This window comes from Pseudomonas sp. BN607, assembly GCF_029871175.1.
GTDB lineage: Bacteria > Pseudomonadota > Gammaproteobacteria > Pseudomonadales > Pseudomonadaceae > Aquipseudomonas.
Window position 1 is genome coordinate 1 of the sequence record NZ_SSOE01000069.1, and the last position, 56,633, is coordinate 56,633.

Sequence of the window (56,633 nt, forward strand, 5' to 3'; positions counted from 1 at the left end):
GGGCTTGTCCCGCGAAGAATCCAACACGGTGCATGGCACCGGCTCCGCCGGTGTTCGCGGGTACACCTGCTCCCACAGGGGATCGCGCTAGATTCTAGAAACTGAGCAAGCCAATTGTTTCCCCTGGTACTGCATCAGCCTCAAGCCTGCGGGGTTGGACCTGTGGGAGCGGGCTTGCCCCGCGAAGCATCCACCACGGTGGATGGCACGGGCTTCGCCCGTGTTCGCGGGACAAGCCCGCTCCCACAGTGATTGCGCTAGATTCTGGGAATTGAGCAAGCCAGTTGTTTCCCCAGGTACTGCATCAGCCTCAAGCCTGCGGGGGTACCTGTGGGAGCGGGCTTGCCCGCGAAGCATCCAACACGGTGGATGGCACCGGCTGCGCCGGTGTTCGCGGGACAAGCCCGCTCCCACAGGGATTGCGCGAGATTCTAGAAATTGAGCACGACAGTTGCTCCTGCAGCGTCACTGCCGAATCAATACGCTATAAGCACGGGTTGGCCCGCGAAGAGGCCAGGCCTGCTTTGCACTATTAGCCCTTCAAACATTTCAGCTCACTGAAATTGGAACGCACCTTATCCAGGCGCTCTTGCAGGAATCGCCGCTGCTGCGGGGTGCTCTGCTGCACCAGGTCCACCAGCAGGCTGCGGGCCTGCTGCTCGGTATTTTGGTAAGCCGCCCGGTACTCCGGTGTCCACAGGCTTTCCTTGCGCTGCAACAAGGTTGCCAGGCGCGGCTCGAAGGTGGCGTCGTTGCGCTGGTTCATCGCCAGCAGCAACTGCTGCTGCCAGTGAGCGCGGTTGGCGATCCATTCCCGGTTCTGGTCGCCCAGCGCCGTGGACCAGGCCTGGACCCGCTGCTTCTGGGCTGGCGTCAACTCGCCAAACCATGGAGTCAGGCGTTTCTCCATGCGCTCGCTACGCCGGGCGATCTGTTTTGGCAGCGGGGTGTCCACATACTTTTTCTGCCGTTCATCGATGTCCTCGCGGAACGCCTCGCGCATCTCCGCCACCTGGGCGTCGCTCATGCCGCGCAGCAGTTCGGTGGCCGATGGGGTGATTGCTTCGGCGACCCGGCCAATCGCCTGGCGGGCTTCACGGGTGCGCTGCTGCAGGGCCTGGTCGGTAACCTGATCATCCGCGACCATGTCGCGTACCCGGTCCAGCCAGTCGAGGTAACCGGGCAGCTGAGTCTTGCAATGCCAGGCCAGGTGCTCCTTCAGGCGGTCGTCGAGCAGGGCCTTCTGTTCGCGGTTCATGTCCAGGTAGTCGCCCAGCGACCACGGCACCAGGCGGTCGAGGTTGCGGTAGGCCAGGTCCATGCGGCTGCAGGCGGCGAGGGCCAGGGCAAGACCGATGGTGACAAGCAGGGCTTTGGACAGGCGAAGGGGCATGTGCTGTTCCTTGCTGAGGCTGCCCGATGGTAGACGCAAGTGGAGGCTGACGGTTCCACTGCATCGGCGGTCGGGCAGCGCGCTGGCTTCAGGTGTAGAATAGCCGCCTTGACTTGAGGATCATTGGAAATGGCTCTGCTTGGGCGTTACAACAGTTTGCAAATCGTGAAACACGTGGACTTCGGTCTGTACCTGGACGGCGGCCCCGATGGCGAGATCCTGCTGCCAGGGCGCTACATCCCGAAAAACGCCGAGACCGAAGTGGATGACTGGCTGAACGTGTTCATCTACCTGGACAGCGAAGACCAGCTGATCGCCACCACCGAAAAGCCCAAGGTGCAGGTCGGTGAGTTTGCCAGCCTCAAGGTCAAGGACATCAACGGTGCCGGCATCTTCCTCGACTGGGGCCTGTCCAAGGACCTGCTGATGCCGTATTCGGAAGAAGCGCGGCCACTGAAGATCGGCGACTATTGCGTGGTGCACGTGTACCTCGACAAGCGCACCCGCCGTATCACCGCCACGTCGCGTCTGGACCGCTACCTCGACGTCGCCCCGGCCGACTACAAGGTGGGCCAGCCGGTCGAGCTGCTGGTGGCAGGCGAAACCCCGATGGGCTTCAAGGCCATCATCAACAACCGCCACTGGGGTCTGATCCACAAGAACGAGGTGTTCAAGTTCCTGCGTTCGGGCATGCACGAGAAAGGCTTCATCAAGGAGCTGCGCCACGACGGCAAGATCGCCCTCAGCCTGCAACCGGTGGGTGCGGCGCTGGCCGACAGCCTGCAAGAGCAGATCATGGCGCGTCTGGAAGCTGAAGGCGGGGTGCTGGGCGTGTGTGACAAGAGCGACCCGGCGTTGATCAGCAAGCTGTTCAACGTCAGCAAGGGCAACTTCAAGAAGGCGATTGGCGGGTTGTTCAAGCAGGGCCTGATCGTCATCCATGACGATCGCATCGAGAAGGCCTGATCAGGCCTGCACGAAGGTGCTGAAGTCCAGCTGCTCACCACCCGGACGGGTGTCGCGCAACAGCGAGTCGCGGTCGGCGCTGAGGGCCAGGCTGATGGTGGAGCGGCGCTTGCCGGGCTTGCGCACTTCCATCCGCTCCAGGTGCGCCTTGAGGAAATTGGTGGGCACCTTCAGGTGCTGTAGCTCATCGCTTTCCGGGGTGTGCAGCAGCAGGTTGACCCAGTCGGCCTGGCCTTTGCCCAGCAGCGCCACCGGCACTTCGAACCACCACAGGTGGCGTTTGTGATCGAGGATGGCGAACAAAGTGTTGCTGCTATTAAGCACCGGGCGGGCCAGTGCTTCGTTGCGCCGGGCGATGGCGGCGGGTTTGTCGAGTTTCATGCAGGTTCCTGCGGGTTGACGCTATGAAGGCCTGCATTGTGAGGGGTGGCGGTTAGTGGGGCAAGGTTTGCCATCTGCTTTACCTGTTCCGGCCTCTTCGCAGGCTTGCCCGCAAAGAGGCCGGTAGCCTTATCGCCGAACCGGCGAGCTCAACTCGGAAGTGGCCCCATCAGCGGTAGTGACAGTCGCAGTGAAGCTGCGCAACCCGTCCACGTTCTCCAGCACCTGGGCAAACCGCGCCAGCCCTTGGTCGTCGCTGTTCACCAGCACCTCCCCAAGGTACTGCTCCGCCTCGGTGCCTTCTGCCTCGGCGTTACCAAAAAACTCCACCCGCAACAGGCTCGACGCCGGCCCTTGCACTTCTCCGCGCAGCACATTGCCCTCCAGTGCCACCAGCCGAGGCGCCTGCTGGTTATGGTTAGGCAGCGGCAGGCATGGCTTGGGCTCGCCATGGGCGTCGCAGATGATCGCCTGGTCCTGCTTTGGCAGGTCAGCCCCGACCCCGCGTGAACCCACGTACAACGCATGCGCCTGGGCCGGCACGCCAAACACGATCGCGCCTGTGCGCTGGCCAGGCACGCAAGAACCGCCCGCTTCGCAACGGCGGATGTCCTGGCTGTTGCCCCAGATGCGGTTGCCGCTCAGGCGCGTGGCGGTTACTGCCGGCTCGGGGCGCAGGGCCACGCCAATGCGGTTGCCGTGGATCAGGTTGGCGTCGAGGATATTGCCCTCGCCGGTAACGCTGACGCCGATCGAGTTGCCGCTGAAGGTGTTGGCGGCCAGGTAGTTGCGTTTGCCCCAGTTGATCTGCAGGCCGTCAGAGTAGTTCTCGAAGCGGTTGTGCACCACGCTGTTGTCGTTGCCCAGCAGAATCTCGATGCCTTGGGAGGGCTCGGGGTTGGCGGCAGTAGAGCGGAACAGGTTGTCGGCCACCAGGTTGAATGCCGCGCCACGGGTCAGCTCCAGGCCGTCGCCATTGTCGATCAGCTGGTTGCGCAGCACCTTGTTGTTGTTCGTGGTGGTAGCGGTGGGGTTACCGGCGCCATCGTCACCGGTCAGCATGATGCCAGCGCCGCCTTTGTTGGCGACGATGCGGTTGTCTTCGATCACGTTGCCACTGGCGCGGTTGACCAGGATGCCGATGCAGAAGTTGCGTACTTCCAGGCCGCTCAGGTGCACGCCCTGGGTGTCTCGCAGCACCAGCCCGGGGTTGGTGGTGGTGCGCACGTTGGTGCCGAACTGGCCGGGCAGGGCGCCGGGGCAGGTGCGCACGCCCTGGTCCTTGATGTACGCCGAACCGTCGATGGCGATGTATTGGCCGTCGTGGGCCCAGGGCAGGCCGGTGATGCTTACCGGGCCCTTGATTTCCGGCAGCGCGCGGCTGGGGCGGATGACATAGGGCGGCTTGCCGACCGCAGCGATGTCGATGCGGTAGTGGCCGGGATTCTGGTTGCTGGTTTCGATCGCCCAGCGCAGCGAACCGGGCTGGCCGTCGTCGGCGTAACGCTCGACACGCAGGGTTTCGGGGCTGGCCGGTGCAGCGGCCAGGGCGGGCAGGGGGAGCAGTGGCAGCAATGCCACCAGCGCAGGCATCAAACGCATGGGTGCGGGTATCCGGAAACATTGTTCTTGTGGTGTGCCAGCCTGCTTGGGGCGGACCTTTGCGGGGCATTCTAGGGCAGCTGCGCAGGCTGCGTAGCGCTACCAGAGCGATTTGGTGCGGTATTCGCCCGCAGCTTTACCGCTCGGCTTGTGGCTGGAAAATCCGTTGAAACTCTTGGAGAGGGTGTTGGGTCCACCCTCTGTCGACACGGTTCACGTGTCTCCATTTGCAGGAGTTTTGCCATGAGCGGTACTAAAGACAAAGCGAAAGGTCTGGCCAACGAAGCGATCGGCAACGTGAAACAGGGTGTTGGCAAGGTCACCGACAATGACAAGCTGCGCGCCGAGGGCAAGGCGCAGGAGCTCAAAGGCGAGGCGCAGCAGGTCAAGGGTGACATCAAGGATGCGGTGAAGAAACCTTGATTTGAGAAGGCCTGTGCCGGCCTCTTCGCGGGTAGACTCGCTTTAACAGGGCCCCAGCGTGCCTGTGGGTTCACCCACGAATAGGCCGGCATTATCGTCAGTAAATTCTTCAAACACGGCAGGGAGCAGCACAGCATCGGCACGGTCTATTAGACTTGTCTGTTGAATCGATCAAGCGGCGAAAGGAGACGCTATGATTTTTTCCGCCCTGCAGGGCTTGCCCTTGCACCGCGTGCTGGTGCGCACCGTCAAGGAATTCCTCGACGATGAGATGTCCACCTACGCCTCGGCGCTGGCTTACCAGGCGCTGTTTTCGCTGTTCCCGTTCCTGCTGTTCCTGATTGCCCTGATCGGTTTCCTGCACCTCCCCGACTTCTTCTCCTGGTTGCGCCTGCAATCGGAACTGGTGTTGCCGCCGCAAGCGCTCGAGCAGGTCAACCCGGTGATCGACCAATTGCAGCAGTCCAAGGGTGGGTTGTTGTCGGTGGGTATCGTGATTGCGTTGTGGACCGCGTCGGCCGGCGTGCGGCTGATGATGAGCGCCATGAACGCCGCCTACGACGTGCCTGAAGGCCGGCCGGTCTGGAAACGCATTCCCCTGTCCATTTTCTACACCGTGGGCCTGGCCGGCATGCTGCTGGCGGCTGCTGCGCTGATGGTGCTGGGCCCTCAGGTGATGGAGTGGATCGCGTCGCAGGTGGGCATGCAGGAGTTCATCGTCACCTTGTGGACCATCCTGCGCTGGCCGGTGATCGTCATCCTGTTGATGGTGGCGGTGGCGTTGATCTACTACGTGATGCCTGACGTAAAGCAGAAGTTTCGCTTTATCACCCCGGGCTCGGTGCTGGCGGTGGTGGTATGGATCGTCGCCTCGCTGGGCTTTGCCTACTACGTGAAAACCTTCGCTGACTACAACGCCATGTACGGCAGCATTGGTGCAATCATCGTGCTGTTGCTGTATTTCTATATTTCGGCCGCCGTGCTGCTGCTTGGCGCCGAAATGAACGCGGTGATCGAGCACATGTCGAGCGAGGGCAAGAACCCTGGTGAGAAAGATTTCGAAGGGCACAAGGCCCCGGAAACCATCACCGTGCTGGGTCATGAGCACCCGCAACCAAGCCAGCACCAACCTTCCGAGCCGAACCCCAGATGATCCGTGACATCCTCAAGATGGGCGATGAACGCCTGTTGCGCATCGCTCCACCCGTGCCCGAGCAGATGCTCGGCAGTGCCGAACTGCAGCAACTGATCGACGACATGTTCGAAACCATGCGCCATGTCGGCGGCGTGGGCCTGGCTGCGCCGCAGGTCGGCATCGACCTGCAACTGGTGATCTTCGGCTTTGAACGCAGCGAGCGTTACCCGGATGCCGAAGCGGTACCTCAGACCATCCTGCTGAACCCGGTCATCACGCCGACTTCAAGCGAGATCGAGGACGGCTGGGAAGGCTGCCTGTCGGTGCCCGGCTTGCGTGGCGTGGTCCCGCGCTTCAAGCATATCTGTTACGAAGGCATCGACCCTCAAGGCAACCCGATCAGCCGCTTCGCCGATGGTTTCCATGCGCGGGTGGTGCAGCATGAATGCGACCACCTGATCGGGCGTCTGTACCCGTCGCGTATCCAGGACTTTGCCAAGTTCGGCTACACCGAGGTGCTGTTCCCCGGGCTCGAAGCCAGCGACGACTGATCCCGCTGCAACGCCACCAGCCGTTTGCTGCGCTGGTAGCGTTGCAGGCGGCTAGCCAGGGCCTCTGGCAACTGCTGGGCCAGGGCGAAACCCAGGTGTTGATAGAAGGGCGCCAGGTCCGGGTGGCAGAACAGCCAGGTCGGCCCGTCAGTCTGTGCCAGCGCCGCCTCGACCAGGCGCCCGGCCACACCTTGGCTGCGCCGCTGCGGCGCCACGAACAGCCCGGTCAGCCAGAAACCCTCGCCCACTTTGCTCAGGCTCAGCCCGGCGATGATACCCGGCCCCCTGGTTACCCACAGGTCGGCGTCGCTGGCCGCACGCATGCGTGAGCCGTGCTGGCGGTAAAAATGGTCCAGCAGCCGGCGTTCGGTGTCCGAAAGTTTTGAACACGATAAATTTTCAGAAATGACGCGCCCTACCCTGAAAGCTGGCCAGAGGCTCTGGCCTGAAGATTTGCGGCCACTTTGTCGCAGATTGTTGCAAATCCGGCAAGGGTGAATATCCGAGTTCGGGGTTCAACTATTGTTGGCCGGGAGTAGACTTTTATTCATCCCCCCTGGCAGTACGAAGCGGGATCGGTACTTCGTGCCATCTTCACCGTAGATGGCAACTTCTCCGCGCCGGATACGGCAATAGAAGTCAATCGATCAGCTTGAACGCTCAAAAGGCAAAACCATGAAACCATTACTGATTCTTGCATTGGTCGGTATGTCCTCGTTCGCCCTCGCCGATGAGGCCAAACCCGTCTCCAGCCAGCCTGTGGCCCAGCAGTACGACTATTCGATGAACCTGGACATCAAGCGGGTGATCAACCTGTCGACCATCCCCAATGTCTGCGAAGTGGTACCTGCCACCATGACCTATGAAGACCACCAGGGCCAGGTGCATACCCTCCAGTATCGTGCCATGGGTGAGGGTTGCCAGCAGGGCTGACGGCAGGTCAGGCGATCCAGGTGGTCGCCGCAGCATCTTCACTGCTTGTGGGATCGAGCGCCGCGCGGGCGGCGCTCGATCTCCCAGGCGCCCAACCCCCGAGAACATTCACCAGCTAGGCCCTGATGCATGCTCTCTGCATAAAATAATCTCCACCTCTGTCGATTCCCCCTTCCTCCATTCGACCATGAGTGAAGGCACGCGCGCAGCGTGCCAAAACACCCTGTCCTGTCGGAGGAACCCCCGATGAGCACCGCAGCCGAAACCGAGATCCGCCAATTGATCGAGCGCTGGATGCAAGCCGTGCGCGATCGCGACATCCCCAATATTACCGCCCCCTACGCTGACGATATCGTCGCCTTCGATGCCATCCAGGCCCTGCAGTTCAAGGGTAAGGCCGCCTACACCGCGCACTGGCAAATGTGCATGGGCATGTGTCCCGGTGCCATGGTCTTCGAACTTGCCGAACTGACCGTGCATGCCTCCGGTGATTTGGCCCTGGCCCACTGGCTTAACCGCTGCGGGCCGGCTGACGACGAGAGCCAGTGCGGCTTCATGCGCGCCACCGTGGGTTATCGTCGCCAGGCGGGTCAATGGCAGGTTGTCCATGAGCATTGGTCAGCCCCCTTCGACATGCAAACGCAAAAAGCCCTGTTCGATCTCAAGCCCTGAGCCGTTATCGCCAAACGCACTTTGCCAATGCCCTGGAGGCGACCATGAAATACCTGTGCCTGGTCTATTGTGACGAGGGGCTGTTGCACAGCCTGCCCGACAGCCCGGAAGACGCCGAGTGCATGGCCTACGCCGAGGCCATTCATGGCTCCGGGCGAATGCTCGCAGCCGAGGCGTTGAAGCCAGTGCAGACAGCCACCACCGTGCGAGTACGCAACGGGCACATGAGCCTGACCGACGGCCCTTTCGCTGAAACCAAAGAGCAACTGGCCGGTTTTTACCTGGTGGAGGCCCGCGACCTTAATGAAGCGCTGAACATCGCCAAGGGCATCCCCGCCGCCAGAGTGGGCAGTGTCGAAGTGCGACCAGTGCGCGAACTGCAACTTTGACTGCCACGGAGAACTACCAGCATGAGCCTTGCACCCACTGCGCAAGCGCAACACGAGTTGTCTATCAGCCGCCTGATCGACGCGCCACCGGCCAAGGTGTTCCGCGCCTGGACCGAACCTCAGTGGCTGATGCAGTGGTGGGGGCCGCACGGCATGACCACCCCTGAGTGCGAGATGCAGTTGTGGGCCGGTGGCCTGTTCCGCACTCTGATGCGGGCACCGGATGGCAGTGAGTACCCGAACCAGGGCGTTTTTCTGGAAATTGCCGCGCCGCGCCGTCTGGTATTCACCGATGCCTTCGGCCCTGGCTGGGTCCCCTCGAACAAGGCGTTCATGACTGCCGTGATCAGCTTTGACGAGGAGCTGGACAAAACCCGCTACACCGCCCGCGCCTGGCACTGGAGTGCCGCTGATTGCCGGACCCATGAGGAAATGGGCTTCTACCAGGGCTGGGGAGAAAGCCTGGACCGCCTGGTGGAGGTGGTGACCCAGCGGATGCCCGACTGATGGCGGCACTGGTGCAGGTACGCGCCGAGCTCGAGGCAGTGTACCGGCTGGAGTCGCGGCGCATCCTGGCGACGCTGATCCGCCTGCTGGGTGACTTCGACCTGGCCGAGGAGGCCATGCACGATGCTTTCTTCATCGCTGTCGAGCGCTGGCAACGTGACGGTATCCCAGCCAACCCGCGCGCTTGGCTGGTGTCCACCGGGCGTTTCAAGGCCATCGATGCGCTGCGTCGGCGCGCCCGCTTCGACCGCTCCCAGGCCGACCTGAGCATGCTGCTCGACAGCCAGGCACAGGACCCCAGCGAAGAAGAATTGCTGGCGGATGACCGTTTGCGGCTGATTTTCACCTGTTGCCACCCGGCCCTGTCGGCTGATGCCCAGGTGCCGTTGACCCTGCGCGAAGTCTGCGACCTGACCACCGAGCAGATCGCCCGCGCCTTCCTGCAAAGCCCGGCCACCATCGCCCAGCGCATCGTCCGTGCCAAGGCCAAGATCCGCGATGCCGGCATCCCTTACCAGGTGCCGGAGCTGAGCGAACTTCCCGAGCGCCTGGAAAGTGTGTTGCGGGTCATCTACCTGGTGTTCAACGAGGGGTATTCAGCGTCTTCGGGTGAGACTCTTTTGCAGCAGGACCTGAGCGATGAAGCCATCCGCCTTGCGCGGTTGCTGGTGCAGTTGATGCCTGACCCTGAAGCGGTCGGCTTGCTGGCCCTGATGCTGCTGCACGCCTCCCGGCAGCAGGCGCGCACCGATGCTGATGGCAACCTGGTGCTGCTGGAGCAGCAGGACCGGAGCCTGTGGGACCGGCCGCGCATTGCCGAAGGCTGCGAGTTGGTGCGCCAGGCCCTGCAGAGCCGGGCCTTTGGTGCCTACACGGTGCAGGCGGCTATTGCTGCTGTGCATGCTGAAGCGGCAACCGCAGGTGAAACGGACTGGGCGGAAATCGTCGGCCTGTATGACGTGTTGCAGCGGCATTGGCCGTCAGCGGTGGTGGAACTGAACCGGGCGGTGGCACTCGCGAAGCGGGATGGGCCGGAGGTTGGCCTGCGCGAAGTCGAAGGGATTCTGGCGCGCGGTGAACTGCTGGACTATCACCTGGCGCATGCGGCGCGGGCCGAGCTGCACTACCAGCTGGGGCAGGTGGGGGAGGCGCGTGCGGCGTGGCTGCAGGCGCTGGCGCTGACCCGGCAGGCGCCGGAGCGGCGGCATATCGAGCAGCGCCTGAAAGTCATCGAGTGATGTTGGCTGCGCTGGCCTCTTCGCGGGTAAACCCGCTCCCACAGGATCACCACAGGTTTGAGCATTGTGCTGTACCTGTGGGAGCGGGTTTACCCGCGAAGAGGCCGTTGCGGTCTACATCAATCTTCAGCTAGCCACGAAATTCGGTGGCGACACCAGCTCGACGGTCTGCTGCTTGCGCGGTGCAAGGATCTCGGCCTCGCCCTGCACCACCAGCTCATCGTTCTGGTTGTACACGTTGGTGGCAATACGCACCTTGAACTTGGGCAGCTTCTCGAGAATTTTCAGGCGCACGGTCAAGGTGTCGCCGATTTTAACCGGCTTCTGGAAGCTCATCTGCTGGCCCAGGTAGATGGTGCCAGGGCCGGGCAGGGTGCAGGCCACTGCCGCACTGATCAGCGCGCCGCTGAACATGCCATGGGCAATACGCTCGCGAAACATGCTTTTGGCGGCGAACTCGGCATCCAGATGAACCGGGTTGTGGTCACCGGACATCGCGGCGAACAGCTGGATGTCACGTTCTTCAACGGACTTCTTGTACTCGGCCGTCTGGCCAACTTCGAGGGCTTCGTAAGGCGTGTTGGTGACCTGGGACATCGGTGCTTCCTTAAGCGTTGGGCGAGGGCAGCGATCATTCACTGCGCACGGGGCGGCCAAGGGCCAGCGCCTGTTCAAGCCAGCCGAGAATATCGGCGGTGACCTCGTCACGGTTGGTTTCGTTGAGTACTTCATGCCGCGCTTCAGGGTAGACGCGCAGCTGGACATGTCGATTGCCGGTCGCGCGCAGCGCGTCAGCCAGGTGGGTGAGACGCTTGCCGGCACTGACCGGATCACATTCTCCTCCAATCACCAGCATCGGCAGGTTCGGATCGATTTGCGCGAGGTTACCCGGCTTGCTGATTTGCGCCAAGCCTTGCAGCAGGTCGAGCCAAAGCTGGTTGCTGCAGCGAAAGCCGCACAGCGGGTCGTTGACGTACAGGTCGACCTCGACCGGGTCGCGGCTGAGCCAGTCGAATGCGGTGCGGGTAGGGGTGAAGGGCTTGTTGAACGAACCAAACGACAGCCACTCGATCAGTGCGCTTTTACCCAGCGAACCCTGGCGCCAGGCCTCCAGCCGGGCAATCAGCCGGGCCGCCCGATAAAGCGCTGCCGGCTGGAAGTTGGAGCCGCTGAGAATCGCCCCCTGCAAGCTGGCGCTGTGGTGCAGCAAGTAGGCCTGGGCGATGTAGCTGCCCATGCTGTGGCCGAACAGGAACAGCGGTGTGCACGGGTACTGCTGACCGATGTGCTGGGCCAACCGGCCGAGGTCGTTGACCACGGCATTCCAGCCATGATGGCGGGCGAACAGGCCGAGACTGCCCTGCTCGGCCGTGCGCCCGTGGCCACGCTGGTCGGCCGCGAACAGGGCAAAGCCGGCCTCGCTCAACGCGTCGCCCAGCCGCTGGTAGCGCCCGGCATGCTCGGCCATGCCGTGGGCCAGCAACACCACGGCCTTTACCGGCTTGGCCGGCAGCCATTGGTGTACATACAGGCTGCAGTGCTCACTGGCGGGCAGCCAGAAGGCGTCGTGGGGCATGGCGGATCCTTGTGCGCAGGGTTACCCGGACAGTGTATGCACAACCGGCCGGATTGCAGGAAGGGCACAAATAAGATTCACAATGTTAATGGCGGCACTTGGCGTGTATGCCATCTCGGGCTTACCTGCTAACGTCGGATCAACGCCTTTTTGCCGGCAGGCGATGAGGTAAAGGACTAAAGGACGCGGTGCAGGTCCAGGCAGAGGAACAATAATAAATGCAAGCCGACTTCTGGAATGACAAGCGCCCTGCGGGCGTGCCATCCACCATCGACATCAATGCCTACACCTCGGTGGTCGAGGTGTTCGAGCGCTCCTGCAAGCGCTTTGCCGACCGCCCCGCGTTCAGCAACCTGGGGGTCACCCTCAGCTACGCGGACCTGGAGCGCCATTCGGCAGCCTTCGCCGCGTGGCTGCAGCAGCACACCGATCTCCAGCCGGGTGACCGCATCGCGGTGCAGATGCCCAACGTGCTGCAGTACCCCATTGCCGTGTTCGGTGCCATGCGCGCGGGGCTGATCGTGGTCAACACCAACCCGCTGTACACCGAGCGCGAAATGCGCCACCAGTTCAAGGACAGCGGCGCGCGTGCGTTGGTGTACCTGAACATGTTTGGCAAGCGGGTCCAGGAGGTGCTGCCCGACACCGGCATCGAGTACCTGATCGAGGCGAAGATGGGCGACCTGCTGCCCGCCGCCAAGGGCTGGCTGGTCAACACGGTGGTCGACAAGCTGAAGAAGATGGTACCGGCCTACCGGTTGCCCCAGGCCATTGCGTTCAAGCAGGTGCTGCGCCAAGGCCGCGGGCTGTCGCCCAAAGCGGTGCCGCTGAGCCTCGACGATATCGCCGTATTGCAATACACCGGCGGCACTACTGGCCTGGCCAAGGGCGCCATGCTCACCCACGGCAACCTGGTGGCCAACATGCTGCAGGTGCTGGCCTGCTTCTCGCAGCACGGCCCCGACGGGCAGAAGCTGCTCAAGGACGGCCAGGAGGTGATGATCGCGCCGCTGCCGCTGTACCACATCTATGCGTTTACCGCGAACTGCATGTGCATGATGGTCACCGGCAACCACAACGTGCTGATCACCAACCCGCGGGATATCCCCGGTTTCATCAAGGAGCTCGGCAAGTGGCGGTTCTCGGCCTTGCTGGGGTTGAACACACTGTTCGTCGCCCTGATGGATCACCCCGGCTTCCGCCAGCTGGACTTCTCGGCGCTGAAGGTCACCAACTCCGGCGGCACAGCGCTGGTCAAGGCTACCGCCGAACGCTGGGAGGCCATTACCGGCTGCCGTATCGTCGAAGGTTACGGCCTGACCGAAACCTCGCCGGTGGCCAGCACCAACCCCTATGGCCAGTTGGCGCGCCTGGGCACAGTGGGCATCCCGGTTGCCGGCACAGCCTTCAAGGTGATCGACGATGACGGCAACGAACTGCCGCTGGGGGAGCGTGGCGAGCTGTGCATCAAAGGGCCTCAGGTGATGAAGGGCTACTGGCAGCAGCCCGAGGCTACGGCGCAGGCGCTGGATGCAGACGGCTGGTTCAAGACCGGTGATATCGCGGTGATCGACCCGGACGGCTTCACCCGTATCGTCGACCGCAAGAAGGACATGATCATCGTCTCGGGCTTCAACGTGTACCCCAACGAGATCGAGGACGTGGTGATGGGCCACCCCAAGGTTGCCAACTGCGCAGCCATCGGCGTGCCGGACGAGCGTTCCGGTGAGGCAGTGAAACTGTTCGTGGTACCACGTGAGGGGGGGCTGAGCGTGGAAGAGTTGAAGGCCTACTGCAAGGCCAACTTCACTGGCTACAAGGTGCCCAAACACATCGTGTTGCGCGACTCGCTGCCCATGACGCCGGTGGGCAAGATTCTGCGGCGAGAGCTGCGGGATATCGCGTGATACGTGCTTAGCCATTCGCGGGCTCGCCCGCGAATGCTTAAAAACCGCTCTAACAGGCTGAATACAGCCTGATCTGCGACATTTTGGATAATTACTCTAAAAATGACTTGTATTGTTCATTGAGTCATTTTTGTGACCGTGAAGCCTGTTTTGGCCTCTAGGCGACCCTAGGCAAAGCTGTTACTCTCGGCCCGCTTTCAGATGATCCGGTTTGCAATGAGCCGTCATCTCATATCAATAATAAACGCATCGACGCGTGAATCGAACTTCGCTGTTGCTGAAGGAGTGGGCTTCCATGATCGAAAATTTTTGGAAGGATAAGTACCCAGCCGGGATTACGGCGGAAATCAATCCTGACGAATTCCCCAACATCCAGGCGGTACTCAAGCAATCCTGCCAACGCTTTGCCGACAAACCGGCCTTTAGCAACCTGGGCAAGACTATCACTTATGGCGAGTTGTATGCGCTGTCAGGGGCGTTTGCTGCCTGGCTGCAGCAGCATACCGACCTCAAGCCGGGTGACCGCATTGCCGTGCAGTTGCCCAATGTCCTGCAATACCCGGTCGCGGTGTTCGGTGCCATGCGCGCCGGGCTGATCGTGGTCAACACCAACCCGCTGTACACGGCGCGGGAGATGGAACACCAATTCAACGACTCGGGCGCCAAGGCCCTGGTGTGCCTGGCCAACATGGCCCACCTGGCCGAAAAGGTGGTGCCCAAGACCCAGGTCAAGCACGTTATCGTCACAGAAGTGGCCGACCTGCTCCCACCCCTGAAGCGCCTGTTGATCAACAGCGTGATCAAGTACGTGAAGAAGATGGTGCCGGCCTACCACCTGCCGCAGGCCGTGCGCTTCAATGATGCGCTGGCGCTGGGCAGGGGCCAGCCGGTAATCGAGGCCAACCCGCAGGCCAGCGACGTGGCGGTGCTGCAGTACACCGGCGGCACCACTGGCGTGGCCAAGGGCGCCATGCTGACCCACCGCAACCTGGTGGCCAACATGCTGCAGTGCCGGGCGCTGATGGGCTCGAACCTGCACGAAGGCTGCGAAATCCTTATCACCCCGCTGCCGCTGTACCACATCTACGCGTTTACCTTCCATTGCATGGCCATGATGCTGATCGGCAACCACAACGTGCTGATCAGCAACCCGCGTGACCTGCCGGCGATGGTCAAGGAACTGGGCAAGTGGAAGTTCAGCGGGTTTGTCGGCCTCAACACACTGTTCGTTGCCCTGTGCAATAACGAAGCGTTTCGCGCCCTGGACTTCTCGGCTCTGAAAATCACCCTGTCGGGCGGCATGGCCTTGCAGCTGAGCGTGGCCGAGCGCTGGAAGGCCGTTACCGGTTGTGCCATCTGCGAAGGCTACGGCATGACCGAAACCAGCCCGGTGGCAGCGGTGAACCCGGCGGAGGCCAACCAGGTCGGCACCATCGGTATTCCGGTACCATCGACCCTGTGCAAGGTCATCGATGACGCTGGCATCGAGCTCCCGTTGGGCGAAGTGGGTGAACTGTGCGTCAAGGGCCCGCAGGTCATGAAGGGCTACTGGCAGCGCGAAGACGCCACTGCCGAGATTCTCGATAACCAAGGTTGGCTGAAGACCGGCGACATCGCCCTGATCCAGCCTGATGGCTACATGCGAATTGTCGACCGCAAGAAGGACATGATCCTGGTCTCGGGCTTCAACGTATACCCCAACGAGCTGGAAGACGTGCTGGCAGCCTTGCCGGGCGTCTTGCAGTGCGCGGCCATTGGTGTGCCGGACGAGAAGTCGGGTGAGGTGATCAAGGTCTTCATCGTGGTCAAGCCGGGCATGACCGTGACCAAGGAGCAGGTGATGGAGCACATGCGTGCCAACGTGACCGGCTACAAGGTGCCACGCCTGATCGAGTTCCGCGATTCGCTGCCGACCACCAACGTGGGCAAGATCCTGCGCCGCGAACTGCGTGATGAAGAGCTCAAGAAGCAGGGCTTGAAGAAGATCGCCTGATCAGAACGCCGAACGGTCATTGTGGGAGTCTTGTGTCGCGAAAGGGGCGCAAGGCCGCTCCACTTTATCGTGCCAGCTTTCCAGGTACTGCATCAGCCTCAAGCCTGCGGGGGTACCTGTGGGAGCGGGCTTGTCCCGCGAAGAATCCAACACGGTGGATGGCACCGGCTCCGCCGGTGTTCGCGGCTAAAGCCGCTCCCACAGTGATCGCGCTAGCCTCTAGAAATTGAGCAAGCCAGTTGTTTCCCCAGGTACTGCATCAGCCTCAAGCCCGCTCCCACAAGGGATCGCGCTAGATTCTGGAAATTGAGCAAGCCAGTTGTTTCTCCAGGTACTGCATCAGCCTCAAGCCTGCGGGGTAGCTGTGGGAGCGGGCTTGTCCCGCGAAGAATTCAACACAGTGCATGGCACCGGCTCCGCCGGTGTTCGCGGCTAAAGCCGCTCCCACAGGGGATCGCGCTAGATTCTGGAAATTGAGCAAGCCAGTTGTTTCCCCAGGTACTGCATCAGCCTCAAGCCCCAGGGATCGCGCTAGACTGCAGAAATTGAGCAAGCCAGTTGCTCCTCCACAGTTCGTCAACTCAGCGCAGCTTCTCAAGCATCTGGTAATACCACATCCCCGCCGCCAGCAGCGGGTTCCCCAGCAAGTCCCCCATTGGCACCCGCACATGCTTGCACTGGGCGAAGGTGTCGAACTTTTCCAGAGTGCCGGTCAGCGCTTCGGCCATGATCTCGCCCATGATGTGGCTGGTGGCAATGCCGTGCCCCGAATAACCCTGGCAATACCAAACGTTATCCGACAGCTTGCCCAGCTGGGGGATGCGGTTGACCACGATGCCCATGGCGCAGCTCCACTGGAATTCGATCGGTACGCCCTTCAAGGCCGGGAACGTGCGTTCGATGCAGGGGCGCAGTTCGGCTTCGATATCCCGTGAGTCACGGCCGGAGTAGTTGGCGCCGCCGCCGAACAGCAGGCGCTTGTCGGCCGTCAGGCGGTAGTAGTCCAGCACGAAGCGGCAGTCGTACACCGCCAGGTCCTGCGGGTTGATCTGCTCGGCCAGTTCACCCAGCGGAGCAGTGGTGACGATGCCACCCATGGCCGGGAAGATCTTGCCCTTGAGCTGGCGCTTTTCCAGCTTGTGGTACACGTCGCCGGCCAGCATCACCTGGCGTGCTTCGACCCGGCCATGGGCGGTGACTACCGCCGGGCGCGGCCCGTGGACGATGTCCAGCACCTCGGAGTTCTCGAAAATCAGCGCGCCCAGGCTGTGCGCGGCGCGGGCTTCGCCGAGGCACAGGTTGAGCGGGTGCAGGTGCAGGTTGCGCAGGTTCTTCAGCGCGCCCTGGTACAACGGGCTCTGTAGGTGCTCAGCCACAGCAGCGCGGTCGAGCAGTTGCACCTGCTCGCCCATGCCCCGGCGGTGGGCCTCGGCTTCGAATGCGCGCAACTCGTTCATGTGCGACGGCTTCATCGCTGCATGCAGGTGGCCGCGCTTGAGGTCGCAGTCGATGCCGTAGCGCGCCACGCGTTGCTCGATCACTTGGTGGCCACGCCAGCGCAGGTGCCAGATGAAGTCATCGACTTCGGCGCCCAGATGGTTGCGCATCTGTGTGCGCATGGCCTCGTCGCCTGACAGGCTGCCGGTGACCTGGCCACCATTACGACCGCTGGCCCCCCAGCCGATGCGGTTGGTTTCGACAATGGCGACCTTCAAGCCACGTTCGGCCAGTTCGACTGCCGTGGCCACGCCAGTGAAGCCGCCGCCGATGATCGCCACATCCACCTGCACAGTGCCCTTGAGTTGCGGGTACTCGGTGTGGTCGTTGAGGGTGGCGCTGTAGTAGGACGGCGCACGCTGCGCCGGGCCGTTGTTCAATGCTGCGTTCATGGGTGTTCCTTGTTTTGTAGGGGCTCAGGCCTGGTGCAGGTACCAGCGCCAGTCCTGTTCGCTGACTTCGGCCATGAACTGGCGGTACTCGGCGCGCTTGACCTTCAGGTACACGCCAAGGAAGTCCTCGCCCAATGCCTCGCGGGCCCAGTGCGAATGCTGCAGGGCGTCGAGGGCGGTCAGCCAGTCGGTGGGCAGGTGTTCGGTGGCCTGGGCATAGCCATTGCCTTCCACCGGGGCGCCCGGGTCCAGCTGTTCGCGGATGCCACGGTGGCTGGCGGCAAGGATCGCCGCAGCAGCCAGGTATGGGTTGGCGTCGGCGCCGCAGATGCGGTGCTCTACATGCCGGCTGTTGGCCGGCCCGCCCGGTACGCGCAGGCTCACGGTGCGGTTATCGACGCCCCAGGTCGGCGCCAGTGGCGCATAACTGTTGGCCTGGAAGCGACGGAACGAGTTGGCGTTGGGGCAGAACAGCAACAGCGACTCGCGCAAGTGCCGCAACATGCCGGCCACCGCCTGGCGCAGCAGGGGCGTCCCGGCCTTCTCGTCGCTGGCGAACAGGTTGTTGCCGGCGTTGTCGGCCAGGCTCAGGTGCATGTGCATGCCGGTGCCGGCCAGCTGCGCGAACGGCTTGGCCATGAAGCAGGCCTGCATGCCGTGGGCATGCGCCACGCCTTTGACCAGGCGCTTGTAGCGCACCGCCTGGTCCATTGCCTGCAGTGCATCGCCGTGCTCCAGGGTGATTTCCACCTGGCCCGGGGCGTATTCGGAAATCGCCGTGCGCGCCGGGATGCCTTGGGCCTTGCAGGCAGCGTACAGGTCGGCGAGGAACGGCTCTATCTGCTCAAGCTCGCGCAGGCCGTAGACCTGGGTGCTGCGAGGGCGGCCGCCATCGTTGTCCAGCGCCGGTTGCGGGCGGCCCTGGGCATCGCGCTGCTGGTCCAGCAGGTAGAACTCCAGCTCGCAGGCCATCACCGGGTAGTAGCCGTCGGCGTTCAGTGCCTCGATGGTGCGCAGCAGCACATGGCGCGGGTCGGCGATGCTGGCCGGCAAGCCCTCGCTCGGGTGCATGCTCACCTGCACCGCGGCGGTCGGCACCCGGCGCCAGGGCAGGCGTACAAGGCTGCCTTCAAGCGGGTAGGCGCGGCAGTCGATATCGCCCACGTCCCAGACCAGGCCAGAGTTTTCCACATCGTCGCCGTTCAGGGTCAGGCCGAGGATGGTGCTGGGCAGCGGTCGGCCGGTCTGGTAGACGGCCAGCAGTTCGTCGCGATGCAGCAGTTTGCCGCGGGGTACGCCGTTGGCGTCGAGGATGAACAGCTCGAACAGCTCGATATCAGGGTTGTCGGCCAGGAAACGGCTGGCGTGCTCTATGGGTGCAAAGTGCATGATCGATTCGCTCACGGCTGCGCAGGGCCGCGCAAACAGGCGGCCCAGCTGAGTCAAACGGCCAGACGCTGGCCGGGTTTGTTCACAATGGCGTGAGCGAAGTGTCCGGTGGGCGGGCGTGGCGGCAATGCCACAAGGCCCAGAAGGCGAGGATGATGTGCACCAGCGGATTTTCCCCGGCACGGCTCCGGGCCTTCGGGAGCGAAGGGCGCGACGACGGAGGGGCGATGGGCTGGGAGGGAGTCATGCCTTCGATACTCACATGCGGCGTAAGGTTGATTAAAGCAGTGAATGGCAACCTTCACATCGCACGTGGCTAAACATTCGTGTCACTGCTGCCGGCCGCTTCGCAGGTGAACCCGCTTCCACAGGATTGCTTCAGGGCTGAGTTCTGTGAGGTACCTGGGGGCGCGGGTTCACCCGCGAAGAGGCCGGTACTGGCAGCAGAGAGCCGGCAAATCTGCGACAATCGCGCAACCTTCGAATGCCGATCATGAAAAAGCAGGCTCACCTGCATCATTAAAAAGCCCCATGACTGACCACGCCATCGACAAACTGCTGCAAAACCTCGACCACGCCATGATCGCCGACCGCCATCGCCTGCGCCGGCAACTGCACGAACTGCGCAAGCGCCCCGATGAGGCGAAGCTGGCGCAGTGGGTGGAAAGGGTCCAGGCCTCCTGCGCCCAAGTCACCGCACGCCAGCAGAGCGTGCCGACCGTGCGTTACGACGACAACCTGCCGATCGCCGCCAAGCGTGACGAAATCAAGAAGGCCCTGGCCGAACACCAGGTGCTGGTGATTGCCGGTGAAACCGGCTCGGGCAAGACGACCCAGCTGCCGAAGATCTGCCTGGAGCTGGGCCGTGGCAGCCATGGCCTGATCGCCCACACCCAGCCACGCCGGATCGCCGCACGCAGCGTGGCGGCGCGCGTTGCCGAAGAACTGGGCACGCCGCTGGGCGGGCTGGTCGGCTACCAGGTGCGCTTCGAAGACCAGAGCGATGCCAACACCCTGGTCAAACTGATGACCGACGGCATTCTGCTGGCCGAAACCCAGCATGATCGCTTCCTTGAACGCTACGACACGATCATCGTCGACGAAGCCCACGAACGCAGCCTGAATATCGACTTCCTGCTTGGCTACCTGAAGACGTTGCTGCACCGCCGGCCAGAGCTGAAGCTGATCATCACCTCGGCGACCATTGACCTGGAGCGCTTCTCCCGGCACTTCGATGGCGCTCCGATCATCGAGGTCTCCGGCCGTACCTTCCCGGTGGAAACCTGGTACCGCCCGCTGACCAGCGAGCAGGACGAAGAAGGCAACCAGATCGAGGACGACCTCACCGTCGACCAGGCCATCCTCGCTACCCTGGACGAGTTGGCCCAGCACGAGCGTAGCGAGGGCAAGGGCCCGGGTGATGTGCTGATCTTCCTGCCGGGCGAGCGGGAGATCCGTGATGCCGCCGAGATCCTGCGCAAGGCGCAGTTGCGCCATACCGAGATCCTGCCGCTGTATGCGCGTTTGTCGCCAGCCGAGCAGCAGCGCATCTTCCAGTCGCACACCGGGCGCCGGGTGATCCTGGCCACCAACGTCGCGGAAACCTCGCTGACCGTGCCTGGCATCCGCTATGTGATCGACACCGGTACCGCGCGTATCAGCCGCTACAGCTACCGCGCCAAGGTCCAGCGCCTGCCCATCGAGGCAGTGTCGCAGGCCAGTGCCAACCAGCGTAAGGGCCGTTGCGGCCGGGTCGAGCCGGGGATTTGCGTACGCCTGTACAGCGAAGAAGACTTCAACGGCCGGCCAGCGTTTACCGACCCGGAGATCCTGCGTACCAACCTGGCGGCGGTAATCCTGCAGATGCTGCACCTGCGCCTGGGCGCCATTGATGCATTCCCGTTCATCGAGCCGCCAGATGGCAAGGCCATCAGCGACGGCTTCAACCTGTTGCAGGAACTCTCGGCCGTCAACCGCGAGAACCAGTTGACGCCGATCGGCCGGCAGTTGGCGCGCTTGCCGATTGACCCGCGGTTGGGCCGCATGCTGCTGGAAGGCGCACGCCAGGGCAGCCTGCAGGAAGTGCTGATCGTTACCAGTGCGCTGTCGGTGCAAGACCCACGCGAGCGCCCGCCGGAGCGCCAGCAGGCCGCTGATCAGGCGCATGCGCAGTGGAAGGACGCCGATACCGACTTCGCCGCGCTGGTCAACTTGTGGCGGGGTTTCGAAGAGCAACGCCAGGCCCTGACTGCCAGCCCGTTGCGCAACTGGTGCCGCAAGAATTTCCTCAACTACCTGCGCTTGCGCGAGTGGCGCGATGCCCATCGTCAGTTGTCGCTGATCTGTCGCGAGCTGCAGTTGGCAGTCAACAAGGAACCGTCTGACTATCAGAAGGTGCACAAGGCCATCCTCAGCGGCCTGCTCAGCCAGATTGGCCAGAAAACCGAAGAGGGCGATTACCAGGGCGCCCGCCAGCGGCGCTTCTGGGTGCATCCGTCTTCCGGTATCGGTCGCAAGCGCCCGCAGTGGGTAATGGCCGCGGAACTGGTCGAAACCACCAAGCTGTATGCGCGTATGGTTGCCAAGATCGAGCCTGACTGGATCGAGCCGCTGGCTACCCACCTGATCAAGAAGAATCACTTCGAACCGCACTGGGAAAAGAAGCGCGGGCAGGTGGTGGCCTATGAACAGATCACCCTGTATGGCCTGATCCTGGTTGGCCGCCGCCCGGTACACTTCGGCCCGATCGACCCAGTGACCTCGCGTGAATTGTTCATTCGCGAGGGCCTGGTTGGCGGTGAAATCCAGTCGCGGGCCAAGTGCCTGGCGGCGAACAAACGCCTGCTCGAAGAGCTCGATGAGCTGGAGGCCAAGGCTCGTCGGCGCGACATTCTCGCCGATGAAGAAACCCTGTACGCCTTCTACGAGGCGCGCTTGCCAGCGGAGATCCACCAGACCGCGACCTTCGATGCCTGGTACCGCATGACCAGCCAGAAGGACCCGAACCTGCTGATCATGCGCGAGGAAGACGTACTGGCCCGCGAGGCCAGCGAAGTCACCGCGGCGCAGTACCCGGACAGCCTGCAAGTCGGGGAACTGCGCCTGCCGTTGACCTACCACTTCGAACCAGGCCACCCGCGTGATGGCGTGACCGTGCGGGTGCCGGCGCCGCTGTTGCCGAGCCTGCCGGGCGAGCGCCTGGAATGGTTGGTGCCAGGCTTGCTGGAAGCCAAATGCGTGGCGTTGGTGCGCAACCTGCCCAAGGCTCTGCGCAAGAACTTTGTGCCGGTGCCGGACTTCGTCAAGGCTTCGCTGGCGCGGATGGCCTTCGGCCAGGGCGCGCTGCCCCAGGCCCTGGGCCAGGAATTGTTGCGCATGACTGGTGTGCGGGTGTCCGATGAGGCCTGGGCCGAGTCGGTCAACCTGGTCGAGGGCCACCTGCGCATGAATATCGAAGTGGTCGATGGCCAGGGTAAGTTCCTTGGCGAGGGCCGCGACCTGGCCGAATTGACCGCCCGCTTTGCTGCCGCCAGCCAGGCTGCATTGGCCGTACCGCGTACCGAGAAGAGCGAGCAGCCGGTGCAGGCCAAGGCGTTCAGCGAGGTCAAACAGACCGCCCAGCAGAAGATCGCCGGCCTGTCGATGACCGTTTACCCGGCACTGGTGGAAGAAAACGGCAGCGTGCGTGAGGGCCGCTTCTCGACCCAGGCAGAAGCCGAGTTCCAGCACCGCCGCGCCCTGCAGCGCTTGTTGTTGCAGCAGTTGGCGGAGCCTGCCAAGTTCCTGCGCGGCAAGCTGCCTGGCCTGACCGAGCTGGGCCTGCTGTACCGCGAACTGGGCCGTGTCGAGGCGTTGGTCGAGGACATTCTGCTGGCGAGCCTCGACAGCTGCATCCTTGACGGTGAAGCGACGTTGCCGCGTGACGGTGCAGCGCTGGCCGGGCTGGCTGAGCGCAAGCGCGGCAGTTGGGCCGAGCATGCCGAGCGCCTGGCCCGGCAGACGCTGGAAGTGCTCAAGTTGTGGCACGGCTTGCAAAAGCGCTTCAAGGGCAAGATCGACCTGAGCCAGGCGGTGGCGCTGAACGACATCAAGCAGCAACTGGGCAACCTGGTGTACCCGGGCTTTGTGCGTGAGACCCCGGCCGCCTGGTTCAAGGAGCTGCCGCGCTATCTCAAGGCGGTGGAGCTGCGCCTGGAGAAGCTGGGTTCGCAAGTGCAGAAAGACCGGGTGTGGAGCGGCGAGCTGGCCAACCTGTGGGCGCAGTACAAAGCCCGGGTCGACAAGCATGCCCAGGAAGGCAAGCGTGATGAACAGCTGACCTTGTACCGCTGGTGGCTGGAGGAATACCGGGTGTCGCTGTTTGCCCAGCAGTTGGGGACGAAGGTGCCGATTTCCGACAAGAGACTGAGCAAGCAGTGGAGTCAGGTGGAAGGCTAACTTCCTTGATTTGTGGCACACTTCAGTGAGTTTGGGGCCGCTGTGCGGCCCTTCGCGGGGAAGCCCGCTCCACAGGGTTCGGGGTACGCCCCTTAATTGGTACTGAAGTGCCATTATCCTGTCATATTTCCAGCCAGCGCCCCGTGGCGATGGCCTTTGACCAGAGGAACGACCGTGCATAATGTCGTGATCAGCGGCACCGGCCTGTATACCCCGGCCCAGAGCATTTCCAACGAAGAACTGGTGGCCTCTTTCAATGCCTGGTCCGAGCAGTACAACCAGGACAATGCCGCCGCCATCCAGCGTGGCGAAATCGAAGCAGCCCCCGTGTCCGACGCGGCGTTCATCGAAAAGGCCTCGGGCATCAAGAGCCGTTTCGTCATGGACAAGGCTGGCATCCTCGACCCCCAGCGCATGAAGCCGCGCTTGCCTGAGCGCAGCAACGACGAACCGTCGGTGCTCTGCGAAATGGCTGTGGCAGCTGCCCGCCAGGCGCTGGAGCGCGCAGGCCGCAGCGCTGCCGATGTCGACGGGGTGATCGTCGCCTGCTCCAACCTGCAGCGCCCGTACCCCGCGATTGCCATCGAAGTGCAACAGGCGCTGGGTATCCAGGGCTTTGCCTTCGACATGAACGTGGCGTGCTCTTCGGCCACCTTCGGTATTCAGACTGCTGCCAACAGCGTGGCCCTGGGCCAGGCGCGCGCAGTGCTGATGGTCAACCCGGAGGTGTGCACCGGCCACCTGAACTTCCGTGACCGCGACAGCCACTTCATCTTTGGTGATGCTGCCACTGCGGTATTGCTCGAGCGCGCGGACAAGGCCACTTCGGCGCACCAGTTCGACATCGTCAGCAGCAAACTGTGGACCGAGTTCTCCAACAACATCCGCAACAATTTCGGCTTTCTCAACCGTGCGGCGGAAGAGGGCGAAGGCGCAGCAGACAAGCTGTTCATCCAGGAAGGCCGCAAGGTGTTCCGCGAAGTGTGCCCTAAAGTGGCCGAGCTGATCGGCGAGCACCTGCAGGAAAACAACCTGCAGCCGAGCGATGTGAAGCGCTTCTGGCTGCACCAGGCCAACCTCAGCATGAACCACCTGATCGTCAAGAAGCTGCTGGGGCGTGAAGTGTCCGAGGAAGAGGCACCGGTGATTCTGGACCGTTACGCCAATACCAGCTCGGCGGGGTCGGTGATTGCCTTCCACCTGTACCAGGATGACCTGGCCAAAGGCTCGTTGGGCGTGTTGAGCTCGTTTGGTGCGGGGTATTCGATTGGTAGCGTGATTCTGCGCAAGCGCTGATTCATCAGGCGCCTGTTACGGCCTCTTCGCGGGCTTGCCCGCTCCCACAGGTACAGCACAGTTCTCAAGGTCTGTGGTGATTCTGTGGGAGCGGGCAAGCCCGCGAAGGGGCCGGCGCATTTCACACAGGCAAAAAGAAGCGGGAAACGCCGGATGGGGTCGGCATTTCCCGCTTCACCGTGAAGCTGAGGAGGGTGGTGCTTAGAACTTGGCTTCCAGGTCTACCTGCAGGGTGTCTACGTCAGCATTGCTGTTCGGCAGCTGCGACAGGTCGGTCTTGGCCATCAGGTAGGCAGCACCCAGGGAGAAGTTCTTGTCGATTTCGTAACCGACCTTGAACTTGTGACCACGCGAGCCGGTGAAGCCGTTGCCAAAGTCCGAATCGGTGAACAGGCTGACCACCGCATTACGCTGCACATCGCGGTAGTTGTAATCCAGGCTCCAGGCGCCCACTTTGGTTTTCAAGCCGGCCAGCCAGGCCTGATCTTCGCCATCGGTGCTCTCGGTATTCTTTACATACTGACCATACGCCGACAATGGAATGGCAAAGCCGGTGAAGTCGATCTGGCCAAAGCCTTCCACCAGATTGAACTCGTTGGTGGTGTTGCCGAACGACTGCAGGATGGTCGCTTCCTTGTCGTTGTCATAACCATAAATGCTGGCGCCCACGGTGAGCTTGAGCACATCAGCTGGGGCGAACTTGGCGCCCAGCTGGCCGTGGTAAACCTGCGCATCGTGCTTGTACTGGACACCATCACCATCGACGTTGTCCTTCAGGGTGTACTGACCGGCGCTGGCAAAGACTTCGGCCCCGCCCAGGTCAGCCTTGTAAGTGGCAGCCACACCTTCCGGGTTGATGTCGCTATCCCAGATGATGTCGCCCATGCTCACCCAAGGCTGTTGCATCTTGCCGCCAATCAGGTGCAGGTTAGGGACTGCAGTCGGGTGCCAGTCGAGATAGGCCAGGTCGACCCACAGCGACTTCTTGTCGAAGTAGTTGTCGAAGCTCTGGTTGGTCGAACGTCGGTCAGCGCTGCTGCCAGTGGCTATACGGACCCCAGCGTCGACCTGCGGGTTGATCTCGCTGTAGAAGCCGACACGGGCACGCACTCGCTGGCGGTCCTGGTTGCCGCTGCTGCTGTTCGGGTCGTCGACGTTGACGTCTTCGTAACGCAGGCGCACATCACCCTTGATCTGGGTCTTGGCGGCCCATGCCACTTTTTGTTCAAAGGAGCTCATACGTTCGGACTGAGCTTTCTGGTCGGCCTTTTCCTTGGTTTCTTTTGCCAGGTCGCCCTGCAGTTCGTTGTACTGCGCCTGGTTGATCGAGCCATTGGCGCGGAGCATTTCGAGCAGCTTGGCGTCGACAGCAGCACTGGCCGGGGCACTCAGAGCCAGCATCATGCCGGTGAGGCTCACTCCGGTAAGTGTAGAAACAAGACGCATAAAGATCTCCCTACTGAAAAAAATGGGGGAGGCTCAAGCGCCTGCCCCTGCGTTGGCATGTCTTCGGAAAGGGCCTGAATAGACAGGTTCTTGGGTTCCGGAAAACAGGCGCAAGTATTGCGGGGGCCAATGACAGATTAATGTCTAATTAGTGGCACTGTTGTTAAGTAATTGAGAATAAAAGGATCAGACTGGCGTTCGTCATTTGAGTGACGGGCATTACTTGGTGATACTGAAGGCCTTCCGACCGCGAGCCAAAACCGTGACCAGCCTGTACAGCCTTGCCCATTTGCGTGATCTTCCGGCGGCCACCTGGGATGCCCTGGTGCCGGCGGGCCAACCGTTCCTGTGCCATGCCTTCCTCAGCGCGATGGAAGACAGCGGTAGCGTGCAGCGCAACACCGGCTGGGCCGCCGAGCACTTGGTGCTGGAGCGTGACGGGCAGGTACGGGCACTGTTGCCGGCGTACCGTAAGTGGCACTCATATGGCGAGTATGTGTTCGATCATGGCTGGGCCGATGCCTGTGAGCGGGCCGGCATCGCCTACTACCCAAAACTGCTTGGCGCTGTACCGTTCAGCCCGGTCAGCGGCCCACGGCTGCTGGCGGCTGATCCGGCTGACGGTTTGTTGATGCTGCAGGCTCTGCCGGAGTACCTGGGCAAGGGTGGGCTTTCCGGCGCGCACATCAATTTCACCGACCCGGCGTTGGACGCGCAGTTGGCGGGCCTGCCTGGGTGGATGGAGCGCCTGGGTTGCCAGTTTCACTGGCAAAACCGGGGGTATCGCGATTTCCAGGACTTTCTCGACAGCCTTAGCTCGCGCAAGCGCAAGCAGATGCGCAAGGAGCGCGAGCAGGTGGCGGGGCAGGGTATCGACTTCCGCTGGTACCGCGGTGATGAACTGGACGAGGCACAGTGGGATTTTGTCTTTCTGTGCTATGCCAACACCTATGCGGTGCGCCGTCGTGCCCCCTACCTGACGCGCGAATTTTTCAGCCTACTGGCCGAGCGCATGCCCCAGGCGGTGCGCGTGGTGATGGCCCGCCAGGGTGGGCGAGATGTGGCCATGGCCTTGAGCCTGGTGGGTGGCGACAGCCTGTTTGGCCGCTACTGGGGTTGCCTGGATGAGTTCGACCGGCTGCATTTCGAGACGTGTTTCTACCAGGGTATGGACTTTGCCATTGCTGAGGGTTACCAGCGTTTCGATGCCGGGGCGCAGGGCGAGCACAAGTTGATCCGCGGGTTCGAGCCGGTGTTGACGCGGTCGTGGCATTACCTGCTGCACCCGGGGTTGCGGCGGGCGGTGGAGGATTTTCTGCTGCAGGAACGGGAAGGGGTCAAGGGGTATGCCGAGGAGGCGCGGGGGATGTTGCCCTACCGCCGGGACTGAGAGATCTGTGTTGCCTGCGCGGCCTTTTCGCGGGTAAACCCGCTCCTACAACGATAGCGAACCTGTGTAGGAGCGGGTTTACCCGCGAAAAGGCCGCGCAGGTGTCAATCGACCCCGACAAAACCTCCGGTCTGGTGGTGCCACAACCGGGCATACAGCCCTTGCTGCTCCAGCAACTCACTGTGGCTGCCACTCTCCACAATTCGCCCCTTGTCCAGCACCACCAGCCGGTCCATACGGGCAATGGTGGAAAGCCGGTGGGCAATGGCGATTACCGTCTTGCCCTGCATCAGCGTCTCCAGGCTTTCCTGGATCGCCGCTTCCACTTCCGAATCCAGCGCCGAGGTGGCCTCGTCCATGATCAGGATCGGTGCGTTCTTCAGCAGCACCCGGGCAATGGCGATACGCTGACGCTGGCCACCCGACAGCTTGACCCCACGTTCGCCTACATGGGCATCGAAACCGGTGCGGCCCTGGGCATCCGAAAGCTGCGGGATGAACTCGTCAGCCCGTGCGCGGCGCACGGCTTCCTGCAGTTCTGCATCGCTGGCACCGGGGCGACCGTACAGCAGGTTGTCGCGAATCGAACGGTGCAGCAGCGAGGTATCCTGGGTGATCATGCCGATCTGCGCCCGCAAGCTGGCCTGGCTGACCTCGGCAATGTCCTGGCCGTCGATCAGGATGCGCCCGCCCTGCACGTCGTACAGACGCAGCAGCAGGTTGACCAGGGTCGACTTGCCGGCGCCGGAAGGGCCGATCAAGCCGATTTTCTCGCCAGGGCGGATGTCCAGGTTGAGCCCTTCGATCACATTGGCAGCCTTGCCGTAATGGAAGTCGACATCATCGAAACGCACTGCGCCGCGGCTGACCTTGAGTGCCGGGGCATTGGGCCGGTCGGTGACGGTGACCGGCTGGGCGATGGTCTGCAGGCCGTCCTGGACCATGCCGATGTTCTCGAAAATGCCGTTGACCACCCACATGATCCAGCCTGACATGTTGACGATGCGGATCACCAGACCAGTGGCCAGGGCGATGGCGCCGACCGTGATCAGCGACTGGCTCCACAGCCACAGCGCCAGGCCCGTGGTGGTGACCACCAGCAGGCCGTTGAGGGTGGTGATGACCACGTCCATGCTGGTGACCACCCGTGAAGCCAGTTGGGTTTTCTCGGTCTGCTCGCGGATGGCTTCGCGGGCGTATTGCTGCTCGTAGTCGGTGTGGGCGAACAGCTTGAGGGTGGCGATGTTGGTGTAGCCATCGACGATTCGCCCCATGAGCTTGGAGCGGGCGTCGGAAGAAATCACCGAGCGCTCCTTCACCCTCGGCACGAAGTAGCAGAGCGCGGCGATGTAGCCAATGATCCACAGCAGCAGCGGCAGCATCAGGCGCCAGTCGGCCTCGGCAAACAGCACCAGCGAGGTGATGGCGTAGATCAGCACGTGCCATAGCGCGTCCACGGCCTGCACAGCGGAGTCGCGCAGCGAGTTGCCGGTCTGCATGATGCGCTGGGCAATGCGCCCGGCAAAGTCGCTCTGGAAGAAGTTCAGGCTCTGCTTGAGCACGTAGGTGTGGTTTTGCCAGCGGATCAGGCTGGTCATCCCCGGGTTTATGGTCTGGTGCACCAGCAGGTCATGCAGGCCGAAGAACACTGGCCGCAGCAGCAGGATCACCACCAGCATCCACAGCAGTTCGCCGCTGTGCTGGCTGAAAAAGTTGGCGTTGGGCTCGCCCTGTGCAAGGTCGATGATGCGGCTGAGGTAGCTGAACATCGCCACCTCGATCAGCGAGGCGAACAGGCCGACCACCAGCAGTGCAAGAAAACTGGGCCATACCTGGCGCAGGTAGTACAGGTAGAACGGCCACACGGTCGTCGGTGGCGATTCGCTGGGGGCTTCGCGAAAGATGTCGATCAGTTGTTCGAAACGGCGGTACAGCATGGGTGATGACACTCCTGTTCCATCCGGCCCTCAGGCGGTTTCACATCCTTGTGAAAGCCTGCGGTCAGTCGATGCGTTTGGCCGACTTGATGTACACCGGGTCGCTCGGCACATCACGCATGCCTTTCTTGACGGTGGTCGGCGAGTTGACGATCTGGTCGACCACTTCCATGCCCTTGGTCACTTTGCCGAACACGGCATAACCGGCGTCGCGGCCCGGGTTGAGGAAGTCGTTGTCGGCGACGTTGATGAAGAACTGGCTGGTGGCCGAGTTCGGGTTGGACGTGCGTGCCATCGACAGGGTGCCGCGGGTGTTCTGCAGCCCGTTGCTGGCCTCGTTCTTGATCGGGGCCTGGGTATCTTTTTGCACCATTTGGTCAGTGAACCCCCCGCCCTGAACCATGAAGCCCGGGATCACTCGGTGGAAAATGGTGTTGTTGTAGAAACCGCTGTCGACGTATTGCAGGAAATTCTTGGTGCTGACAGGCGCCTTCTCGGCGTTGAGTTCGATTTCGACCTGGCCGAAGCTGGTGTCCAGCAGAACGTGCGGGGTCTTGTCGGAGGCCATCACGCTGGTGGCGAAGGCGACCGAGCAGGCGGTGAGCAGGAGTTTTTTCAGCATGGGCTCAAAGATCCTTGAGAGGTGGAAGCGGCTGCGAGGAACTGCAGCAGGGTCTGGTTGAAGACCTCGGGTTGATCGAGGGGTGTAGCGTGCCGGGAATCGTCGACGACCACCAGCCTGGCGTTGGGCATCAGGGCGACGTAGCGCTGTTTCAGTTGTATCGGGGTGTAATCGTGGTCGGCCGCGATGACCAGCGTAGGACAGTTGATGCGGCCGATGCGTTCCTGTACGCCCCAGTCGACGATGGCGTCGAAGCTTTTCAGGTAGGCGCGCTTGTCGTTGCGCGCCCAGCGCTGGGCCATCTTCTGGCGCAGGTCAGCCTGGTGAGGTTTAGGGAACAGTCGTTCGGCCAGGCCCTTGCCGACGGTTTCGACACTGAGAATGCGCGCCATGCCCCAGCGCTTTAGCCACCACAGCCAGTCACTGCGGGTGCGACGCTTGACCTCAGGAGCGCTGTTGACGATGCACAGGCTGCGCAACCATTGCGGGTGGTCGACGGCAAACTGGAAGCCGACCATACCGCCCATGGACAGGCCAACGAAGTGCACCGGGCCGGTGTGCAGGTGTTCGAGCAGGGCCAGCAGGTCGGCACTGAAGGTAGCGATCTGGTAGCCGTCACGCGGCTTGTCGGAGCGGCCGTGGCCGCGGATGTCCATGAGGATCACCCGGTAGTGCTGGCTCAGCACGGGTACCTGCAATTCCCAATCCTGGCAACTGGAGCCCAGCCCATGCAGCAATACCAGTGGTTCGCCCTGGCCGTATTCCTCGTAATGCAGTGCGCATCCTTCATGTTCGAAACAGGCCATGGGCGCGGTCCTCTCAGGCTTGTGGGGGGGCTGCGAAGGGCACGTCCAGTGGCGCGGTGTCGAAGTTGCGCAGCAGGTCGATGAGAATCTGCGTGGCAGGGCCCAAGGTCTTCTCTTTGCTCGAATAAAGGTAGAACAGTGGGTGGCGGCTGCCACCCTGATCCAGCGGCAAGGGCTTGAGCACGCCTTCGCGCAGTTCGCGCTCGATCATGTGCCGAGGGAGCCAGGCGAAGCCCAGGCCGCTGCTGACGAAGGTAGCGGCAGTGCCCAGGCTGCCGACGGTCCAGCGCTGCTCGGCGCCTAGCCAGCCGACGTCACGCGGCTGGGCGCGGCCGGAGTCGCGGATCACGACCTGTAACTGGCTTTCAAGGTCCTGGAAGGTCAGTTCACGGCCCAGGCGGTGCAGGCTGTGCTCGGGGTGGGCGACGGCGACGAACTCCACGGCGCTCAGTTCGGCGCCCAGGTAGCCGCCGATGCTGTAGCTGCTGATGGCCAGGTCGGCGATGCCTTCATGCATCACTTCCTCGACGCCGGACAGCACTTCTTCACGCAGGCGCACCCGGCAACCACGGCTTTGCGGCATGAACGCGGCCAGTGCACGCACCAGGCGGGCACTGGGGTAGGCGGCATCCACCACCAGGCGTACTTCGGCTTCCCAGCCCTGCTCCATGTGGTGGGCGAGGTCTTCAAGCTGGCTGGCCTGTTTGACCAGGTGGCGTGAGCGGCGCAGCAGCACATTGCCGGCTTCGGTCAGCACCGCCTTGCGCCCGTCGATGCGCAGCAGGGGTACGCCCAGTTGCTCCTGCATGCGCGCCACGGTGTAGCTGACCGACGACTGCGAGCGGTGCAATGCCTCGGCGGCCTGGGCAAACCCGCCGTGATCGACCACTGCTTGCAGGGTTCGCCACTGGTCAAGGGTAACGCGCGGCGCTTTCATCTTTCGCTCCTGTTGTCCTAAGCTGCGCTCTTTGCAAGGAGAGCGGCCCATGAAGAAATGTTGTGCGGCAATACTGATGTGCCTGCCCCTGGGGGCAATGGCCTATCCCATCGATGTGGAAAAGGAGCTGACCGGGGTCAAGCTCGACTACACCGCCTATGACACGGCCTACGACATTGGCGCCATCACCCTCAACAACTATGGGCAGGTCCCGGCGGCATGCAAGGTCACCTTCCGCAATGGCCCGGAGGCGCCAAGGGTGCGCCGGGTGAACGTGCCGGCCGGGAAAAGCGTCGATGTCACCGCCAAATTCAACCGGCAGATCATCAAACTGCGGATCGCCTTGAGCTGCAGCGCGGAATAAACTGATTAATCGATTGATTGAACCCACTTTTTACGCTTTTTTATCGATAGGTCAAGCCTTAATCTCACCTCCATCGAATCGCAACCTTTTTGCCGATGGAGGCATCCCATGTCCCGTGTACTGATCATCGAAAGCAGCGCCCGTCAGCAAGATTCCGTTTCCCGTCAGCTGACCAAGGATTTCATCCAGCAATGGCAGGCTGCCCACCCGGCCGATCAGATCACTGTGCGCGACCTGGCAGTAAGCCCGGTACCCCACCTGGACGCGAACCTGCTGGGCGGCTGGATGAAACCCGAAGAACAGCGCAGCGCCGCCGAGCTGGAGGCCCTGGCCCGTTCCAACGAACTGACTGATGAATTGCTTGCTGCCGACGTGCTGGTAATGGCTGCGCCGATGTACAACTTCACCATTCCCAGCACCCTGAAGGCCTGGCTGGACCATGTGCTGCGTGCCGGCATCACGTTCAAGTACACCCCGACCGGCCCGCAGGGCTTGCTGACTGGCAAGCGTGCCATCGTCCTGACTGCCCGCGGCGGCATCCATGCGGGTGCCAGCAGTGACCATCAGGAACCGTACCTGCGCCAGGTCATGGCTTTCATCGGCATCCACGATGTCGACTTCATCCATGCCGAAGGCCTGAACATGAGTGGCGAGTTCCACGAGAAGGGCGTCAACCAGGCCAAGGCCAAGCTGGCAGCGGTGGCCTGAGGCTTCACGAATTCCCAAACCTGACACCTGTTTTTGCTCCTTTGGGTGTACCTGCCCGGCTTGTATGGCCGGGCTTTTTTATGCCTGGGGTTTTTTGGTGGTCAGTGCCGGCCTATTCGCTCGCCGGAAGATATGCAGGTCCCTGTGGGAGCGGGCGTGCCCGCGAAGAGGCCGGTACAGCCCCTACATTCCTCATGGTTGAACTTCTTCGCCGCAACCCGCTAAGGTCGCGGCCTTGATCCACGAGAGGCAACCATGGGCTACCTGATAATCGTCGCGCTGATCCAGGCGTTTTCCTTCAGCTTGATCGGCGAGTACCTGGCAGGGCACGTCGACAGCTATTTCGCAGTACTCGCCAGGGTGCTGCTGGCCGGCCTGGTGTTCCTGCCGCTGACCCGCTGGCGCCAGGTCGAGCCACGCTTCATGCGTTCCATGCTGCTGATTGGCGCGCTGCAGTACGGCATCACCTATGTCTGCCTGTACCTGAGCTTCCGTGTGCTCACCGTACCGGAGGTGCTGCTGTTCACGATCCTGACGCCGCTACACGTGACCTTGATCGAAGATGCCCTGAACCGGCGCTTCAACGCTTGGGCGCTAGTGGCCGCGCTGGTCGCCGTGGCCGGCGCTGCGGTGATCCGTTTCGACAGCATCAGCGGTGAGTTCTTCATCGGCTTCCTGCTGCTGCAACTGGCCAACTTCACCTACGCCGCCGGCCAGGTGCTGTACCGCCACCTGGTCGCGCGCAACCCCAGCGACCTGCCGCACTACGCCCGCTTCGGTTACTTCTACCTCGGCGCCTTGCTGGTGGTGCTGCCGGCCTTCCTGCTTTTCGGCAACGCCCAGCATCTGCCGAGTACCGATGTGCAATGGCTGGTGCTGTTGTTCCTGGGGCTTTGTCCGACGGCGCTTGGGCTGTACTGGTGGAACAAAGGTGCATGCCTGGTTTCTGGCGGTACGCTGGCGGTGATGAACAACCTGCATGTGCCGGTGGGGCTGCTGCTGAACCTGTTGATCTGGAACCAGCATGAACCACTGGGGCGGCTGTTCATCGGCGGTGCGATCATCCTCGCCTCGGTATGGCTGAGCCGCCTGGGTGGGCGCGCACAGGCGCCGCTGGCCGGCAAGGCCTGACATGCACAACCTCTTGGTCATCGTTGCGCCGATCTTCGCCCTGATCCTGGTCGGCTACCTGTGCCGCAAGACCAACAAGCTGGGCGATAAGGCGGCCGCCGAAATCAACAAAATGGTGGTCTGGCTGTGCCTGCCGGCCTTGCTGTTCAAGGTCACTGCCACTGCCACGTGGAGCGAGATCTGGCACCCAGGGTTCATCGTTGCCTTCGGCGCAGGCGCCCTGGCCATGTTCGTGGTCACGCTGCTGTGGCGCCTGTACAGCGGCCACGGCCTGGTGGCATCGAGCATCGACGGGCTCAGTGCCGGTTACGCCAACACCGGCTATATCGGCATTCCGCTGTGCCTGCTGTTGTTCGGCCAGGCGGGCCTGCAGCCGGCGCTGATCTCGTCGTTGATCGTGGTGTGCCTGGTGTTTGCCATTTCGCTGACCTTCATCGAGGTCGGGTTGCAGGAAGAACGGCAGGTGGGCCGGGCGATCCTGGTGGTGAGCAAGGCGCTGGCGAAGAACCCGCTGGTCATTTCGCCCCTGGCGGGGGCGGGTTGGGCCATGAGCGGATTGGGGCTGGCCGAACCGGTGCTGCACTTTCTCGATATGCTGGCGCTGGCCACCACGCCCTGCGCCTTGATATCGCTGGGTGCGTTCCTGGCAGAAAAACGCCCGGGCGCGCAGGCCAGCCCATGGCCTTTGGTGGGCTTGAAGCTGGTAGGGCAGCCGGTGCTGACCTGGGTGCTGGCGTACAAGGTGTTCAGCCTGCCGAGCATGTGGGCGGCTTCGGCAGTGCTGCTGGCAGCGCTGCCGACCGGCACTGGGCCGTTCATGCTGGCGGAGTATTACAACCGTGAGGCGGGGTTGATTTCGCGGACGATCCTGTTGTCGACCGTGGCCTCGCTGGTGACCTTGACCGGGCTGTTGTACTTGCTCGGGTATGGGGGGTAGCTGCCGGCCCATTCGCGGGTGAACCCGCCCCCACAGGATGGCACCACGGCTGAAGGCTGTGAGGTCCCTGTGGGGACGGGTTCACCCGCGAATGGGCGGCAAGGCAGCCCGGCAATCTCAAGCCTCGCTCATTTCTTCCAGGCGACGAGGCAATGGCTCTTGGGCTGAACGCCCGGCCAAACCCACCCGCATGTCATTGCCACTCGGCTGCTGATACAAGCTCAAGCCAAACTCCGGCAACACCGCCAGCAGGTAGTCGAAGATGTCCCCCTGGATGCGCTCGTAATCCGCCCACACCGTGGTGGTGGTGAAGCAGTAGATTTCCAGCGGCACGCCCTCGGCGGTGGTCTGCATTTGCCGCACCATGCAGGTCATGTTCGGGTGAATATTGGGGTGGTTCTTCAGATAGGCCAGGGCAAACGCGCGGAAGGTGCCGATGTTGGTCAGCTTGCGGCGGTTGGCCGACAGCTCGGCGACAGGCCCTAGGGCGTCGTTCCAGTTTTGCAGTTCCTGGCGCTTGCCGGCCAGGTAGTCGCCCAGCAACTGCACCTGGCTCAGTCGCTGCTCCTCTTCGCGGGTGAGGAAACGCACCCCGGCCGCATCGATGAACAGGCTGCGCTTGATGCGCCGGCCACCGGACTGCTGCATGCCGCGGTAGTTGCGGAACGACTCGCTCATCAGGCGCCAGGTGGGGATCGAGACGATGGTCTTGTCGAAGTTCTGTACTTTCACTGTGTGCAAGGTGATGTCCACCACGTCACCATCGGCGCCTACCTGCGGCATCTCGATCCAGTCCCCGACATGCAGCATGTCGTTGCTGGTCAGCTGCACGCTGGCGACGAACGACAGCAGGGTGTCCTTGTACACCAACAGCAGCACCGCCGACATGGCACCCAGGCCGGACAGCAGTAACAGCGGCGAGCGGTCGATCAGGGTAGCGACGATGACGATCGAGGCGAAGATCCACAGCATCATCTTGGCCAACTGCACGTAGCCCTTGATCGAGCGGGTGCGGGCGTGTTCGGTGCGGGCATAGATGTCGAGCAAGGCATCCAGCAGGCATGACAGCGCCATGGTCATGAACAGCAGGGTAAAGGCCAGGGCGACATTGCCGAGGAAGTGCTGGGCGGTGTCGGACAGCTCAGGCACCAGCTTCAGGCCGAACTGCAGCACCAGTGACGGGGTGGTTTGCGCCAGGCGGTGGAAAACCTTGTTGTGGCGCAGGTCGTCCAGCCATTTCAGCGCAGGCTGGCGGGCCAGCAGGCGGGCACCGTGCAGCATCAGGAAGCGTGCCAGACGCCCGACGATCAGGGAGATCAGCAGGAGCACCGCCAGGCCTATGGCTGCATGGAGCATGGGATGTTGGTCGAGGGTGCCCCACAGGTCGAGGGAGTCACGCCAGATTCGTTGAATATCCATGGGCTTGCGTACAGTCTATTTGCGAAACGAAGCGCCATTAGAGCGCGGATGGCGACAAAGTTGCCAAAAGAAATTCGGCTAAGGCGGCAGAAAACGTTACCCTATGCAACTGAATTTCCCGCACTAGCCTGAGGTTACCTCCGTGTTCTCCCAATTCGCCCTGCATGAACGCCTGCTTAAAGCCGTGGCCGAGCTTAAATTTGTCGAGCCAACCCCGGTGCAGGCAGCGGCCATCCCCTTGGCCCTGCAAGGGCGTGACCTGCGCGTGACCGCGCAGACCGGCAGCGGCAAGACGGCCGCCTTCGTGCTGCCGTTGCTCAACCGCCTGGTCGACCTGCGCGAGCGCCGCGTGGAGATTCGCGCACTGATCCTGCTGCCAACCCGCGAACTGGCCCAGCAGACCCTCAAGCAGGTACAGCTGTTCTCGCAGTTCACCTACATCAAGTCGGGCCTGGTCACTGGCGGTGAAGACTTCAAGGAACAGGCCGCCATGCTGCGCAAGGTGCCCGACGTGCTGATCGGCACCCCGGGTCGTCTGCTCGAGCAGCTCAATGCCGGCAACCTCGACCTGTCCCACGTGCAGGTGCTGATCCTGGACGAAGCCGACCGCATGCTCGACATGGGCTTTGCCGAAGACATGGAGCGCCTGTGCAAGGAGTGCGAGAACCGCGAACAGACCCTGCTGTTCTCTGCCACCACCGGTGGCGCAGCGCTGCGTGACATCATTGGCAAGGTGCTGAAAGACCCTGAGCACCTGATGCTCAACAGCGTCTCGCAGCTGGCTGAAGGCACCCGTCAGCAGATCATCACCGCTGACCACGACCAGCATAAAGAGCAGATCGCGCAGTGGTTGCTGGCTAACGAAACCTTCGACAAGGCGATCATCTTCACCAATACCCGCGCCATGGCCGACCGCATCTACGGTCACCTGGTGGCCAAGGATGTGAAGGCCTTCGTGCTGCACGGCGAGAAAGACCAGAAGGACCGCAAGCTGGCCATCGAGCGCTTCAAGCAGGGCAGCTCCAAGGTGCTGGTGGCGACCGACGTGGCAGCCCGTGGCCTGGATATCGACGGCCTCGACCTGGTGATCAACTTCGACATGCCCCGCAGCGGTGATGAGTACGTGCACCGCGTAGGCCGTACCGGCCGTGCGGGTGGTGAAGGCCTGGCGATTTCGCTGATCACCCATAACGACTGGAACTTGATGTCGAGCATCGAGCGCTACCTCAAGCAACAGTTCGAGCGCCGCGTGATCAAGGAAGTGAAGGGGACTTACAGCGGGCCGAAGAAGGTCAAGGCTTCGGGCAAGGCGGCAGGCGCCAAGAAGAAGAAAGTCGACAAGAAGACTGGCGAGAAGAAAGCTGCTGCCAAGCGCAAGCCTACTGCCAAGCCGAAGGCCAACGCGCCTCTGGCCAGTGCTGACGGCCTGGCGCCGCTGAAGAAGCGCAAGCCTGCTGCCGAGTAACATCCGGTGGCCCTGTCGGCTTCTTCGCGGGTGAACCCGCTCCCACAGGTGCCGCACTGACCTTGAGTGCCGCGCGGTCTTGTGGGAACGGGTTCACCCGCTACAAGGCCCGTCGGCCCAACAACTAATCAGCCTTCTTTTCCGCTTCCTTCAATTCCTTGATCCGCTTGTCGATCAGCTGACACTTGTCGGGCAAGTCTTTGCTCGCAGTCCCCAGTTCCATTCCCTGAAGCTCGTCATTGATCTCCTTGGCCTTTTGCGGTTTCTGCTCGGTCAACTGAGTGACCAGCCCGGCCAGCTCCTCACGTTTCTGCGTTGCTTCTTCAGGTGTGCAGGCCCAAGCGGGCAGGGCGCAGAGCAGGGCAGTGGCACAGGCTATGGGCAATAGCGGTTTCATCCTTTCAACCTCCGGCGTTGGTGGTGCCCGGTGGAGGGCTGTGGGGGCAGGGAAGTTCAGGGCTTGCGACCGATGGATGATTTCCTTGATGGTCGTAGCCCATTTCTGAAACGCAGCCATATCCCTCCAGAGCCGTTGAGCAGCGCGCTACATCGCTCTAGTCTCAAAGGAAAGGCGCTGATAGGTGTCGTCGTGTACACGGAGAGCCGGGGTGAGGTGATTCGCATCATTTCTGCAAGAAAAGCCACCAAACGGGAGGCCAGGTACTATGACCAAATCATCGAAAACTGACTGGAGCCGCCTGGCTCGACAGGACGACAAGGATATCGACACATCAGATATCCCTGAACTGGACCACGACTTTTCCGCCAGGCCGAGCTGCGCGTTCCCGCCAAGCAGACGGTGACCATTCGACTGGACTCAGATGTCCTTGCCTGGTTCAAGGAGCAGGGCAGCGGCTACCAGACCCGGATCAATCAGTTGCTGCGCCAGTACATGCAAGCACAACAACGTCAGCGCTAAACGCTTCTGAACGCTTGGCAACCCTGGCAGGTCCCAACCTGTGTACCCCTTCCGTCCACAGCAGGAGCCCGTAGCCATGAGCATCGTCTACGACTGGGACCTGATCGAACGCTTGCTGCACGAGGTGCAGAACGGCGGCGGTCACAGCTTCACGCCACGCCCCTATGCCGAGCAGCACGCCGCCGCACTGGCCGCCAAGGGTGAGCCGGTGGGTGACGTGGATCATCTGAAAACCCGTGCATGCGAGTATGAAAAGCTGCTATTCGAGCGCGGATTCATTGAATGCCGGCCTGAAGAGGACGGCGGCAATGGCGAAAACTTTGTCCTGACCGAACGCGGCTCGCGCTTGATGAGCCTGATCGACAGCAGCATCCCCGGCTTCGAGCACCCGCGCCAGGTGCTGGATGAGCAGGAAGATGCGCTGGACGAAACGACATTCGACCAGGTATCTGCGAAGGCACAGATTGCTTGATGTCGTTTTAAGGCTGGCATGTGCAGCGTTCAAAACCCGATAATCGGTCGCTTCTGAAAGCTGCCGAGTCTTGCCCATGCCAACGATCACCCCAGAGGCCCGCTTATGAGCGCGGTCCGCAAGAACCCTGACGCCTTTGCCTTCCAGGTAATGCTGGGCCTTTGCCTGATATGGGGCTGCCAGCAGGTGCTGATCAAGACCGCCGCCGTCGACATCGCCCCGGTGATGCAGGCGGCACTGCGCAATGGCATTGCCGCTGTGCTGGTAGGCCTGATGCTGTGCTGGCGGGGTGGCTGGGAGCAGGTCGGCAGTACCTGGCGCGCCGGGTTGCTGGCGGGCGGGCTGTTCGGGGTGGAGTTTCTGTTCATTGCCGAAGGGCTGAAACTGACATCGGCGGCACACATGTCGGTGTTTCTCTACACCGCGCCCGTGTTCACCGCGTTGGGGCTGCATTTTCGGTTGGCCAGTGAACGCTTGCGGCTGCTGCAATGGCTGGGGATTCTGCTGGCATTCGGCGGCATTGCCATGGCGTTTGCCGGTGGCATGTCATTCGAGCACATGGACGGTCGTACCTTGCTGGGTGACGCGTTTGGCGTGATCGCCGGGCTGGCCTGGGGCGCGACCACGGTGGTGGTGCGCTGCTCGCGATTGTCGGAGGCGCCGGCGACCTTGACCCTGTTCTATCAGCTGGCGGTCGGTTTTGCTGGGCTGTTGCTGATCGCACTGCTCAGCGGACAGATCGGCGCGGTGTCGCTGACGCCGCTGGCGATGGGCAGCGTATTGTTCCAGGGGATTGTGGTGTCGTTCGTCAGCTACCTCACCTGGTTCTGGCTGCTGCGCAAGTACCTGGCGTCGAACCTGGCGGTGTTTTCCTTCATTACCCCATTGTTCGGGGTGACCTTTGGTGTCTTGCTGCTGGATGAACCGCTGAGCGCGAATTTTGTGGTGGGGGCGTTGATGGTGTTGCTGGGTGTGGTTCTGGTGAGTGCCGAACCTTGGGTGAAGCAGCAGTTGCGACGGTTTGTCGGGTGATGTGTGCCGGCTCTTCGCGGGTGAGCCCGCGAAGAGCCGGATCAAACAATCATCATTCAGGGTGTGACCCTGGCCTGACAGGCAACAGCCTGCCGTGTTCTGCCGGCCATCAGCACCAGCCCGCCAGCCACTCCCAAGCCACCCGCCGCCAGCATCAGCGCCGGTTGCAGCCCGCCGCTGTAGTGGCTGCTGAGCGCCGCCAGTAACGGCCCGCTCAACTGCCCCAGGGCGAAGCACGCGGTCAGCAGCCCGGCATTGCGCTGTGTGGCATGCGGCGCCAGCTCCCGCGAGCGTTGCATCACCAATTGCATGCAGGCCAGGAACGGCCCGCCGCACAGCACCACGCCCAACGCCAACCCGATACCCCCGCCCATCAGGCAAGCCAGCACACCGATTCCCTGCAGCCAGAGGGTGGCGGTGAGCCAAGCCGAAGTGTGCCCGCCGCGGCGCAGGCTCACCAGCAGCACCCCCAGCGCAGCCGCCAGGCCAAACGCCGGCCAGAACAGGTCGGCCAGCCACTGCCCGCGGAACTGCTGGTTGGCCATCTGGGACAGGAAGGTGGCCGGCAGGATGTAACCGATGCCATACAAGGCATACACCAACCCCAGGCGGCCGATGCCGACACTGCGGGTCGGGCCATGGCGCGCAGGCGTTGGGCTTGGCGCCGCTTGCAGCGTACATGGCAGCCATCGCCGCATGGCCACCAGCATCGCCAGCGCGGCCATGCCGTAGATCAGCCACAGCGCTGCCGAACCCAGTCCCAGCACATGTGCCACCAGGGCCAGCAGGCCGGTGACGGCAATCCCCAGGCCGGGCCCGGCGAATACCAGAGCCCCCAGGCGCTGGTGGTTATGGGCATTGGCCACCTGCTGGCTGAGGCTGGTGATCATCACCAACACCCAGGCGCTGGCCAGGCCAGTGCCAAAACGCAGCAGCAGGTGCGGCCAGAAACCGTCGGCGCGCCACGAGGCCAAGGTCAGCACCACGCACAGCCACAGTCCCCCATGCAGGCGCAGGCGCACCTGGCCGGGGGAGCGGGCGAACATGGCGTCTACCGCACCAATGAAGTAACCCAGGTAGTTGGCCGCTGCCACCAGTCCAGCGACCGTCAGGTCGAACTGGCCCTCGGCGATCAGTTGCGGCAGTTGTGGTGTGAGGGCGAAGCGGCCGATACCCATGGCCATCATCAGCGCCACAGCGCTGGCCAGCAATTGAGAGAGTGGCGACATGACAGGTCTCCTGCACGTATGTAAGCGATGGCCGGCAGGTTAGAACGGTTTCTTTTTCAATAAAATTGAATAATGATGATCAAGTTGTTCTGTTTTGGAGAATATCGTGGAGTTCAGCCAGCTGCGTATCTTCCAGGCGGTCGCCGAGGAGGGTTCCATCACCCGTGCCGCCGAGCGCCTGCATCGGGTACCGTCAAACCTGTCGACGCGCCTGCGCCAGCTTGAAGAACAGCTGGGCGTCGAGCTGTTCCTGCGTGAGCGCCAGCGTTTGCAATTGTCACCGGCAGGCAAGGTGCTGCTGGACTACGCCAACCGTATGTCAGCGCTGCGCGACGAGGCGTTGGCCGCAGTGCGTGGCGGCCAGCCTGCCGGGGATTTCGTGCTGGGGACCATGTACAGCACGGCCGCCACCCACCTGCCGGCGTTGCTGGCGCGTTACCACCAGGCTTACCCGGCAGTGAACCTGCAGGTGCGCGCCGCGCCCAGCGGTGAATTGCTCGAAGGCCTGCTCAACCACAGCCTGGATGCTGCTCTGGTGGACGGCCCGCTCAACCTGGCCGGTCTTGACGGTGTACCGTTGTGCGATGAACAACTGGTGCTGATCACCAGCCCTGAACACCCGCCAGTGCACGGCGCCAAGGATGTGGCGGGCAAGGCGGTGTTCACCTTCCGCCAAGGCTGTTCGTACCGCATGCGCCTGGAGGCCTGGTATGCCCATGCGCACACGCCGATGGGCCGGGTAATGGAAATCGAGTCGTACCAGAGCATGCTGGCGTGCGTGATCGCTGGCGCGGGGGTGGCTATGATGGCCCGGTCGATGCTCGACAGCCTGCCCGGGCGCGATCGGGTAAGGGTGCATCCATTGCAAGCGCCGTTCGATCAGGCGGTCACTTGGCTGATGTGGCGCCAAGGTATGCGCGGGGCAAACTTGCAGGCCTGGATCGACCTGCAACAAAGCGAAACGATTGACCAGTCGTCGGAATGCGCCGCCACGGCTTGATCCGAGTCAAAATGGCCCATATCTGTAAGAGCAGAGGCATGCGTAATACAGGACATCGGGCTATGATCTGTATGAAACATCGCAGGATTGATTTGCCGTGAGGCTGACCCGTCAAGGGGGCATTATGAATAAACCACTGTCAAACTGGCTCCACGACCTGGCCGTCGCCTTGGGGCTGATTCCACCACCCTTGCAGCCGGTGCCGATCCCGACTGATGAAGAGCAGCGCAAGCGCCAACCGCGCCGTCGCTGAGAAAGACCAAAGGCCGCTGCACCTGGGTGGGTGCAGCGGCCTTTTTGTGTGTGCCCCTACAGGTTGTAGATCAGGCCAGTGTCGCCGCGGCTGCCGGCTTGCGCGACAGCAGGCTCACCACCACAAAGCTCACCAGGCCAATGGCCAGGCTGTAGTAGATCGGCGTGTTGGCCTCCAGCCCATCCTTGAACATGAACAGCAGCGCGGTGGCAAAGCCCAGCGACATGCTGGCAATTGCACCGGAAGTGGTTGCGCGTTTCCAGAAGATGGCGCCAATCAGCGGGATCAGCATGCCGCCGACCAGCAGGTTGTAGGCCAGGGTCAGGGCGTTGATCACATCATTCACCATCAGCGCGATGCCCAGCACCACCAGGCCGGTGAGCAAGGTGAACAGGCGGCTCATGCCCAGGCTCGACTGCTTGCCGCCTCGCAGCTTGGGCAGCAGGTCTTCGGTCACGGTGGTCGAGGCCGCCAGCAGGCCGGCGCTTGCGGTGGACATCATGGCCGCCAGGGCTGCCGCCATCAGCAAACCACGAATGCCATCTGGCAGGGTGGTCTTGATCATCTCGGCGAAGGCATTGTTCGGGTTGGCCAGGTCGGGCATCAGCACGTGTGCTGCCATGCCGATCGCCGCACAGGCCAGGCCGTACAGTACGCAGTACACACCGGCAGTAGTACCGGCACGCTGGCAGACCTTTTCATCGCGGGCAGTGAACACCCGCTGCCAGATGTCCTGGCCAATCAGGATGCCAAAGAAGTAGATCAGGAAGTAGGTGATGATGGTGTCCCAGCCAATGGTGGTCAGCTGGAAGCTGGCCGCCGGCAGTTTGGCCACCAGGGTATCCCAGCCACCGGCCTTGTACAGGCACACCGGCAGCAGGATGAACATCAGGCCGACGGTCTTGATCACGAACTGGACGATGTCGGTCAAGGTCAGCGACCACATCCCGCCGATGGTCGAGTACAGCACCACCACGCCGCCACCGAGCATCAGCGACGCCCAGAACGGCAGGTCCAGCAGTACCTGCAATACGGTGGCCATGGCCAGGGTCGAGGTCACACCGATCATCAGCGCGTAGGCCAGCATGATCACGGCGCTGGCCTGGCGGGCGGTAGGGTTATAGCGCTGCTCGAGCACCTGGGTCACGGTGAAGATACGCAGGCGCAGCAAGGGTTTGGCGAGGAACAGGTTGATGGCGATGATGCCCAGGCCCAAGGCTGCGCACAGCCAGAACCCGGAGATGCCGTGGACGTAGCCCAGGCGCACGGTGCCGACGGTGGAAGCGCCACCGAGCACGGTCGTGGCCATGGTACCCATGTACAGCACCGGGCCAAGGTTGCGCCCGGCTACCAGGTAGTCTTCATGGGTTTTTGCGCGCCGCATGCCATACCAGCCAAGCCCTAGCATGCCGGCGGTGTAGATCATTACAACAATGATGTCCAAGGCCATTGGGGGTCTCCCGATTATCTTTATTATGGCGAGATCGACCACGCGGGCGTCTGCACGGCGCCCGGCGGTCTTTTCTTGTGTTGGCGGGCCTCAGTGGCCCTCCCTCATGGCTCCTGCCGGGGTAGAGCGGTATTAGCGACGCACCACGCCAGGCAGCACGCAGAGCATTTCGAACAGCAGGTTGGCACCCAGCAGCGAGGTGTTGCCGGTGGTGTCGTAAGGTGGGGAGACCTCGACAAGGTCACAGCCGATCAGGTCCAGGCCGTGGCAGCCGCGAATGATCTCCATTGCCTGGATAGTGGTCAAGCCGCCGATTTCCGGGGTACCGGTACCCGGGGCCCAGGCCGGGTCGATGCCGTCGATGTCGAACGACAGGTAGACCGGCCCGCCACCCACTTTTTCCCGCACTTCGGCCATCAACGGCTCCAGCGACTTGTGCCAGCATTCCTCGGCCTGGACCACGCGGAAGCCCTGGCGGCGGCTCCAGTTGAAATCGTCGGCGGTGTAGCCTTGGGCGCGCAGGCCGATCTGCACCACGCGGTCGCAGTCGAGCAGGCCTTCTTCGACGGCGCGGCGGAAGGTGGTGCCGTGGGCGATTTTCTCGCCGAACATGTGGTCGTTGACGTCGGCGTGGGCATCGATGTGCACCAGGCCGATCTTGCCGTGCTTCTTGTGCAGCGCACGCAGGATCGGCAGGGTAATGGTGTGGTCGCCGCCCAGGGTCATCGGGATCACGTTGTGCTCGACGATCTGGTCGTACGCTTCTTCGATGATGCGTACGGCATCCAGCAGGTTGAAGGTGTTGATCGCCACGTCGCCGATGTCGGCCACCGACAGCGAGTCGAACGGCGCAGCGCCGGTAGCCATGTTATACGGACGGATCATCACCGATTCGGCGCGGATCTGCCGTGGGCCGAAGCGGGTGCCGGAGCGCAGGGAGGTGCCGATGTCCAGCGGCACGCCGATGAACGCGGCATCCAGGCCTTCGGCGCTTTGCAGGTGGGGCAGACGGAGCATGGTGGCGATGCCGCCGAAACGCGGCATTTCGTTGCCGCCCAGTGGTTGGTGGAGAGTCTTGTCCACGGTGGGCCTCATCAGTCGGTCGATTGTTCTGTTTGTTCGAACCTGTGCCGCCGCGCGCCTTTCAACTGTGCTTTTGCCGGCGGGCAGGGACATTTCGGCCAAGTCTGCGCAAGGTAGTGCCGGGGAAGAATCGCTACCGACAAATACTTAGTTCAGGAATTTCTGAACTAAAGCCCGGCAGAGCGGTTAGACTGCGCGGCAATACCCTTGTGGAAACGTTGCACCATGGCCTCGACCTTGCCCGACCTGAAACTGCTGCGCATCTTCATCAGCGTTGTGCGCCACCAGGGCTTCGCCAACGCCCAGCGCGAGCTGAACCTGTCGACGTCGGCCATCAGTACCTACATGAGCCAGCTGGAAGGCGCGCTGGGTATCGTGCTGTGCCACCGCGGCCGGGGTGGTTTCAGCCTGACCAGCAAGGGCGAGCTGTTCCACCAGGAAACTCTGCGCCTGCTAGCCGAACTGGATGGTTTCGAGCAATACGCGGCCGCACTCAAGGGCGAGTTGCGCGGCACCCTCAACCTGGGTGTGATCGACTCCACGGTCGGCGATCGAGCCTTGCCGCTGGCCGAGGCCATCGGTGCCTACAGTCAGGAGCACCCGGCGGTGCACTTGCACTTGTCGGTGTCCAGCCCGTACGAACTGCAACTGGGTGTGCAGGACAACCGACTGGACCTGGCGATCGGCGCGTTTTCCTCGCGCATGAGCGGCCTGCTGTACCAGCCGTTGTACCGCGAACAGCACTGGCTGTACTGCAGCAGCCGCCACCCGTTGTATGCCGAACGGCGTATCCCCGAGCAGGTGGTGACCCAGCAGCGCATGGTCGGGCGTGGTTACTGGAGCCAGGCAGAACTGGCCCGGCATGGGTTCAAGCACAGTGCGGCGACCGTGGAGAGTATGGAGGCGCAGTTGATCCTGATCCTGTCCGGCGCCTATATCGGTTACTTGCCCGAGCACTATGCCCAGGCCTGGGTCGACAAGGGCGACCTGCGCGTGCTGTCGCCGTCCACCTTTGGCTACCAGGCGCCGTTCTCGCTGATCATCCGCCGCGGGCGTAGCCGAGAACCGCTGATCCAGACCTTCCGTGACCTGTTGAAAAGCCAGCTTAACGTGGGTTGAGTGGCCCCGTGTTCATGTATTCCGTCGGGCGGCGTTAAATTTCGGCAGAAGCGGACCGCTAACCTGATAGCGCTCTGCTACATATCAACTTGCGCTGATGATTTCCCTTAATTTCATCCTGCAAGGATCGCCCAAGATGCGCATGAACTTGCCCGTCACTGAGCACGAAAGAACCTTCCCCAGCGAACAACGGCTGATATCCACCACCGACCTCAACAGCCGCATCACCTATTGCAACGACGCCTTCGTGGCGATCAGCGGGTTCACCTATGACGAGCTGGTCGGTCAACCGCATAACCTGGTACGCCACCCCGACATGCCGCCGGCGGTGTTCGGCCACATGTGGGAAACCATCAAGCAGGGCAAGCCGTGGATGGGCGTGGTCAAGAACCGGGCGAAGAACGGTGATTATTACTGGGTCAGCGCCTATGTCACGGCGGTCTACGAACAAGGCCGCATCAGCGGCTACGAGTCGGTGCGCTCGGTGCCAACGCGTGAGCAGATCCGCCGCGCCGAGGCGTTGTACGCGCGCTTGCGCGATGGTCGCGCGCCGGTATCGTGGGCAGCCCGCATGGGGCATGGCCTGGGTCACGGCTGGCCACTGATGGGTGCAGGCCTGGTGGCGGCAGCGGGCTATTTGTGGCTACCGCCTTACGCGGCGCTCGGGGTGCTGATGGCCAGCCTGCTGCTGGCCTGGTACCTGGTGGAGCATCGGCAGAACCAGGCCATCCGCCGCACGCTGGCCGAGCACCCCAAGGCCTTCACCAGCCCGCTGGTGGCGCTGACCTACAGCGACAACCCGGGCCTGCAGGGCCAGCTGGATCTGGCCATCATCAGTGAGGAGGCCCGCTTGCAAACGGCCCTGACGCGCCTGGTGGATGCCGGGGTTGGGGTGAAGTCGCGGGCCGCGCAATCCTCCGACCTGTCCGATGCACAGGCGCAGATGCTCGACCGCCAGCGCAGCGAGACCGACCAGTCGGCCACGGCCATCGCACAGATGGCGGCAACCATCCAGCAGGTCACTCACAACGTGCAGAGCACGGCGCATGCCGCAGGAGATGCCGACCAGTTGGCGCAGCAGGGTAGCGAGCTGGCGCTGCAGAGCCTCAAAGCCATGGGCAGCATGAGCGATGCGGTCAACGACATTGGTCAGGCGGTGAATGCCTTGGCTGAGCAGACCCAGTCAATTGGCAGCGTGGTCGACGTGATTACCTCGATTGCCGAACAGACCAACCTGCTGGCGCTCAACGCCGCCATTGAAGCGGCGCGCGCCGGCGAGCAGGGGCGGGGGTTTGCCGTGGTGGCCGATGAGGTACGCTCGCTGGCCCAGCGCACGCGCGCTTCGACCGAGGAAATTCACCAGATCATCGCGTCGTTGCGTGCCGGGGCGGAACGGGCGGTGAGTACTGCCAGCCGTGGTGAGCAGATATCGCGCGACAGCGTGCACAGTGTCGAGGCGGTGCAGGCCGCCTTGGGCGGGATTGCCCAGGCGGTCAGCCGCATCACTGGCATGAGTCAGCAGATGGCCACGGCGTCGGAACAGCAAAGCCATGTGGCCGAGGACATCAACCAGCAGATCGTGCGGATTGCCCAGCTGTGCGATCAGAGTGCCGGGCAGGCCAGGCAAGGGGCGGAGATCAGCCAGGACCTGGAGCGCATGGCAGAGTATCTGCATAGCCTGGCGGAACGGTTCAACCGCTGAAAGCGCTGGGGCCGCCTTGCGGCCCATCCGCTGGCAGAGCGGGCGCAGGTTCTGTGGCAAAATGTCCCCGCCAAGGAGACCCCCATGCCCAGACCCCGTTGCGAGCGCTGCCAGCGCCCGCTCGACCATTGCCTATGCCCGCTGATTCCAGCGCTCGACAGCCGTACCCGAGTGATCCTGTTGCAGCACCCCAGTGAAACCGCTCATGCGCTGAATACTGCCCGGCTGGCCGCCCTTGGCCTGCGTAATGCCGAGCTGCGGGTAGGTGAGGTATTCGATGACCTCGCACAGTTACTGGCTACCCCTGGCTACCGGCCTGCGCTGCTGTTCCCTGGCGACGACGCCCAGGTGCTGACCGCGTATGACGATGGGCGCGACAAGCCGTTGCTGCTGATCGTGCCCGACGGCACCTGGCGCAAGGCGCGCAAGCTGCTGTACCTGAACCCGTTGCTGGAGACCTTGCCGCGGGTCACGCTGGGGCAGGTGGCAGCTTCACGCTATCGCTTGCGCAAGGCGCCGGAAGCGGGAGCGTTGTCGACCATCGAGGCGGTGGTGGGGGCGTTGAACGCGCTGGAGCCGCCGGCCTGTTTCGATGCGCTGCTGGCACCGTTCGAGGCCTTGATCGAGGGGCAGATCAGGGCCATGGGCGAGGAGACGTATCAACGTAACCATGGTGACGGATGAGGGGGCAGGGAGGGCCTGTGGGGCAGGCTCACTGCGCGAAGCAGGCAAGTGGCTACAAGGCGCGGCCGTGAGACGCAAAAGGGCCGCAAAGCGGCCCCGGTACTCTCAGCCCGATCAACGCATCTCTGGCAAGCGCGCCTCGGTACGTACTTCGGTCGTTGCCAGCGCCTCTGGCGGCAGTGAAATACGCTGCTTGGTCAGCAATTCACCCATGGTCGCCAGCACGCGGTAGCGCGAGAACTCCTCGGTGTAACGCACTTCGGTGTAGCGGCGGTCGGCGTTGTACAGTTCGTTTTCACTGTCCAGCACGTCCAGCAGGGTACGCTGGCCCAGGCCGAACTGGTCTTGGTAGGCCGCGCGCACGCGCTTGGTGGTTTCGGCGTATTCACGCGCAGTCGGCAGCTGCTTGCTGGCGTTGTTCATGGCGTTCCACGCCAGGCTCAGGTTCTCGGTCAGTTCGCGCAGGGCGTTGTTGCGAATATCCAGGGCCTGGTTGATCTTGTGCGCGTCGGACTGCAGGCGAGCCTTGTCACTGCCGCCGCGGAACAGGTTGTAGTTCATCTCGACGCCGGCTTGCCAGTCGTTGTTGTTGTGGCCCTTCTCGCCGCCGGTGTTGTTGTTGGCACCGGTCGCCAGAATGGCATCGAAGCGCGGGTAGAAGGTCGACTTGCCCACTTCGTACTGCTGCTCGGCGGCGTTCACGTCAGCTTGGGCCGACTTGATGTACGGGTTGTTCTGGCGCATGCCGTCGCGTGCTTCGTCGAGGGTGACAGGCACTTCACCCTTGATGGTCTGCGGGCTTTCCAGTTCGTCCGGCGCGCGGCCGATCACGCTGAAGAAGTTGGCCTCGGCATCGGCCAGGTCGACTTCTGCGGTGTCCAGGTTGTTCTCAGCCAGAGCGCGACGGGCGCGGGACTGGTCAAGGTCGGCAGTGCTGCCGACACCACGCTCGTTACGCAGGCCGATCTGGTCATTGACCCGCAAGTGGGCTTGCAGGTTGTTCTTGGCCAGGGTCACCAGCTCACGACGCTTGAGCACTTCCAGGTACACCTCGACCGCTCGCAGGGCCACATCCTGGGCCACTGCTTGGGTGTAGTAGGCGCGAGAGGTGGAGACAGCCTCCGTACGGCCCACTTCATTCGAGGTATTGAAGCCGTCGAAGATCATCTGCCGCAGGCGCAGCTCGGACTGCGTGTAGTTGAGGGTTTCCTTGTTGTGGTTACCTTCAGCACGGGTAGTGGTGTTGTCAGAACGCTGGCGGCCGTAGCCGGCGACCAGGTCCACGGACGGGTAGTAGCCACCACGCGCGAACTTCACGTCTTCGTCGGCCGACAGCTTGCTGTTACGGTTGGAGCTGACTTGTGGGTGGTAGTCCACGGCGCTTTGGACAGCCTCGGTCATCGACATCGCCTGTACGTTGGCACTCGCCAGGGCCAACAGTAATGCACTGGTGATGGGGTTCAAAACGCGCATGGTACATCTCCCTGATCCTGGAATTGATCCTGCTGCTCGCCAAAAAAATGACGATAATTTATCGCGTATAGTGTTGCAGGTTTTTAACCACACAGCTAAGTACATTCACCGCGATAGATAAGAAGATTTATTCATATCAATGTGCCATGTAATATTTTAATTGTCTAACGCGTTTGTCCAAATAATCATCTGTCGACCACGCAGAAATCCATTCGATCCAGTGATTGCAAGGGTTTCGTGCGGTTCCAGAACCATTTCAGATAAATAAAAGGGTTGTTAGGCAAATTTGATATTTGGCGACAAAATATTGTCACTTTGGTTTGTGCAGGGTTTTTTGGCGGAGGATGTACAGGCTGACCAGCACGGCACTGGTCAACATGAAGGCACGCGCCCAGAACAGCGGTACCAGGTAGCACGACAGGCCGATGCTGGCCCACATCAGGCCGATGGCGTAGACCTTGCCCCTGAGGGGGATGCCTTCACCACTGAGGTAGTCGCGAATCCATGGCCCGAGCTTGGGGTGATGGACCAGCCAGTGGTGAAAGCGCGGCGAGCTGCGGGCAAAGCAGGCTGCCGCCAGTAGCAGGAACGGGGTGGTGGGCAATACCGGCAGGAATATCCCCAACACCCCCAACGCAACGCTGAGCCAGCCGGTGGCCAGCAGCAGGTAGCGCACAGGCGGCTTAGTGGTGGCGTGGCTTGAGCAACGCCGGCTTTTCGTCAGGAGCGTGCAGCAGCAGGAACAGCGCAGTCAGCGCTTCGGGAATCTGGACGATCATGTCGTCCTGCAGGTTGGCGTTGCTGGCGATGTCGGCGAACTCTGGCTGCTCGTCGAACAGGCCCGAGCCGACCATGATCGGCAGCAGCATCTCGCTGACTTCTTCCTCGGCGTTCTCGAACCAAGCTTCTTCACGCAGGAATACGCCTTCCATGAAGCCGATGCACCAGCCGCGCAGGTCGGAATCGTCCGGCTCGTCGCCCAAGTCGAGGTCGCACGGCAGTTCGAATTCGTCGTCGCTGGCCAGTTGCCGGGCGATGTGCGCCTTCAGCGCCACCAGGGTGGCCTCGATTTCGGTGCGCTGGGCTTCGCTGGCGTAGTGCGGCTCTTCGGCGAACAGGGCGTCGATCCACTCCCGCTCGGGCACGTCCTCGGCGTTGATCGACAAGGCAGTGAGGTAGCCGTGGGCGGCGACATAGTCCAGCGCTTCTTCGTGCAGCTCGTCGGCGTCGAGGAAGGCTTGCAGGCGGGTCAGTTGCTCGGCGAAGGACATTACAGGGCTACCTTGGGGAATAAACGATAACGAATTCTAGCACCTTGCAGCGGCAGCGGGGCAAAGGGAACGTCTGTCACCGTGGTGTCCTGCGCAGCGCGGTGCTGCGGTATACTCCGCGATTTTCAATCCAGGGGCAGGTTTTGCCGGCTGCCTGGCAAAAACCGCTTACGCATTTGGCGTGTGCGGGGCGGGTTTTTCGTCCAGCCTGTCCCCAGGATGGTACGGCGATTTGGAGTTGCACATGCTCGAACAGGCTCAGCGCGTTCTCAAGGATATCTTCGGCTACGACAGTTTCCGAGGGCGCCAGGCAGCGATCATCGAATGCGTGGCCAATGGCGGCGATGCCCTGGTACTGATGCCCACCGGTGGCGGCAAGTCGTTGTGTTTCCAGGTGCCGGGGCTGCTGCGCCCGGGCCTGACTGTGGTGGTCTCGCCACTGATCGCGCTGATGGACGACCAGGTCGCCACCCTGGACGAGCTGGGCGTGGCGGCAGCCGCACTGAACTCCACGCTGACCGCAGAGCAGCAGCGCGACCTGGCCGGGCGCCTGCGCCGGGGCGAGGTGAAAATGCTGTACCTGGCGCCGGAGCGCCTGGTGCAGCCGCGCATGCTCGACTTCTTGCGCGACCTCGACATCTCGCTGTTCGCCATCGACGAGGCGCACTGCGTGTCGCAATGGGGCCACGATTTCCGCCCCGAGTACCTGCAATTGGGCCAGCTGGCCGAGCTGTTCCCGCATGTGCCGCGCATCGCCCTGACCGCCACCGCCGACATGCGTACCCGCGAAGAGATCGTCCAGCGCCTGCATCTGCAAGGGGCCGAGCGCTTCCTGTCGAGCTTCGACCGGCCGAACATCTTCTACCGCATCGTGCCCAAGGAAGCGCCGCGCAAGCAGCTGATGGCATTCCTCGGCGAGCGCCGTGGCAACGCCGGCATTGTCTATTGCCTGTCGCGCAAGAAGGTCGATGAAACCGCTGCGTTCCTTTGTGACCAGGGTTTCCCGGCACTGCCGTATCACGCCGGCCTGGCTGCCGAGACACGGGCGGCCAACCAGCACCGCTTCCTCAACGAGGAAGGGCTGATCATGGTCGCCACCATTGCCTTCGGCATGGGCATCGACAAGCCCAACGTGCGCTTCGTTGCCCACCTCGACCTGCCAAAGTCGCTGGAGGCCTATTACCAGGAAACCGGCCGTGCCGGCCGTGATGGCCTGCCATCCGATGCCTGGATGGCCTACGGCCTGCAGGACATGGTGATGCTCAAGCAGATGCTGCAGAACTCGGAAGGCGACGAGCGCCACAAGCGCATCGAACAGCACAAGCTCGACGCCATGCTGGCGCTGTGCGAAGAAACCCGCTGCCGTCGCCAGTCGCTGCTGGCCTATTTCGACGAAACCCTCGAACAACCTTGCGGGCACTGTGACAACTGCGTCGACAACATCCAGACCTGGGACGCTACCGAGCCGGCGCGCCAAGCGCTGTCGGCGGTATTCCGCACCGGCCAGCGCTACGGCGTCGGCCACCTGGTCGATGTGCTGTTGGGTAAGGACACCGAGAAGGTGCGCAATTTTGGGCATGAGAAGCTTTCGGTGTTTGGCGTGGGCAAGGGCATGGCCGAAGCCGAGTGGCGTTCGCTGTTCCGCCAGTTGGTGGCGCGCGGGCTGGTCGATATCGACCTGGAGGGCTACGGCGGCCTGCGCCTGTCCGACAGCTGCCGGCCACTGTTGCGCGGCGAGGTGACCTTGCAACTGCGCCGCGACCTCAAGCCGCAGACAACCGCCAAGGCCTCGTCGTCCGGCGGCGGCAGCCCCGCCAGCCAGCTGGTGCGCGCCGAAGAGCGCGAGCTCTGGGAAGCCCTGCGTACCCTGCGGCGCAAGCTGGCCGAAGAGCACAGTGTGCCGCCCTACGTCATCTTCCCCGACTCGACGTTGCTGGAGATGCTGCGCAGCCAGCCGGTCAGCCTCAGCGACATGGCCCAGGTCAGCGGCGTGGGCGCGCGCAAGCTGGAGCGTTATGGCCAGGCGTTCCTCGAGGTGCTGAACAACAGCGGTGGCACCGAAGAGGCGCCGAAAGTGGTCCTGGACCTGCGCCACGAGCTGGTCAGCCTGGCCCGGGCCGGCATGACCCCGGCACAGATCGCCGGGCAGCTCAACTGCAGCGAGAAGAACGTGTACAGCCTGCTGGCCGAGGCGCTGGGGCGACAGGAGTTGAGCCTGGACCAGGCCCTCGACCTGCCGGAAGACCTGCTCATGGAAGTGCAGGATGCCTTCCTCGATGGCGAAGGCGAGTTGCCCCCGGTGTCGACGATTGCCCCGCTGTTTGGCGCACGGGTGCCTGAAGGCGTGCTGTATTGCGTCCGCGCGGCGCTGGCGGCGGAGTTCGAGCTGTAGGCATCGGCAGGATCGAAGGCAAAAGCGCCATCTGCTGACCTTTGTCATGCTTTTTGACGATTATCGAACACGCAAGCGTGCCCGAGCCTTGCCTCGTGGGGCCGGGCATGGTTAGCTGCCTAATAATTAGATCTACTCAATGAGTTGCTTATGCCCCTGACCGACAACCAACACCGCTTCGGCATGCAGCTGGCCCAGATGTCCCGGGGCTGGCGTGCCGAGCTGGACCGCCGCCTGGCCGGGCTCAACCTGTCCCAGGCGCGCTGGCTGGTGTTGCTGCACCTGGCCCGCTTCGAAGAAGCCCCCACCCAGCGTGAGCTGGCCCAGAGCGTGGGCGTCGAAGGCCCAACCCTGGCGCGGCTGCTGGACAGCCTCGAAGCACAAGGCCTGGTGCGCCGGCAGGCGGTGGTGGAAGACCGGCGGGCCAAGAAGATCTTGCTGTGCCCGCCGGCCAAGCCGCTGATCGAGCAGATCGAAACCATCGCCAACCAGCTACGGGTGGAGCTGTTCAACGGCGTGGACGAGGCGGACCTGCAGGTGTGCATGCGGGTGCATGCCAAGATCCTCGCCAACCTCGAAAAATCCTGACATAGCCCGAACGTTACGGAGCAGTGCACGTTTCAGAAGGTATGCCCCAAGTTCAGGTATACCGCCTGCTCATGCGCACTGTTGGTGCCATAGCTGAAGTTCAGTGGCCCCAACGGTGTCTCCAGCCCCAGGAAGATGCTCGCTGCATTGATGTAGCCGCTGTCGAACTCGTTGTCGTTGTTCCACGCGCGCCCACGTTCCAGCGACCCGCCAATGTACAGCGGGAAGTCCAGCGGCACGTAGGCTCGCGGCGTCAGCCGGCGGTAGTAGACCATGCGCATCAGGCTCACGTTCTGGCCCGACACCGAGTCCTGGCGGAAGCCTGACAGCTCGCGCGCGCCGCCCATCACGAAGCTCGACGTCACCACTTCGGTATCGTCCAGCGTGCGCCCATACCGCCCGCCCAGCACCAAGGTGTTGGGCCCGCTGCTGATGGCCTTGTCCAGGTTGAACAGCCACTGCCGGTAATCCTGGTCGGAGTCCAGTGACTTGTCGTACTTGCGCAAAGTCAGGCCAATGTCCTCACCGCTGTGCGGAAAATACACGTTGTCGAGCGTGTCGAACGAATACTTGAGTTCATAGAAACCTTCGTTGAAGCTGACCTTGGGCAGGTCCTGGTCGCCAATGCGTACCTCGGCCTCGCCCCATGCCTTGCCCACGCCCAGGCGCACTTCACCGTTGGTGCCAATCTGCCGCCCGAGGTTAAGGCCAAAGCCATAGCGCTCGAGGCGGTACTCGGCGACGGGGTCGTTGTCCAGGGTGGCCTCGATGTTCTGTGAGCTGAAGTCCAGGTACGGCGCGATGAAGTACCGCGAGCCCACGTCCAGCGGCTGGTAAAACTCGCTGTACAGCTCTTGCTGGTCGCCGATCTGGCCACGGGTCAGCCACTCGGCACCCAGGCTGTTGATGCCGTTGACCCGGTAGCTGGCGCCCAGGTTGAAGGCGCTGTCGCCGCGCAGGTCGTCCGACAGGTTCAGGCCTAGACGCAGGTAGTCGGTGCCGCCGCGTCGACCGCGGGCGTTGATGACCAAGGTGTTGTCGTCGCCTTTGTGCACCACGCGGTACTGCACCCGGTCGAAGTAGTCCAGGCCGTACAGCGTGCCCATGTCGGTTTGCAGGCGGTCCAGCTCCAGCGGTGCGTCGATCGGCTGACGGATGTATGAGCGGATCACGTCGTCGCTGACCTTGGAGTCGTTCTCGATCCTGATCGCGGTGATCGTTGGCGTGCGCTGGCGTGGCGAACGGGCCACGGCCAGGCTGCTGTCGCCCTCAGGGTGGCGCAGGGCGGCGAGGCGAGGCTCGAGCAGGCGGGTGGCGCGGTAGCCGGCGTCGATCATGTCCCGCGCGCGGCCGAAGTCGGTTACGCCAAAGGCGGCCAGTGGCGGCTGGATGAGGATGTCGTCGCGGTGCAGGCTGGCCAGTTGTTCTTCCGAATTGCGTCGGGTCATCAGGGTGATCGACTGGTTGAGCACATCGACTACGGTCAGCAATTGCTTGCGGTCACGCAATGGGGTGCCGATATCGACCACGATGGCCAGGTCCACACCCATTTCACGGGCGACATCGACCGGTATGTTGTCGACCATGCCGCCGTCCACCAGCAGGCGGCCATCCAGTTCGACCGGGGCGAATACCGCCGGAATCGACATGCTGGCGCGGATGACCTGGGGCAGGTGACCACGGCGGAACACCACCTTTTCGCCACTGGCGATGTCGGTGGCCACCGCGCGGAAGGGGATGGGCAGTTTGTCGAAATCCCGGGTGTCGGCGGTGTGCGCCAGCTTGCTTTCCAGCAGCAGTGACAGGTTCTGGCCCTGGATCACGCCTAGCGGCAGGCCCAGGCTGCCATCATCGCGAAAGCTGAGCTTCTGCTTGACCAGGAAATCGCGGTCATCCTGCTTGCGTCGGAACGGTACGTCCTTGCGCGGCGGGGCATCGGACAGTGCCTGTTGCCAGTCGAGTGTGGTGGCGAGCTTTTCCAGTTCCTCGACACTGTAGCCCGAGGCATAGAGCCCGCCGACCACCGCGCCCATGCTGGTGCCGGCAATCGCATCGATGCGTACGCCCTGTTCTTCGAGGGCCTTGAGCACGCCGATGTGGGCCAGGCCACGGGCGGCGCCACCGGAT

Annotated in this window: 50 protein-coding genes and 2 pseudogenes (1 of these 52 running past the window's edge); 30 read left to right on the forward strand and 22 right to left on the reverse strand. The window is 62.7% G+C overall.

All coding sequences use genetic code 11. The annotated features are described in order from the left end of the window. Positions 1-532 precede the first annotated feature (532 nt). The gene (locus E8E68_RS25890; RefSeq protein WP_266028808.1) at positions 533-1,393 is read right to left on the reverse strand and encodes a DUF6279 family lipoprotein; all 861 of its coding nucleotides are present in this window, start codon (positions 1,391-1,393) and stop codon (positions 533-535) included. Positions 1,394-1,522: 129 nt separating this feature from the next. Between E8E68_RS25890 and E8E68_RS25895 the strand changes: the two genes are divergently transcribed. Next, on the forward strand, positions 1,523-2,359 hold the full coding sequence (locus tag E8E68_RS25895; RefSeq protein ID WP_110743732.1) for a S1-like domain-containing RNA-binding protein: 837 nt from the start codon (positions 1,523-1,525) through the stop codon (positions 2,357-2,359). Here the strand turns inward: E8E68_RS25895 and E8E68_RS25900 are convergent, their stop codons facing one another. Next, complete coding sequence (locus tag E8E68_RS25900; RefSeq protein WP_110743731.1) at positions 2,360-2,740, reverse strand: hypothetical protein; 381 nt, start codon at positions 2,738-2,740, stop codon at positions 2,360-2,362. It abuts the gene before it with no gap. Positions 2,741-2,869: 129 nt separating this feature from the next. Beyond that, positions 2,870-4,342, reverse strand: a complete 1,473-nt coding sequence (locus tag E8E68_RS25905; RefSeq protein ID WP_266028809.1) for a right-handed parallel beta-helix repeat-containing protein — start codon at positions 4,340-4,342, stop codon at positions 2,870-2,872. 243 nt (positions 4,343-4,585) lie between these two features. Between E8E68_RS25905 and E8E68_RS25910 the strand changes: the two genes are divergently transcribed. The 3 genes from E8E68_RS25910 (at position 4,586) to def (ending at position 6,451) form a co-directional block, all read left to right on the forward strand. Continuing rightward, positions 4,586-4,765, forward strand: a complete 180-nt coding sequence (locus E8E68_RS25910; RefSeq protein ID WP_110743729.1) for a CsbD family protein — start codon at positions 4,586-4,588, stop codon at positions 4,763-4,765. Positions 4,766-4,958: 193 nt separating this feature from the next. Beyond that, positions 4,959-5,918: a YihY/virulence factor BrkB family protein gene (locus tag E8E68_RS25915; RefSeq protein WP_110743728.1), complete on the forward strand. Its 960-nt coding sequence runs from the start codon at positions 4,959-4,961 to the stop codon at positions 5,916-5,918. Beyond that, complete coding sequence (gene def, locus E8E68_RS25920) at positions 5,915-6,451, forward strand: peptide deformylase (protein ID WP_266028810.1); 537 nt, start codon at positions 5,915-5,917, stop codon at positions 6,449-6,451. Before E8E68_RS25915 ends, def begins: the two co-directional genes overlap by 4 nt. Here def and E8E68_RS25925 read toward each other — a convergent pair. Further along, positions 6,406-6,774, reverse strand: a complete 369-nt coding sequence (locus tag E8E68_RS25925; protein ID WP_266028811.1) for a GNAT family N-acetyltransferase — start codon at positions 6,772-6,774, stop codon at positions 6,406-6,408. The genes def and E8E68_RS25925 overlap by 46 nt on opposite strands. Before the next feature lie 352 nt (positions 6,775-7,126). On the opposite strand from E8E68_RS25925, the gene E8E68_RS25930 reads away from it, so the two are divergent. The 5 genes from E8E68_RS25930 to E8E68_RS25950 all read left to right on the forward strand — a co-directional run bounded on the left by E8E68_RS25930 (position 7,127) and on the right by E8E68_RS25950 (position 10,190). Next, positions 7,127-7,384: a DUF2790 domain-containing protein gene (locus E8E68_RS25930; RefSeq protein ID WP_280346105.1), complete on the forward strand. Its 258-nt coding sequence runs from the start codon at positions 7,127-7,129 to the stop codon at positions 7,382-7,384. 246 nt (positions 7,385-7,630) lie between these two features. Continuing rightward, positions 7,631-8,056 carry a nuclear transport factor 2 family protein gene (locus E8E68_RS25935; protein WP_110743724.1) on the forward strand — a complete coding sequence of 142 codons (426 nt, stop codon included), beginning with the start codon at positions 7,631-7,633 and terminating at the stop codon, positions 8,054-8,056. Between the two features lie 44 nt (positions 8,057-8,100). Then, the gene (locus E8E68_RS25940) at positions 8,101-8,445 is read left to right on the forward strand and encodes a YciI family protein (RefSeq protein WP_110743723.1); all 345 of its coding nucleotides are present in this window, start codon (positions 8,101-8,103) and stop codon (positions 8,443-8,445) included. 21 nt (positions 8,446-8,466) lie between these two features. Further along, a complete protein-coding gene (locus E8E68_RS25945) occupies positions 8,467-8,952 on the forward strand; it encodes an SRPBCC family protein (RefSeq protein ID WP_266028813.1) in 486 nt (161 codons plus the stop codon). Then, on the forward strand, positions 8,952-10,190 hold the full coding sequence (locus E8E68_RS25950; RefSeq protein WP_266028814.1) for an RNA polymerase sigma factor: 1,239 nt from the start codon (positions 8,952-8,954) through the stop codon (positions 10,188-10,190). Before E8E68_RS25945 ends, E8E68_RS25950 begins: the two co-directional genes overlap by 1 nt. A gap of 126 nt (positions 10,191-10,316) precedes the next feature. Here E8E68_RS25950 and E8E68_RS25955 read toward each other — a convergent pair whose 3' ends face one another. Further along, complete coding sequence (locus E8E68_RS25955) at positions 10,317-10,787, reverse strand: MaoC family dehydratase (RefSeq protein ID WP_266028815.1); 471 nt, start codon at positions 10,785-10,787, stop codon at positions 10,317-10,319. 34 nt (positions 10,788-10,821) lie between these two features. Continuing rightward, complete coding sequence (locus E8E68_RS25960) at positions 10,822-11,766, reverse strand: alpha/beta hydrolase (protein ID WP_266028816.1); 945 nt, start codon at positions 11,764-11,766, stop codon at positions 10,822-10,824. Positions 11,767-11,984: 218 nt separating this feature from the next. Between E8E68_RS25960 and fadD2 the strand changes: the two genes are divergently transcribed. Beyond that, positions 11,985-13,673, forward strand: coding sequence for a long-chain-fatty-acid--CoA ligase FadD2 (gene fadD2, locus E8E68_RS25965; protein ID WP_110743719.1), 1,689 nt, complete (start codon positions 11,985-11,987; stop codon positions 13,671-13,673). 295 nt (positions 13,674-13,968) lie between these two features. After that, a complete protein-coding gene (gene fadD1, locus E8E68_RS25970) occupies positions 13,969-15,666 on the forward strand; it encodes a long-chain-fatty-acid--CoA ligase FadD1 (RefSeq protein ID WP_110743718.1) in 1,698 nt (565 codons plus the stop codon). Between the two features lie 581 nt (positions 15,667-16,247). Here fadD1 and E8E68_RS25975 read toward each other — a convergent pair. Both E8E68_RS25975 and E8E68_RS25980 read right to left on the reverse strand, forming a co-directional pair. Further along, positions 16,248-17,555 carry an FAD-binding oxidoreductase gene (locus tag E8E68_RS25975; protein WP_266028817.1) on the reverse strand — a complete coding sequence of 436 codons (1,308 nt, stop codon included), beginning with the start codon at positions 17,553-17,555 and terminating at the stop codon, positions 16,248-16,250. Between the two features lie 24 nt (positions 17,556-17,579). Continuing rightward, positions 17,580-18,944, reverse strand: coding sequence for a glutamine synthetase family protein (locus E8E68_RS25980; protein WP_280346115.1), 1,365 nt, complete (start codon positions 18,942-18,944; stop codon positions 17,580-17,582). Positions 18,945-19,475: 531 nt separating this feature from the next. On the opposite strand from E8E68_RS25980, the gene hrpA reads away from it, so the two are divergent. Then, entirely contained in the window at positions 19,476-23,381 is a 3,906-nt protein-coding gene (gene hrpA, locus E8E68_RS25985; protein ID WP_266028819.1) for an ATP-dependent RNA helicase HrpA, read from the forward strand. A gap of 174 nt (positions 23,382-23,555) precedes the next feature. Next, positions 23,556-24,677, forward strand: a complete 1,122-nt coding sequence (locus tag E8E68_RS25990) for a beta-ketoacyl-ACP synthase III (RefSeq protein ID WP_280346118.1) — start codon at positions 23,556-23,558, stop codon at positions 24,675-24,677. 201 nt (positions 24,678-24,878) lie between these two features. Here E8E68_RS25990 and E8E68_RS25995 read toward each other — a convergent pair whose 3' ends face one another. Continuing rightward, entirely contained in the window at positions 24,879-26,123 is a 1,245-nt protein-coding gene (locus E8E68_RS25995) for a putative porin (RefSeq protein WP_266028821.1), read from the reverse strand. 262 nt (positions 26,124-26,385) lie between these two features. On the opposite strand from E8E68_RS25995, the gene E8E68_RS26000 reads away from it, so the two are divergent. After that, the gene (locus E8E68_RS26000) at positions 26,386-27,513 is read left to right on the forward strand and encodes a GNAT family N-acetyltransferase (RefSeq protein ID WP_266028822.1); all 1,128 of its coding nucleotides are present in this window, start codon (positions 26,386-26,388) and stop codon (positions 27,511-27,513) included. 104 nt (positions 27,514-27,617) lie between these two features. Here E8E68_RS26000 and E8E68_RS26005 read toward each other — a convergent pair whose 3' ends face one another. The 4 genes from E8E68_RS26005 to E8E68_RS26020 all read right to left on the reverse strand — a co-directional run bounded on the left by E8E68_RS26005 (position 27,618) and on the right by E8E68_RS26020 (position 31,815). Continuing rightward, positions 27,618-29,450 (reverse strand): ABC transporter ATP-binding protein, encoded by a 1,833-nt coding sequence (locus tag E8E68_RS26005; protein ID WP_110743712.1) that lies wholly within the window; start codon positions 29,448-29,450, stop codon positions 27,618-27,620. 64 nt (positions 29,451-29,514) lie between these two features. Further along, positions 29,515-30,072, reverse strand: a complete 558-nt coding sequence (locus tag E8E68_RS26010; protein ID WP_110743711.1) for a peptidylprolyl isomerase — start codon at positions 30,070-30,072, stop codon at positions 29,515-29,517. After that, positions 30,066-30,878 carry an alpha/beta hydrolase gene (locus E8E68_RS26015; protein WP_266028823.1) on the reverse strand — a complete coding sequence of 271 codons (813 nt, stop codon included), beginning with the start codon at positions 30,876-30,878 and terminating at the stop codon, positions 30,066-30,068. The genes E8E68_RS26010 and E8E68_RS26015 overlap by 7 nt, the downstream gene beginning before the upstream one ends. Before the next feature lie 13 nt (positions 30,879-30,891). Then, positions 30,892-31,815 (reverse strand): LysR family transcriptional regulator, encoded by a 924-nt coding sequence (locus E8E68_RS26020; protein ID WP_012273620.1) that lies wholly within the window; start codon positions 31,813-31,815, stop codon positions 30,892-30,894. A gap of 49 nt (positions 31,816-31,864) precedes the next feature. Here E8E68_RS26020 and E8E68_RS26025 point away from each other — a divergent pair, with 49 nt between their 5' ends. From E8E68_RS26025 to E8E68_RS26040, 4 genes are all read left to right on the forward strand, one after another. Continuing rightward, complete coding sequence (locus E8E68_RS26025) at positions 31,865-32,179, forward strand: hypothetical protein (RefSeq protein ID WP_025753884.1); 315 nt, start codon at positions 31,865-31,867, stop codon at positions 32,177-32,179. A gap of 108 nt (positions 32,180-32,287) precedes the next feature. Continuing rightward, complete coding sequence (locus E8E68_RS26030; protein ID WP_003254608.1) at positions 32,288-32,887, forward strand: FMN-dependent NADH-azoreductase; 600 nt, start codon at positions 32,288-32,290, stop codon at positions 32,885-32,887. 255 nt (positions 32,888-33,142) lie between these two features. Further along, positions 33,143-34,018, forward strand: a complete 876-nt coding sequence (locus E8E68_RS26035; RefSeq protein WP_266028824.1) for a carboxylate/amino acid/amine transporter — start codon at positions 33,143-33,145, stop codon at positions 34,016-34,018. Position 34,019: 1 nt separating this feature from the next. Continuing rightward, positions 34,020-34,955, forward strand: a complete 936-nt coding sequence (locus E8E68_RS26040; RefSeq protein ID WP_266028825.1) for an AEC family transporter — start codon at positions 34,020-34,022, stop codon at positions 34,953-34,955. Between the two features lie 117 nt (positions 34,956-35,072). Here E8E68_RS26040 and E8E68_RS26045 read toward each other — a convergent pair whose 3' ends face one another. Continuing rightward, positions 35,073-36,374 (reverse strand): mechanosensitive ion channel family protein, encoded by a 1,302-nt coding sequence (locus tag E8E68_RS26045; protein ID WP_280346137.1) that lies wholly within the window; start codon positions 36,372-36,374, stop codon positions 35,073-35,075. A 142-nt stretch (positions 36,375-36,516) separates the two neighbouring features. Here E8E68_RS26045 and E8E68_RS26050 point away from each other — a divergent pair, with 142 nt between their 5' ends. Further along, positions 36,517-37,839 carry a DEAD/DEAH box helicase gene (locus E8E68_RS26050; RefSeq protein ID WP_110743698.1) on the forward strand — a complete coding sequence of 441 codons (1,323 nt, stop codon included), beginning with the start codon at positions 36,517-36,519 and terminating at the stop codon, positions 37,837-37,839. A 124-nt stretch (positions 37,840-37,963) separates the two neighbouring features. On the opposite strand, the gene E8E68_RS26055 is transcribed toward E8E68_RS26050, so the two are convergent. Further along, the gene (locus E8E68_RS26055; protein ID WP_280346142.1) at positions 37,964-38,236 is read right to left on the reverse strand and encodes a hypothetical protein; all 273 of its coding nucleotides are present in this window, start codon (positions 38,234-38,236) and stop codon (positions 37,964-37,966) included. A 171-nt stretch (positions 38,237-38,407) separates the two neighbouring features. Here E8E68_RS26055 and E8E68_RS26060 point away from each other — a divergent pair. From E8E68_RS26060 to E8E68_RS26075, 4 genes and pseudogenes are all read left to right on the forward strand, one after another. Then, positions 38,408-38,527, forward strand: a pseudogene (locus E8E68_RS26060) (BrnT family toxin); the annotation flags it as partial. Continuing rightward, positions 38,505-38,758, forward strand: a pseudogene (locus E8E68_RS26065) (BrnA antitoxin family protein). The pseudogenes E8E68_RS26060 and E8E68_RS26065, both read left to right, overlap by 23 nt. 76 nt (positions 38,759-38,834) lie before the next feature. Next, complete coding sequence (locus E8E68_RS26070; protein ID WP_266028829.1) at positions 38,835-39,230, forward strand: transcriptional regulator; 396 nt, start codon at positions 38,835-38,837, stop codon at positions 39,228-39,230. A gap of 105 nt (positions 39,231-39,335) precedes the next feature. After that, entirely contained in the window at positions 39,336-40,262 is a 927-nt protein-coding gene (locus E8E68_RS26075; RefSeq protein WP_280346145.1) for a DMT family transporter, read from the forward strand. A gap of 56 nt (positions 40,263-40,318) precedes the next feature. On the opposite strand, the gene E8E68_RS26080 is transcribed toward E8E68_RS26075, so the two are convergent. Then, positions 40,319-41,491 (reverse strand): MFS transporter, encoded by a 1,173-nt coding sequence (locus E8E68_RS26080; RefSeq protein WP_280346148.1) that lies wholly within the window; start codon positions 41,489-41,491, stop codon positions 40,319-40,321. Positions 41,492-41,597: 106 nt separating this feature from the next. Between E8E68_RS26080 and E8E68_RS26085 the strand changes: the two genes are divergently transcribed. Next, a complete protein-coding gene (locus E8E68_RS26085; protein WP_110743692.1) occupies positions 41,598-42,491 on the forward strand; it encodes a LysR family transcriptional regulator in 894 nt (297 codons plus the stop codon). A gap of 124 nt (positions 42,492-42,615) precedes the next feature. Beyond that, positions 42,616-42,744, forward strand: a complete 129-nt coding sequence (locus tag E8E68_RS26090) for a PA1414 family protein (RefSeq protein ID WP_009683677.1) — start codon at positions 42,616-42,618, stop codon at positions 42,742-42,744. Between the two features lie 70 nt (positions 42,745-42,814). Here E8E68_RS26090 and E8E68_RS26095 read toward each other — a convergent pair whose 3' ends face one another. Both E8E68_RS26095 and speB read right to left on the reverse strand, forming a co-directional pair. Then, complete coding sequence (locus E8E68_RS26095; RefSeq protein WP_110743691.1) at positions 42,815-44,194, reverse strand: sodium:solute symporter; 1,380 nt, start codon at positions 44,192-44,194, stop codon at positions 42,815-42,817. Positions 44,195-44,326: 132 nt separating this feature from the next. After that, a complete protein-coding gene (gene speB, locus E8E68_RS26100) occupies positions 44,327-45,277 on the reverse strand; it encodes an agmatinase (RefSeq protein ID WP_110743690.1) in 951 nt (316 codons plus the stop codon). Between the two features lie 225 nt (positions 45,278-45,502). On the opposite strand from speB, the gene E8E68_RS26105 reads away from it, so the two are divergent. The 3 genes from E8E68_RS26105 (at position 45,503) to E8E68_RS26115 (ending at position 48,782) form a co-directional block, all read left to right on the forward strand. Next, positions 45,503-46,396, forward strand: a complete 894-nt coding sequence (locus tag E8E68_RS26105) for a LysR family transcriptional regulator (RefSeq protein WP_003254585.1) — start codon at positions 45,503-45,505, stop codon at positions 46,394-46,396. Positions 46,397-46,532: 136 nt separating this feature from the next. Further along, complete coding sequence (locus E8E68_RS26110) at positions 46,533-48,098, forward strand: PAS domain-containing methyl-accepting chemotaxis protein (RefSeq protein ID WP_110743689.1); 1,566 nt, start codon at positions 46,533-46,535, stop codon at positions 48,096-48,098. A gap of 84 nt (positions 48,099-48,182) precedes the next feature. Then, entirely contained in the window at positions 48,183-48,782 is a 600-nt protein-coding gene (locus E8E68_RS26115) for a DTW domain-containing protein (RefSeq protein ID WP_280346155.1), read from the forward strand. Between the two features lie 114 nt (positions 48,783-48,896). Here the strand turns inward: E8E68_RS26115 and E8E68_RS26120 are convergent, their stop codons facing one another. The 3 genes from E8E68_RS26120 to E8E68_RS26130 form a co-directional block, all read right to left on the reverse strand. Then, positions 48,897-50,255 (reverse strand): TolC family outer membrane protein, encoded by a 1,359-nt coding sequence (locus E8E68_RS26120; RefSeq protein WP_280346158.1) that lies wholly within the window; start codon positions 50,253-50,255, stop codon positions 48,897-48,899. A 310-nt stretch (positions 50,256-50,565) separates the two neighbouring features. After that, entirely contained in the window at positions 50,566-50,931 is a 366-nt protein-coding gene (locus E8E68_RS26125; protein ID WP_266028836.1) for a YbaN family protein, read from the reverse strand. 7 nt (positions 50,932-50,938) lie between these two features. Further along, positions 50,939-51,526 carry a YecA family protein gene (locus E8E68_RS26130; protein WP_110743685.1) on the reverse strand — a complete coding sequence of 196 codons (588 nt, stop codon included), beginning with the start codon at positions 51,524-51,526 and terminating at the stop codon, positions 50,939-50,941. Between the two features lie 244 nt (positions 51,527-51,770). Here E8E68_RS26130 and recQ point away from each other — a divergent pair, with 244 nt between their 5' ends. Continuing rightward, on the forward strand, positions 51,771-53,918 hold the full coding sequence (gene recQ, locus E8E68_RS26135; protein ID WP_266028837.1) for a DNA helicase RecQ: 2,148 nt from the start codon (positions 51,771-51,773) through the stop codon (positions 53,916-53,918). Positions 53,919-54,068: 150 nt separating this feature from the next. After that, on the forward strand, positions 54,069-54,506 hold the full coding sequence (locus tag E8E68_RS26140; protein WP_110743683.1) for a MarR family transcriptional regulator: 438 nt from the start codon (positions 54,069-54,071) through the stop codon (positions 54,504-54,506). 32 nt (positions 54,507-54,538) lie between these two features. Here the strand turns inward: E8E68_RS26140 and E8E68_RS26145 are convergent, their stop codons facing one another. Then, positions 54,539-56,633, reverse strand: partial view of a patatin-like phospholipase family protein gene (locus E8E68_RS26145; RefSeq protein WP_280346163.1) — the 3' portion only. It continues 92 nt past the right edge of the window; only the last 2,095 of its 2,187 coding nucleotides appear in the window; the start codon falls outside the window, past its right edge; the stop codon is at positions 54,539-54,541.

Bases quoted from the DNA above. Each gene is read 5' to 3' on its own strand.
- E8E68_RS26120 (WP_280346158.1), bottom strand. From the start codon at position 50,255: ATGCGCGTTTTGAACCCCATCACCAGTGCATTACTGTTGGCCCTGGCG.
- E8E68_RS25930 (WP_280346105.1), top strand. From the start codon at position 7,127: ATGAAACCATTACTGATTCTTGCATTGGTCGGTATGTCCTCGTTCGCC.
- E8E68_RS25915 (WP_110743728.1), top strand. From the start codon at position 4,959: ATGATTTTTTCCGCCCTGCAGGGCTTGCCCTTGCACCGCGTGCTGGTG.
- E8E68_RS26090 (WP_009683677.1), top strand. From the start codon at position 42,616: ATGAATAAACCACTGTCAAACTGGCTCCACGACCTGGCCGTCGCCTTG.
- E8E68_RS26025 (WP_025753884.1), top strand. From the start codon at position 31,865: ATGAAGAAATGTTGTGCGGCAATACTGATGTGCCTGCCCCTGGGGGCA.
- recQ (WP_266028837.1), top strand. From the start codon at position 51,771: ATGCTCGAACAGGCTCAGCGCGTTCTCAAGGATATCTTCGGCTACGAC.
- E8E68_RS25910 (WP_110743729.1), top strand. From the start codon at position 4,586: ATGAGCGGTACTAAAGACAAAGCGAAAGGTCTGGCCAACGAAGCGATC.
- E8E68_RS26130 (WP_110743685.1), bottom strand. From the start codon at position 51,526: ATGTCCTTCGCCGAGCAACTGACCCGCCTGCAAGCCTTCCTCGACGCC.
- E8E68_RS26075 (WP_280346145.1), top strand. From the start codon at position 39,336: ATGAGCGCGGTCCGCAAGAACCCTGACGCCTTTGCCTTCCAGGTAATG.
- E8E68_RS25895 (WP_110743732.1), top strand. From the start codon at position 1,523: ATGGCTCTGCTTGGGCGTTACAACAGTTTGCAAATCGTGAAACACGTG.
- E8E68_RS25935 (WP_110743724.1), top strand. From the start codon at position 7,631: ATGAGCACCGCAGCCGAAACCGAGATCCGCCAATTGATCGAGCGCTGG.
- def (WP_266028810.1), top strand. From the start codon at position 5,915: ATGATCCGTGACATCCTCAAGATGGGCGATGAACGCCTGTTGCGCATC.
- E8E68_RS25995 (WP_266028821.1), bottom strand. From the start codon at position 26,123: ATGCGTCTTGTTTCTACACTTACCGGAGTGAGCCTCACCGGCATGATG.
- E8E68_RS25960 (WP_266028816.1), bottom strand. From the start codon at position 11,766: ATGCCCCACGACGCCTTCTGGCTGCCCGCCAGTGAGCACTGCAGCCTG.
- E8E68_RS26095 (WP_110743691.1), bottom strand. From the start codon at position 44,194: ATGGCCTTGGACATCATTGTTGTAATGATCTACACCGCCGGCATGCTA.
- E8E68_RS25925 (WP_266028811.1), bottom strand. From the start codon at position 6,774: ATGCGTGCGGCCAGCGACGCCGACCTGTGGGTAACCAGGGGGCCGGGT.
- E8E68_RS26030 (WP_003254608.1), top strand. From the start codon at position 32,288: ATGTCCCGTGTACTGATCATCGAAAGCAGCGCCCGTCAGCAAGATTCC.
- E8E68_RS25905 (WP_266028809.1), bottom strand. From the start codon at position 4,342: ATGCGTTTGATGCCTGCGCTGGTGGCATTGCTGCCACTGCTCCCCCTG.
- E8E68_RS26045 (WP_280346137.1), bottom strand. From the start codon at position 36,374: ATGGATATTCAACGAATCTGGCGTGACTCCCTCGACCTGTGGGGCACC.
- E8E68_RS26005 (WP_110743712.1), bottom strand. From the start codon at position 29,450: ATGCTGTACCGCCGTTTCGAACAACTGATCGACATCTTTCGCGAAGCC.
- E8E68_RS26015 (WP_266028823.1), bottom strand. From the start codon at position 30,878: ATGGCCTGTTTCGAACATGAAGGATGCGCACTGCATTACGAGGAATAC.
- E8E68_RS25980 (WP_280346115.1), bottom strand. From the start codon at position 18,944: ATGCACTTTGCACCCATAGAGCACGCCAGCCGTTTCCTGGCCGACAAC.
- E8E68_RS26080 (WP_280346148.1), bottom strand. From the start codon at position 41,491: ATGTCGCCACTCTCTCAATTGCTGGCCAGCGCTGTGGCGCTGATGATG.
- E8E68_RS25900 (WP_110743731.1), bottom strand. From the start codon at position 2,740: ATGAAACTCGACAAACCCGCCGCCATCGCCCGGCGCAACGAAGCACTG.
- E8E68_RS25955 (WP_266028815.1), bottom strand. From the start codon at position 10,787: ATGTCCCAGGTCACCAACACGCCTTACGAAGCCCTCGAAGTTGGCCAG.
- E8E68_RS26115 (WP_280346155.1), top strand. From the start codon at position 48,183: ATGCCCAGACCCCGTTGCGAGCGCTGCCAGCGCCCGCTCGACCATTGC.
- E8E68_RS25975 (WP_266028817.1), bottom strand. From the start codon at position 17,555: ATGAACGCAGCATTGAACAACGGCCCGGCGCAGCGTGCGCCGTCCTAC.
- E8E68_RS25940 (WP_110743723.1), top strand. From the start codon at position 8,101: ATGAAATACCTGTGCCTGGTCTATTGTGACGAGGGGCTGTTGCACAGC.
- hrpA (WP_266028819.1), top strand. From the start codon at position 19,476: ATGACTGACCACGCCATCGACAAACTGCTGCAAAACCTCGACCACGCC.
- E8E68_RS26040 (WP_266028825.1), top strand. From the start codon at position 34,020: ATGCACAACCTCTTGGTCATCGTTGCGCCGATCTTCGCCCTGATCCTG.
- E8E68_RS25950 (WP_266028814.1), top strand. From the start codon at position 8,952: ATGGCGGCACTGGTGCAGGTACGCGCCGAGCTCGAGGCAGTGTACCGG.
- E8E68_RS26140 (WP_110743683.1), top strand. From the start codon at position 54,069: ATGCCCCTGACCGACAACCAACACCGCTTCGGCATGCAGCTGGCCCAG.
- E8E68_RS26105 (WP_003254585.1), top strand. From the start codon at position 45,503: ATGGCCTCGACCTTGCCCGACCTGAAACTGCTGCGCATCTTCATCAGC.
- E8E68_RS26020 (WP_012273620.1), bottom strand. From the start codon at position 31,815: ATGAAAGCGCCGCGCGTTACCCTTGACCAGTGGCGAACCCTGCAAGCA.
- fadD1 (WP_110743718.1), top strand. From the start codon at position 13,969: ATGATCGAAAATTTTTGGAAGGATAAGTACCCAGCCGGGATTACGGCG.
- fadD2 (WP_110743719.1), top strand. From the start codon at position 11,985: ATGCAAGCCGACTTCTGGAATGACAAGCGCCCTGCGGGCGTGCCATCC.
- E8E68_RS25945 (WP_266028813.1), top strand. From the start codon at position 8,467: ATGAGCCTTGCACCCACTGCGCAAGCGCAACACGAGTTGTCTATCAGC.
- E8E68_RS25890 (WP_266028808.1), bottom strand. From the start codon at position 1,393: ATGCCCCTTCGCCTGTCCAAAGCCCTGCTTGTCACCATCGGTCTTGCC.
- E8E68_RS26055 (WP_280346142.1), bottom strand. From the start codon at position 38,236: ATGAAACCGCTATTGCCCATAGCCTGTGCCACTGCCCTGCTCTGCGCC.
- E8E68_RS26070 (WP_266028829.1), top strand. From the start codon at position 38,835: ATGAGCATCGTCTACGACTGGGACCTGATCGAACGCTTGCTGCACGAG.
- E8E68_RS26035 (WP_266028824.1), top strand. From the start codon at position 33,143: ATGGGCTACCTGATAATCGTCGCGCTGATCCAGGCGTTTTCCTTCAGC.
- E8E68_RS26110 (WP_110743689.1), top strand. From the start codon at position 46,533: ATGCGCATGAACTTGCCCGTCACTGAGCACGAAAGAACCTTCCCCAGC.
- E8E68_RS26010 (WP_110743711.1), bottom strand. From the start codon at position 30,072: ATGCTGAAAAAACTCCTGCTCACCGCCTGCTCGGTCGCCTTCGCCACC.